The organism is candidate division KSB1 bacterium, from assembly GCA_034521575.1.
Taxonomy (GTDB): domain Bacteria; phylum Zhuqueibacterota; class Zhuqueibacteria; order Residuimicrobiales; family Krinioviventaceae; genus JAXHMJ01.
Map to the genome: position 1 here is coordinate 57,672 of JAXHMJ010000005.1, position 57,671 is coordinate 115,342.

A 57,671-nucleotide genomic window follows, 5' to 3' on the forward strand; every position below is an offset into this window, starting at 1 on the left:
GCGCCAGGACTGGATAATGATGTTTTTCGGCGAATCCGGGTGCATGATCTCTTCCCAGCCCACCATGATCTTGCCGTAGTCCTTTAGTATATCGTGCACACGCGAGACAAAATAGTTCTGCAGCTGATGATTGTCCGCAAATCCCTTTTCCTGTTTGAACGCCTGAATCTCTTTATTGGCATCCCAGTGCACGCCGTTGTTTTCATCGCCGCCGATGTGCATAGACTCATCCGGGAACAGGGCGCACATTTCCTGATAGAAAGCGCGCAGAAATTCGAATGTATTATCTTCAGCCGGATTAAACACCGGATCCATAATGCCCCATTCACGCTCGATGCTGTAGGGTCCCGGCGCGCTGGCGTACTCGGGATAGCCGACAAACCAGCTGGTGGCGTGTCCCGGCATATCGAATTCCGGCACCACCCGGATGCCGCGGTCCGCGGCGTAGCGGATGATGTCTTTGATCTGTTCCTGACTGTAATACAGACCGTCCGAGCCCAGCTCGTGCAGTTTGGGAAAGGATTTGCACTCGACGCGGAATCCCTGATCGTCGGTTAAATGCAAGTGCAGCACATTCATCTTGACCGCGGCCATGGCGTCGATATTGCGCTTGAGCACGCCGACCGGCTGAAAGTGGCGCGACACATCGATAAGCAGTCCGCGCCAGGTAAAACGCGGCTGATCCTCAACGACCAGCGCTGAAAAGTAATATCCCTTTTCATCCGCGGACAAGAGCTGTAAAACCGTTTCCAGTCCGCGCATGGCGCCGACATCCGTCGCGGCGTTGAGCTGAATACCGGATGAACGTATCACCAGGCTATAGGATTCGTCCATGTCCGGCCCCAGGTCGGCGCGGCGCTCAACCGTCACCGTCATCTGCGCGCCGGCGGTGTCACCCGCACTCACCACCTGCTGTTCAAAGAACAGTCCGGTGCGGCCGGACAGGCGGTGCAGGGTACGGGTGGCGTAGGCATGCAGACGTCCCTCAGGTACGCCCTGAACGGCGATTTTAAACGTTGTATTTAGTCGGTATTCCCCGATTGAATCTTGATCTGCGCCGGAACCGGCAGAACGTCCGTGCCCCAGACAGCAGCAGTTATGGTTAAAAGCATCGTGATGATCCGTTTCATAGTATAATCCCTCAATTTGAACGACCAAACTGTGTTGGTATTATAAACATTTTGGCGACAAATAAAAAGAAAATCTGTATCGCTACATAAAAAATAATGTTTTCTAACAACTCGAATCAAAAATTGATAAATAGCAAGGGTTGTAAAGATCAATAATAATCAAATATGCTGATTTCCTGGCGTTCCTTTGTATCTCTTCGACTCTTGTGCATCGCTTTAAAAACCAATCCACGCAAAGAATCAGAGGTCGCAAAGAAAAACAAAAGTACATGCAAAGTCGGCAATAGTAATAGTACTAAATTTTACTATTTTATCAGAGTACTCTGTTTTACCCTGGAAACTTTGCTTTCAAGGAGGGACGACGGTCCGCCAGAGACGGACGTAATTCGGCTGCCGGCAAAGCCTGGTGTTGCGGGCAGTAGATACTTGTCGTGAGCACAGCTTTTTTAGATCAGCAACCCCAAGACGCCTCACCGTGAAATATCAATGGATATTTCACTGCAAACTCTCAGACAGGATCAAGTCCGGAGAATCAAACCGTCTATATATTCGAAATGCCGGTCTTTGGAATAAACAGTTAGTCCATGCTGTCGGGCTACTGCAGCGATCCACATATCATTGGTTGGAATGGGTCTGGCTTTTTTACGCAGCTCTGCATAGACATGGGAATAGAACTCGGCTGTTTCAATATCATGAGAGTATACACGAACCCGCGGATTATTGAGAAACTGTTTGAGCTCATGATCATTTTGCTCAAATCGTTGTCCCAAACGAAACCCGCTGTATAGTTCAGCCAGCACGCAAACATCCACGCCAATCAAATCCAGAGAACGAAATGCATTGACAACGGAAGCATCATTGCGCTTAAACCCCACATATATATTCGTATCAATCAATACCCGTCTCATGACCACAATTCCTCATCAATGTGTTCAAACTGACGGGTGTTTCGTTCAAATTCGGTTTCATCCTTTTGCGACCAGCTGCCGGCCAGAGCATCCAGATCATCATACTGCGGGAACAGTTCATGATCCGACAGACCGACGCTTTTGCGCAATAATTTCAGCACCGTCTGGTTCATGCTTTTCTGCTCTTTTTTTGATTCCATTCGAATGGCGGATTCCAGTTTTTCATCGATTCCGCGAATCGTTAAAGTTTTCATACCTACCTCTGTGACATCATTTTATGCATACATTTTGACATCAAAATATGCTATAAACAGCATAAATGCAAGCATAAAATTAAGCGTCAGCGCCATAATCGGAAAAGACGGCTTGCAGCGATTTGCCAGTTGAGAATGAGCTTCTCCCTCCTTTCGAGAAAACAGGATGGATTTCTCAAACTGTTCATCAATAAAGCCTCGAGATGCATTCGCTGCGCTGCCGGAATCGGCGAGCATATTTCGGAGGTGATGACGGTGATTGCCGCAGCGCTGCGCGGTAATCTGATGTTTGATCAGCTGCAGGAGATTGCACCGGCCGACGTTTTCAGAATAGATCTGGCAGGTGCGGGAATCGGATGGTGCATAAAAAAAGCGTGTCATGCCGGCGGGAACGACAGGATCACGCATAATCTCAGCAGGCGAGCAAAAGAACGGTTTGAATTAAACTTGTGCCGCTCTCGATGCGTACAAATTTTGCCGCGCAGCCATCCACGATGCTTGCCGTGCAGAGTATGTTTGGGAATCTCTATTGTCTGTCCGGCACCTATCGCGAGCATTCGTCGCACAACAAAAGCAAGTTGTACGACGAAATTCTGCTGTGGATTCCGAAATCCAGCCGCGAAAACCGGTTGGTGAAAGATCAGAGCTATTTTACTGTCCCTCTCCCGACTTTTGACGTTTTAACACCAGCGCGCCCAAAGGCGGCAGGGTCAGTGACAGCGAGTAATCAAAGCGGTCATAATACGGTATCGGTGCGGCTTCAGCGCCGCCCATATTGCCCCACCCGGCGCCGCCGTACACAGTCGCGTCGCTGTTCAGCACTTCGCGCCAATAGCCTTTTTTCGGAACTCCGATCCGGTAATTTTCCCGCGGCATCGGTGTGAAATTGAAAATCAGCAGCAGGTCATCCTCGTGATTCGGGCTTTTGCGCATAAAACTGATCACACTGCGTTCTGCGTCATGAAAATCGATCCATTCGAATCCCTCCGGGTTGAAATCATTTTCATACAATGCCGGATGTGTGCGGTAAAAATAATTCAGTTCCTTGAGCCAGCGGTTCACGCCCCGATGCAGCGGATCATTCAGCAGGTGCCATTCCAGACTGCTGTCATGGTTCCACTCGCTTTCCTGACCGATATCCGCCCCCATAAACAAGAGTTTCTTGCCGGGGTGTCCATACATAAACGCGTACAACAGACGCAGATTGGCGTTCTTTTGCCAGGGATCGCCCGGCATTTTATTGTACAGCGAACCTTTGCCGTGCACCACCTCATCATGGGAAATCGAAATCATGAAATTCTCGTTAAATGCATACCACAATCCGAATGTCAGCTTATTGTGATGATATTTGCGGTGAATCGGTTCGTGGGTAAAGTAATCCAGCACATCATGCATCCAGCCCATGTTCCATTTCATACCGAACCCGAGTCCGCCCACATAGGTCGGCCGCGACACCATGGGCCAGGCTGTGGATTCCTCGGCGATGGTCTGCACATCCGGATAATTCTGATAAACCGCGGTGTTGAACTGGCGCAGAAATGAAATCGATTCCAGATTTTCCCGACCGCCGTACTTGTTCGGCACCCACTCGCCCTGCTCGCGCGAATAGTCCAGGTACAGCATAGAGGCGACCGCATCCACACGCAGTCCGTCAATATGATAGCGGTCCAGCCAGAACATGGCGCTGCTCATGAGGAAATTGCGCACTTCATTGCGGCCCAGATTAAAGATATAGCTTTTCCAGTCGGGATGATAGCCCTGTCTCGGATCAGCATGTTCATACAGATGTGTGCCGTCAAAATACACCAGACCGTGTTCGTCACCGGGGAAATGCGACGGCACCCAGTCCAGGATCACCCCGATATCATGCTGGTGCAGACGGTCAATCAGTGCCATAAATTCCTGCGGCGAGCCGTAGCGGGCTGTGGGCGCAAAATAGCCAACGCTCTGGTAGCCCCACGAGCCATAAAACGGATGTTCCATGATCGGCAGAAACTCGACATGCGTGAAATTCATAGTATTGAGATAATCCGCCAGCTGATCGGCGAGTTCCAGATAACTCAGCGGACGATTATCCTCTTCGACCACGCGTTTCCAGGAGCCCGGATGCATCTCATAAACGGAAAACGGTTTGTCCAAAGCATTGTGTTCCCCGCGTTTCTGCATCCATTCGCTGTCTTGCCACTCGTAATCCAGTTTGTGCACTATGGAAGCGGTTTGCGGCGGTTCTTCGGAGGCAAACGCATAGGGATCTCCCTTGTCCACTTTGTACTGATGGTGCCGGGATTCGATGTGATATTTATACGTCTCCTCCTCTCCCACGCCGGGGATAAATCCCTCCCAGATCCCGGATTCGTCGTCGCGTGGTTTGAGCGGATGTGAATCGGCCTGCCAGTCATTGAATCCGCCTTTGACACTGACCCGCTCGGCATTGGGCGCCCAGACACAGAAAAATGTACCTTGCTTTCCCTTATGAGATACAGGATGCGCCCCCATTTTTTCGTACAATCTGTAATGATTGCCTTTTTTTATCAAATAGATATCCGATTCTGTCAGCAGACTGATATCGTAATAAACGTTGGTTTGCTTTTTGTGTTTATCGGTTGTCACACTAATCACCTTTCAAAATAGTATTTATTCCTTTTATCGGTATGGACAGCCACTCCGGCCGATTGTTCATTTCGTATCCCAGTTCATAAATAGCTTTTTCCAAAAGCAGGACATGCAGCAGGATCTTAAATTCTTCGGGATCATCAGGAACGAACGCTTTTCCGGCCACCGCTTCGCGATACCCTGTCAGAAATAATCCGCTCATGACGGAAAACCAGACATGCGCCCAGGGTTCCAGTTCATCTGTATCCTCTTGACGTATAAAAGACGGGAGCAGCAGCGGTGTATAGGCGGCGTAATGGAAGGAACGGATCATTCCGGCCGCATCCCGCAGCGCAGAGCGCTTTAATCGGCGTTCGCTTAAAATATGCGCCGGTTCTCCTTCAAAATCAATAATCATAAAATCTTTTCCGGTGTACAAGACCTGCCCCAGATGATAATCACCATGGATACGTATTTTTTGACCTTTAATTTTTTTCCGGGTAATGCGGTTCAGGTGATTCAGCAGATCATTTTCTGACTCGACGATGCCGTTCACCCATTCCTGCGCATCGGCGGGCAGTGATTTGCGGCGTTTATCCGCCTGCTGCAGCGTACGCCGTACCTGATTGCGGATAGCCTGATACAGAGAACGCTGGTAAAGCGTCGAAAATCCTTCCGGCTTGAAATCCGCTTGATCGGACGGCATGGCCAGTGCGTTGTGCAGCTCTCCGGAGCGCCGGCCCAGCAGATGCGCCATTTCCAGAGGCAGCGCTTCGATCAGATCCCACAGCAGCGGTTCCAGAGAATCTTTGTCAATCTGAAGCATGCCGGGGGTTTTTGGTATTTTCTTCAGTTCCGCCCGTCTGGCCAGCACGCGTTCATAGTAACGCGTCACCGCATCCAGCATAAATGACCAGGCATCGCCCTCATTCGGGACAAACTGCTGCAAAAGACCGATCGCCACCCGGCTGTTATTTTTTTGCCATTCCAATGCGCCGGCAAAGGGCGGAACATGTTGAAATGATGTTTTTTCCGTCAAATATTGTTCAATTTCCAGATCCGGATTGATTCCGGACTCGATTTTACGGTACAATTTCAGAAAAAATGTATCCTGGTACAATATCGAAGAATTGCTCTGTTGCGCCTGCAAAACACGTGACGTTTTGTCCGGCATGTCCGTAAACATTGACTTTAACGCACGATTCGGATACGCCACAAGCTGGCCGGTTTCGCCTTTTACTTTTTTACGGCGCTGTACCATGTCGAGCAGATTTTCGCGGAATCCGGGATTGTAAAGCGCATCGTAAAGCACGCCCTGCCCATCAGGTGTCCTTAATTGAGCAATGACCGCCGACGCCTCTTCCTGCCAGATGGATACAGCGGCCTCTGATTTTGCAAATGAAACCGGCAACAGATACGATTCCGACGCACCCTGCTGAAACTGGACATTGATCACATTCAATATTGCGGTCGCCTCTTTCTGGCCGATCCTGAATGAATTGTCAATCGCGTACCCGCTTGATTTTGCGCGCTTTACTGCCGAACCAGCGGCAGGTTTTCAGATAGACAGGCAGTACATCCTTGACAAATTCATGCGTGTTGTCAAATACCGAGGTCCAGCTTTTGCGGATGCTGAGTTCCTCGAGCTCGCCTTCATGTCCGGCCGCTGTATCCGTTTCAATGGGTTCCAGATGCAGCCAATAATATCCATACGGACTCAGTGTCAGGGTATAGGGAGTATCCCCATGGATATCGGGAAATTGATTGCGGCTGAACACCTCAACCGGCCTGAAATCGGAATGATCAATATAGAGTTCAGCAACCTGAGCGTGTTTGGACAGATTGGCGACAATCAGCATTTTTTCATGCTCATATTCACGCAGAAACACAAGAACCTTGGGATTGTCCGAATATAAAAACTTTAATGATCCGCGTCCGAACGCTTTGTACTGTTTGCGCATGTCGATGATATGACACATCCACCACAGCAGCGATGACATGCTCTTTTCATAGTTTTCCACATTCAGGGCTTCGTAATGATATTCCGGATCGATGATCACCGGCAGATACAGTTTTTGCGGATTGGTTTTTGAAAATCCGGCATTGCGATCCGGGCTCCATTGCATGGGCGTGCGCACCCCGTCCCGGTCACCCAGATAATAATTATCTCCCATGCCGATCTCGTCACCGTAATAGATCACCGGAGTTCCGGTGAGTGAGAACAATAGTATATTCATCAATTCGATCTTGCGCCGGTCATTATCCAGCAGCGGCGCCAGTCGGCGTCGAATCCCCAGATTGATTCTGGCGCGGGGGTCCTGTACAAAGACCCGGTACATAAAATCTCGTTCTTCGTCGGTCACCATTTCCAGCGTCAGTTCATCATGGTTGCGCAGAAACATGAACCACTGGCAGGTATCCGGGATATCCGGGGTTTGTTCCAGAATATCCATAATGGGAAACCGGTCTTCCATCTGCAGTCCCATAAACAGCCGCGGCATTACCGGGAAATGGAACGCGGTATGACATTCATCGCCGTCACCGAAATAGGCAGCCGCGTCCTCGGGCCACTGGTTGGCTTCGGCCAGCAGCATACGGTTCTCATATTTTTCATCGACATGCGCGCGCAGCATTTTCAGGAAATCATGCGTTTCCGGCAAATTCTCGCAATTGGTGCCTTGTCGTTCATACAGATACGGCACAGCATCGAGACGCAGGCCGTCTACACCCATATCCAGCCAAAAGTCCAGAGCTTTGACGAGTTCGGTCTGTACTCTCGGATTGTCAAAATTTAAATCCGGTTGGTGCGAATAAAACCGGTGCCAGAAATAGGCATTGGCCACCGGGTCCCAGGTCCAGTTGGAGGCTTCAAAATCCTGAAAAATAATCCTGGTTTCTTCATACATGTGCGGCGTATCGCTCCATACGTAAAAATCGCGCCACACGGTTCCCGGCCGGGACCGGCGCGCCCGCTGAAACCAGGGATGCTGATCGGACGTGTGATTAATGACCAGTTCGGTGATCACGCGCAGATTGCGTTTATGCGCCTCGCGCAATAGTTTGCGAAAATCGCGCAAACTTCCGTAATCCGGATTGATATTATAATAATCGGAGATATCATATCCGTCATCGCGCAGCGGCGACGGATAAAACGGCAGCAGCCAGATTGCGGTTGCACCGAGACGTTCCAGGTAATCGAGTTTCTGCACCAGTCCCTGAAAATCCCCGATGCCGTCGTCATTGCTGTCATAAAATGATTTGATATGCAATTGATAAATGATCGCATCTTTGTACCAAAGCGGATCTGAATCATGATATCCTTTTTCAGTCATAATCTCCTCACATAAAGTAATCAAAATCCTGTTCGCGCCGCATTCTTTTGCGTATGCGCAGGATATGAGCGGGCACCAGTTTGGGATCGAGTTCGATAAAATTCCATTCACCCTGCCAGATGTATTTATCATGGCTGAGCAGCTCATCCGCCAGAAACGGACGATCATGCGCAATATCCAGATTATCGAGCGGCACATGCACAAACCCGGCCTGCGTGTGATAGGGATCCAGATTGACCACCGTGATAATAATATTTTCAAGATCATCGCTGGTCTTGCCGTAGGCCAGCAAATAATCATTGTCCGTTTCGTAAAACTCGATATTGTAAGTGTCCTGAAGCGCCGGATTATCGCGCCGCACCTGGTTGACCTTTGAAATAAAATCAGTGATATTTCCCGGCTGCTCCAGATTCCACTGTTTGATCTCGTATTTTTCAGAATCGAGATATTCTTCACGACCGGGTACAGCATCCGTCACACACAATTCATATGCCGGTCCATAGATGCCGTAATTGGAAGACAGCGTGGCGGCCAGCACCAGACGCGCTATAAACACAGGACGTCCACCGAACTGTAAATGTTCGGGCAGGATATCCGGTGTATTGGGCCAAAAGTTCGGCGGCAGTATTCCCGGATTTCGCCACGCGTCAGTTCGGTCAGGTAATCCATAAACTGCTGTTTGGTATAACGCCAGGTGAAATAGGTATACGATTGGGAAAATCCCATTTTCGCCAGACCGTATTTAACCCGCGGGCGCGTAAACGCCTCGGCCAGAAAAACCGCTTCAGGCTCGACCTTTTTCACCTCTTCAATTACCCATTCCCAGAACGGCAGCGGTTTGGTGTGCGGATTATCAACACGGAAAATCGTGACGCCTTTTTCAATCCAGAACAAAAACACCTCTTTTAATGCGTCCCATAGCTCCCGCCACTGTTCGGTTTCAAAATTCAACGGCAGCACATCCTCGTATTTTTTCGGCGGATTCTCGGCGTGCTGAACCGTACCATCCGGTCGCCAGTGAAACCACTCCGGGTGTTCGTTCACCCAGGGATGATCCGGCGAGCATTGAAAGGCCATATCCAGCGCCACTTTAATATGGCGCTGTTCAGCTGCCTGCACAAAATGCTCAAAGTCCTCAATGCTGCCCAGATCAGGATGAACGGATGTGTGCCCCCCTTCTCTGCAACCTATAGCCCAGGGACTTCCGGGCTCTCCCGGTTCGGAGGTCGGCGAATTGTTACGGCCTTTGCGGTTGGTTTCGCCGATCGGATGAATGGGGGGGAAATAAATCACATCAAATCCCATGTCGGCAATGCGCGGGATCATACGTTCACAAGACCTGAACGTACCAGGCTCACCCGGATTTTCCCCGAAGGATCGCGGAAACAATTCATACCAGGCGCTGAACAGCGCGTGCCGGGGATCAACATCAACCCGCAGTTCACGTTCAAAGGTATACAACAGTTCGGGATCGGGATAGCGAAGCATCAATTCTTCCAGAGGCTCATCCAGCGCCATATTCGCTGCCGTATCCCGGTTTTGATCATGGAGCGCCCGTGCGTATTCTTTTAATTGTTGAGAATCCGCGTCCTGCGCACGCCCGGCGGCCTCCTCCGTGAGCCGGGCGGCGATCATCAATTCAACGGCAACATCCTGACCGACCTCGTATTTTTTCTCAAATCCGCGTTTCCAGGTGGCAAAATGATCAATCCATCCCTGTATGGTATAATAATAGCGGCCAATTCTGTTCAGCGGGAAACTCGCGTGCCAGCGGTCATTGATTTCAGGCTGCATGAGAATTTTCTGCCACTCTTTTTCATCCTGAAATCGGAACAGGAGAGCGGCGCGCGCCACATCGTGCCCGTCCCCGAACACATCCGCCTGAACCGTTATTTCTTCACCGGCCACCCGTTTTGCCGGAAAACGACCGGCATTGATTTCCGGCCTCACATGTTCAATCACAATACGTTTTCTGCCCTTTAATGCCACAGGACCTCCAATCATACTTTAGTTTTTGATTTATGCAGGGATAATCGCAGTCATATGACCAACAAGAAGGTTACACCTGTTTATATAATAGAAAACAATGCGAAAAGTCAATTATTTCAAGTGTATGAAATCAAACCAAACTTGTTCGGATTCAACGAGTTGTTAGACAAATAGCAATAGAGAGACGCATTTTTATCAACTATTTCAGAATTAATAGATAATTCCTTGACTGGATCGATTTTTTAATTATCTTGAAAAAGTGATTTGTTTTTTTTGCATCAATTACTAACCTACGTTAGGAACTTTTGCTGAATTGGAGGCTGTAATCATGTCTCACGTTACTATCGACGCCATTGTAGCCGGGCATATCTGCCTGGACATCATCCCCGCCTTTCCTCCCGGCAAACAACAGCGAATTCAGGACATTTTTATACCGGGCAGGCTGGTTAACGTCGAGGGTGCAGCGGTTTCAACCGGCGGCCAGGTCTCAAATGTTGGTATTGCGCTGCACAAACTTGGCATGCGCACCCAACTGATCGGAAAAATCGGAGATGATTTTTTCGGCAGCGGTATACTTGATCTGTTAAAAAAGATCAATGCCGACGACGGCATGACAGTGGTTGACGGTGAACAAACGTCCTACTCTATTGTTCTGGCCATTCCCGGCATCGACCGCATGTTTTTACACAATCCGGGGGCCAACGATTCGTTCCGGGCTGCTGATATCAATTACGATCTTGTCAAACAGGCCCGTTTGTTTCATTTTGGTTATCCGCCTGTGATGCAGGCTATGCTTCAAAATAACGGTGACGAGTTGGTGAATATGTACAAACGCGTGAAAAAAATGGGGGTCACCACATCCCTGGATATGTGTTTTCCGGATATAAACTCGGAATCCGGGCAAATTGACTGGGATGCATTGCTGCAGCGACTTCTTCCCTATGTCGATATCTTTATTCCCAGCATTGAAGAAACAATTTATATGCTTTATCAAGAACAATACAAAAATCTGAGCCGGGCTGCCGGAAATAAAGATATATTGGATTATCTGGACATTGATATATTCCTTCCGTTTATCGGAGACAAATGTCTGGATTACGGAAGCAAAATAGCAGCGATTAAATGCGGAACCAAAGGCATTTATATCAAAACAAAAGATGCAGCCACCCTTTCCAGCATGGGACACGCCAAACCAGCGGATCCCAGAAATTGGGGAGGCCGGGAACTGCTCAAAGAAAGCTATCATATCGAGAGCATTGCCTCGGCAACAGGGGCCGGAGACAGCAGTGTGGCCGGTTTTATCACAGCTCTGCTGGGAGGAGAATCCATTGAACGGGCGTTGCAAATGGCCTGTGCAGTGGGAGCCATGAATATTCAGGAATTTGATGCTGTCAGCGGAGTTAAATCAATTAATGAGACACGCGAGTTTATCCGAAATACTCGGAACTTTAACAAGCTAAATTTCAAAAATTCGAATTGGCACTATGATGAGAAAGCAACGTTATGGACGCTATGATTAAGCGGGTAACATCTCGGGAGGGAGTCTCATGAAACCAACGATGAAGGACATTGCTGAATCGCTGGGCGTGTCGCGCACCACAGTGTCTCTGGTACTCAAGGGTGATGGTGATAAATACAATATCAGCAAAAACACCCAAAAGATAATTATGCGCAAAGTAAAGGAACTGAATTATCGCCCCAATTATTTTGCAAGCGCTCTAAATCTGAAACGATCCAATATCATTGGTGTGATCCTGCCGAATGTATTTGAAATCTATATGAATGAAATCATTCATGGTATAGAAGACATTTTGTATGAAAACAGTTACAATATGACCCTGTGCACAAGCCGGTTCAGCACTGGGCTTGAAAAGCGCAATATTGATCATTTGAAATCCTTTGTCGACGGTTTTCTCATCGCGTTCAATGCTCCTTTCAGCGATACCGAATATGACTATAGTCACCTGCATGAACTGGTAAAAGAGCAACACCCCGTTGTTTTTATTGACAGGTACCTGCCAGAATTAAACAGTGCTTATGTGGTACAGGATGATTTTTACGGCGCTTATCAGGCAACGCAATGTCTGGTAGAAAAAGGATGCCGCAATATCGGCTATATCAGCTTTGATCTGGCCATTACATCAATTCAGGACAGGTATAGGGGGTATTGTGAGGCACTGAAAGATCAAAAGCTCTCCATCCATCAGGACCACATTATCCTGCTCAAGCAGCAGAATAATCAATCCAATGATCTCAGAGCTGCATTGAAAACATGTCTGGAACGACCGGATAAACCGGACGCATTTTTTGTCACCACAAACGGGATCGCTTTGAAAGCATCCTTTATACTGAAACAACGGGGGCATTCTGTTCCTATGGCGCGCTTCGGCATGGATCCAAATTATTTCACATCAAAAATGATCCTTGTGGAACAGCCGCATATGACTATCGGTAAAAAGGCAGCACAGATGCTTCTCGATCAGATCAGCGGCCAGAGTGGTACAGCAGGAAAAGAAATGCAGCAGCGGATCAAACCCAGAATTATTGATAAAATCACCCATTCATAATTGGAGGCTCAGGATGAGACGCAGCGAGATCAATCATATTATCAGTCAAGCCAAACTTTTTTTCAATTCAAGACAATTCCACCTCCCTCCCTGGGCGTTTTGGTCCCCTCAGGACTGGTATGGTAAAGGTGAGATATGCCGGGAGATCATTGATAATATGCTCGGTTGGGACATTACTGATTTCGGTAAAAATGATTACTATTCCTGTGGTTTGCTGCTCTTTACACTTCGCAATGGAAATTTGATCAGAGATAATAAAGTCTATGGGGAAAAAATCATGATTGCAGAGGAAGGGCAGATAACCCCTATGCATTTTCACTGGTCCAAACTGGAGGATATCATCAACCGCGGAGGAGGCAAACTTGTCATGAAACTGTATTCATCAACAAAGGATGAATCACTTTCTGAAAATCCGCTGCGCGCCAGAGTGGACGGCATTGAGCGGTCTTTTCAGCCGGGCGAAGAGCTTGTCCTGCAGCCCGGTGAAAGCGTTTGTCTGGAACCGGGACTGTATCATGAATTCTGGGCCCAGCCGGGCAGCGGTAAAGTCATGGTCGGTGAAGTCAGCGCTGTCAATGACGACAATACGGACAATCGATTTTATGAAAACGTCGGCCGTTTCCCGGAGATCCAGGAAGATGAACCGCCGCTGCATTTGCTGGTATCGGATTATTTAAACTATATTTAAAAATCTCTAGTTATTCGATAATCGACGTACAGCGCTGGACAGGAGTGTAGCAACCGTCAGATAGAGATACAGTACTATTTCTATTCGTAACACACCCAGTTTAGACGGCACAATTCCCGCAATAGAACCTAAAAAAACAAAAAAACCGACGGCAGAAACAACAATGATCTCTCTGCCCGGCTTTTTCTGTGTCACCGCACACAATACGATCGGCGCCAACATCGACGTGCCTGTAAAACTTCACCCGCGCCAGGAGCGCCAGCTGATCACCCATGATTGCAGAAAAGACCAGCACCAGCATGGCAAACACAAACAAGGCGAGTTTGGTTTGATGCATCACTCTTTTTTCACTTCCGGAAAGCAGAGACCGCAGCTCATTGCCAAGCGCAAATATCTGCGCATTGGTGGTTGACAGACAGGCGGCGAACAATCCCACCACTGCCAGACCGGCTACCGGAGCCAGCTGATCATATAAAAGCGCATTCGCCCAAAATTTCTGAGCAGAGGCGCCTGGATATTGCACCGCACCGTAAAAACCGATGAACACCGTGGCCAGAATAATAACAACGGCGAATAAGCCGACGGCAACGGTCATGGTTTTAAGTGATTTCAGATTGCGCATCACCACAAGCCGGGTAGTCATATGCGGCTGACTGACCGGAATCATAACCACGGCAATCATGCTGGCAATGAGAAACTGAGGTGTAAACAGACCATTGGGTCCCGGAATGGACAATAATTCCGGATTGATATCGCGAACCTGCTGCATCATTTCTCCCAGTCCGCCGAGTTTTACAATACAGGTTACACTGATAAGCCAGAGCACAACCAACAGGATTGTGCCCTGAATTGCATCACTGTATACAATCGCTTTGAATCCGCCGATTTCCGAATAAAGAATCATCAAAATCACCAGAATCAAAGCCCAGCCCCAATAGGGAAGAAAATCAGGGAATGCAGCATCAAAAAACACAGAAATGCCGCGGACTTGTATTGCGGCATAAGGAATCAAAAAGATAAAAGCGCTGGCAAACATAGCATAACCGGCCCACGGTGTGCCGTAAGAATTCGACGTTAATCCGGCAACACCTTTAAACCCGAGTTTTTTGGCTTTTTTGCGGATCATTAAACCAAACCACAGGATAAAAAACACCATCACCCCATCGGAAAACGCCAGAAAAATCCAGGCGCCGATACCATGTTGTCGGAAAAAATCAGGCATCCCCTGGAAGGTAAAGGCGCTGAACAATGCAGCCGAAAATGTCAGAAAGCCCAGAATAATTCCCAAATTTGATCCGGCAAGCATAAATTCCTGGGGATCACGTCCGCGTTTATAGGACTTTAAAGAGGCCAGAACCAGCAGTAGCCATCTGGCGGCGCGAGGATAAAAGAATCACCCAAGCTATCATTATTCATCCTCCTGTTCATAGGGTAAAACTCTGCTGCCCAGGAACGTGAGCCCCACCAATGCCAGAGTCAAAAAAAATGACAACCACAGGCTGTAGGGCATATTCAGGAAAAACGGATCACTCTGGCCGGCCGGAATGACCACCGGCGTAAACGTCAGGACAACAATGACAATAACAGCCGCAACGCACATCATCCAGTATCGTTTGTTTTTCATCGGTCCATCCTTTCAAAATTATAGAATTACAGTCTCTGAATTGTCAGTCCGCCATCTATTTTAAACACCGAACCTGTCGAATAGGGAAAATCACATTTCGCGAGCGACACCACGGCCCGGGCTACATCAACGGGATATCCCCAGCGTTTTTGAACCGTAAGCCCCTCCGACAGCAGTTTATCATATTTTTCAGACACCGCAGCGGTCATATCCGTTTTAATAATTCCCGGCTGTATTTCGTAAACCGGAATATCATAGTCTCCGAGTCGTGCTGCAAAGAGTTTGGTCATCATGGCAAGTCCGGCTTTACTGATACAGTACTCCCCCCTATTAACAGAAGCCACAGACGCAGAGATTGACGTAATGTTAATGATACAGCCGCTAAACTCGCTGTCACGGGTTTTGCAGTCAATCATCTGATTTGCCACGGATTGTGTCAGGAAAAAAGGACCCTGCAGATTGATTTTCAGCAGCCATTCAAAATCTTTTTCATAGACATTCAGAATATCTTTACGGCTGCGGGGCGCAACACCGGCATTATTGACCAACACATGAATCCTGGCGAACTTTTTTACAACAGTCTTTAGCAGTCTTTTTCGGTCAGAGGCGCTGCTGATATCACAGGGGCAGTACAATACCTCGCGGCCGGTTTCCCGTAACTCTTGCAGCATTCCGCTTATCTCGTTTTCCGGCCGACGGCCGCAGAGCGCCAGATTAAAACCAGCTCGCGCCAGTTCCAGGGAAATCCCATAGCCGATTCCTCGGCTGCCGCCGGTCACCAGCGCTATTTTCATTGATGTTTCCTCATTTGCTGATACAAGTTTTTATAGTACAAATTATACATTGCACATCCATCATGATACTGTGCAAGCATCAATTTCGAGCACATGGAACAGGCCGTACACCAATTGATTGCTCTGTTATTGAGCAATTTTTCCGGCAGCAACGGATCAGCAAAGGATTGACGACCCCATCCGATAAAATCAGTATATCCTTTTCTCAACATTTCATCTGCCCGTTCAACTCCCTCGCTCTGCAATACTGAATACGCAGAACCAATAACACGCATTTCGGACTGGATGGAATTTAAAACATCTTTTACTGTTTTGGTATAGCGCAAATGATCAAGAGTCAGATGACGGGAGCCCTTAACGGGACGGGTCAGTTCGGACGTCACACCGGGAATCCCGGCGGACACATTCACAACCTGCATACCCAGTTGATGCAAGAGTCGAATCATGTCCAGCATTTCTGTGAGGTCTTCAACCAGCTCATCCGGGCCTGCAGTACCGCAGCCGCCGCGTATGCCTTCGTACAAAGAAATTCTGGAGCCCAGCACAAAATCATTCGCTGAGCATTCAGACTGGATGGCTTTAACGCATTTCTTCAGGAACCGTGTTCTGTTTGAAAGGTCCACCCCATTTATCATCGCGGGTATTCGCCGGCCGCAGCATTTCGGCCCCGAAATAGCCATGGCACATTTTAAAATCCACACCATCGGCCCCGGCCCGGTGGGCGAGGAGAGCAGCATTTACAAAAAGATCAGCAATGCGCTCGATCTCGTCTGAAGAAAGGTAGCGGGCATCCGCCGGTCCTTGTGGACAAATCCGGACTTTTTCACTGAATCCGGGATTGCTGTTTTGGCCGGCATGCGTAATCTGGAACAGCAACACACAGTCGGGATGGATTGTTTTGACCGCCTGAACCAAACGCTTAAATCCGTCCAGATTTTTTTCATTTATGATCATGCCGTGCCGACGGGCCATGGACTGTTGCGTAACAGACAATGCTTCCACCACAATGATTCCCCAGCCGCCGCTGGCAAGGGTTTTGTAACGCTCTATCGCCCGACTGGACACAGCACCTCCGGAATCGGCATCATTGGCTTCCATGGCCTGAGCAACAAATCGGTTCAATGCTGTTTTTGCGCCTATGCTGCATGAAATAGAGGTAATGGGGTTTACCGGTCAGGTTTCCATATTCAGACAATTAAAAAATGTATAATACGGTTTATTCAGAATTAAATGCTGCGTGTACAAAACGAGTTCGCGCATATGATAGTCCCCCCACATACAGGATTCGCCGTGAGCAACCGTACCTTTTTCAGGCACATAATCCCAGGCATTGGGCTGATGATAGATAGAATGAAGAACAGGCCTAATTTATTACCGCATATACTACGATAGGGTTTATTCGAGCAGGCGATTACAGGAGCGTGAGACCGGCTTGAAAATACCGTTCCCCGGTCTTTGGCTCACCATTTTGTTTGAGGAAATGTCCGAGCCGAAGCAGGCCCTGGGCGGTAATCGCAGCAGCGGAACTGTCCACGGGTTCATATTTGTTAAACGGATCGGCTTTCTGATCGAGATAATCGCCCAATTTATAAAGTTCGGGTGCCCCGGTATCCCAATACGGGATGCCATCTATGGGGTATTTTCGATATAAAAATCACAGGTCGCTTTGGCAGCTTTTAGCAGTATGGAATGGAATCGTTTTTTTGCGTCGGTATCCTGAAATTCGGAAGCATCCAGTGTATGCAGGAATTCGAGTTCTTCAGCGAATCCCAAAACCGCCAGGATAAACCGCGCGTCCAGGTGGTAAATCCGGAATACCCCTGCTGACTATTGGGGCAGCGATAATATCATCATTGATATTAAATATACATTCATGCGCGGTTCTGCCGTACACACTGACCCAGCGATCACGGCCTTGTCCGTAAAACACGCAATACCGTGCTGTTGATTCGAGATGTTGAAGCGCACGATTCAATAGCGATATTTTTTCATCGTGCTCGCCGGGCAAATAGTGTCCCAGCGCATGCCCCAACATCAAAATCCGGCAGGTTCGAACTGTATCCACAAACAATGAATGCGGCCCGTTAAAAGAATACATGAATCCGCCATTCTCAATTTGTGTCCAGCGGCCGGCCTGTACAGCAGCAGAAAGCTTGAGCGCGAGTTCGTAATACCGGCGTTCCCAGGGATTATACTCGATCTGTTCTTCTGCCATCAGTCTGAGCAGATTACCGAATGTGCTGACAGTATTAAGATCCATAGTCATAAACGCATATCAACTCACATGGATCGGCATTTTTTCAATGGTATTGGTTTTACCGATCTCCAAAAAGACTGCATCATCCGGCGTGGTCTGGAGGGCGCTGCCGTATTGAAAGCCCTGGGTCCATTCCGTCCAGCCGCGCGATGTATATTTGCCTTGACGGGTAAAGACCGGAGCTCCCTGCTTTGTATCTAATTCTTGCTCAATCAACAGGATCTTTTGGGCGGATAACGGCCAAAACCTTTGGATTTTTTCTTGTAAACGAGACAAGATCAGATCATAATCGATTTTTAGCATAAACAATGACCTCGGAATGATAAAGGTATGGTCTTTTTTTGCTATACCTGTAAATATAACAATTTTGTAAAAAAGTGCAATCTTAATTATCAAAATGTTAAACACAGCCCGGGTTTAATACGCATTGTCCTACAGATTTGAAAAATGAACTTGAAATTTAGCAAATTCTACCGTATGTTAAAGCAGACTCTACAACAAACAGAGAAAACCGCCCCAAAACAACGGCATTGGCCAGTCATTCCCAGAAACAAAAGCGGGATTTTATGACAGATCATGTAAACAAACGCAAAATGGAACATATCGACATTATCATGAATGACGGAGGAACTGATCGTGACAAAAGATACTGGGACAATATTCAATTGGTGAACCGGGCTCTGCCGCAGCTTGATCTCGACAAAATAGACACCTCTGTTCATTTTTTGAGAAAACGCTGTTCGTTTCCCCTCATTATCTCATCCATGACCGGCGGCGAACATGACCAAATGGAAACCATTAACCGGAATCTTGCCAGAGCTGCAGAGTCGACGAACGTCGCTCTGGCTGTCGGATCGCAGCGTGTAATGTTTACCGCGCCCAACTCGAAAAAAAGTTTTAAATTGCGCAGGAACGCTCCCACCGCGCCGCTCATTGCCAACCTGGGCGGCGTGCAGCTGAATTACGGATTTGATGAGAATCACTGCCGCCAGGCGGTTGATATTTTAAAAGCAGATGCCTTGTATCTGCACCTGAATCCCCTGCAGGAGGCGGTTCAGCCGGAAGGCGATACGAATTTTGCTCATTTAGCGGAAAAAATCAGGGAAATCGGCCGGTCTTTACACGTTCCGGTGATCCTTAAAGAAGTGGGCGCCGGGGTGTCCGCCAAAGATGCACAATTGGCCATAGATGCCGGAATCCGCTATATTGACGTAGCCGGACGCGGCGGCACGTCCTGGAGCCGGATTGAAAATTCGCGTTTTCCCCGTTCCGAACAACTGGGTTTGGTATTTCAGGACTGGGGGCTTCCGACACCCGCAGCGCTCAGGCAGTTGAAACCGATGCGCAATCAGTGTACGTTGATCGCCTCGGGCGGCATACGCACCGGCATTGATATGGCCAAAGCCGTCATTCTGGGCGCCGGCATGCGCGGTATTGCCGGCCCGTTTTTGAAATATGCCGGCGAATCGGCGGAACGCGTCATCCAATATATCAACAAACTGAAAACGGAATTTCAAATTTCCATGTTCCTTCTCGGTCAGGCCTCCGTCTCTGAGTTAAAAGGCAATGAAACCCTGATCGTTTCTGATCCGTTCAAACAATATGACACAAACAAATAAACCGGCCGATCAGCCGCTGCGGGTTTCCGTCATTATTCCCAGCTATAATCGGTCACATCTGACCGTACAGGCTGTATACTGGGTGCTGAATCGAATCCGATCCGGCTGATGAGATCATTGTGGTTGACGATGGTTCCACCGATCATACCGGAGCCGCTCTCTGTAAATTCAGCGATCAAATCCGATATTCCTACCAGGAAAACCGGGGCGTCGCTGCAGCAAGAGCAGTCATGGCATTCAAAAGGCTCGACATCATCGGCTGGCATTTCTGGATTCGGATGATCTATGGAGCGTGGATAAACTGGCGCTACAGCGGCGGGCGCTGCAAAATAATCCCGATTATAAACTATGTTATACCGGCGAACACTGGCTGCGCCACGGAAAGGCGGTCAATCCGCGCAAGCAGCGGCGAAAATATAACGGATGGATTTATCATCAATGCCTGCCGGCCTGTATTGTGGCGGCATCATCTGTACTGATCCATAGACGTGTCTTTGAAACGGTTGGGTTGTTTGATGAAAGCCTGCCCGCATGCGAAGATTACGAATTGTGGCTGCGCATCGCGCTGCACTATCCGTTCCTGTATCTGCCGCATGCCTGCATTCTGAAACAGCTGGGAAGCTGGCCGAGCCTCTCGACGCAATACGGCCTGGACCGCTACCGCATTCAGGCCTTGTCCGGTCTGCTGAGCAACCATTTAACGGACCTTCAGAGCGAAGCAACGCGTGAAACACTTTTGCAAAAATGCCGCATTTATGCTCAGGGATGCTCCAGACATCAAAAGCCCCGGGAAGCGAAATGGGCCATGACCATTGCATGTAAATCAACCAAAACGGCGGGAAATTTCTATCACCCGTTTCCGGAGCCGGAATAGTTCCGCATGTTTTATAATTCAATTCATGTATAACAATTGGAAAGAGAGACCGTGAAATATTTTACATTGACACTTTTTTTACTGGGTACAAGCCTTTCGACAAAAGCAAAGCCTGAAATCCCGCAATATACCTGGGGCGATCTGTCGGCGCAACGTCAATACCCGAAATCCTGCAAACTTTTAGCGGATAACGGGGTGACCTGGTGCCTGTTTGTCTCCAATTATTTAGGATTCTACGAATTTTGGGCTGCAAACTCGACGGACGGCGAGAACTGGAGTCAGGCGCTGTACACCGGCATCCCTCTTCTACCTCGGAAAAATATCTCTGCCCGGGTCACGCTCCCGCATTTCATTGTCCAGTATGACAGCGTCGAAAAGCGTCTTTCCTATCTGGATTATTTGCGAAACGGTTCAAATGCAGATACAAAAATGTTCAGAGTAACCAAATCGGCATTGCTCGGCGATTCGGATTTGGACGGTTGGAGCGATCTGGTTGAGAGCCGCATCTGGACGGACCTGCAAAACGCGGACACGGACGGGGACGGCGTCATTGATCGCTTCGACAGCAATCCTCTGGCGGCCGAACCGGACACCTTGACCCTGGAACAAAGACTGCACAAATATATCATAGAACAGGAACTCGGGTTATACGACACGCATCAGCTGGTCATTGTCGAACAAACCCACGGCAGCATGCAGTACAAACGGCAATCCGGTCTGATTCTCAGTCTGCCGCCGGAAGACTGCGATGAATGGATTCAGCTTTACGGTCCGGGGGTTCCGATTATTACATGCCATGTGGGAAGGCATCAATAAAAAGATGTACAATGTCGAATTTCAATTTTATGTGGATAAAGATGATGCCTGGGGGTATAAAGCCGGTTATCGAAGGATTGAACGCATTGATGAATGGTTCGAGTGGAGGCGTCGTGAATGGTTTGCCGAACCGTAAAATCTGTGCATATTATTAAAAGTTATGTATAGATCGTAATCCCGTTATTCACTTTCATCGTTGGCTTTGGATTCCTCATCCCGCCTGGCGGCTGCCGGCATAGAGTTCGTATTTCAGCAGCCGTGATTCAATATCCCCGTTGAAAAACACGTATTTTCTTTGCGGTTTCAGACCGATCTCGGGCGCCAGTTTTAAATTACCGGTAAACACATAGCCGCTATATCCGGCGCAATTTTGTTTCATAAAATCGCCGATGCGTTTGTACAGGGATTTGAGCTGATTTTGCTGCTGCAAACGCATGCCGTAGCCGGGATTGAAACACGATACATCCTTTACCCGGAGGAATGGGGGTTTCTGCAAAGTCACAAACCTGGAACTGGAGCAAATGATCCACACCTGCGTTCCTGGCATTTTTTTCAGCGGCTTTAACGGCGTGCGCGTCCCGATCGGACACAATAATCTTGTTTGGCAGAGTTTCTTGAATGTCCTGTTTCAGGGAATCGCACAATGCGTTGTAATGATCGCGGGTAAATCCTTTAATATGCTGAAAGCCGAAATTATCACGAGTCAATCCCGGCGCTTTGTTCGCCGCTTTGAGCGCGGCTTTCAATAGCCAGGGTCCCGCTGCCGCACATAGGATTGACGAACGGCTCGTTGATATCCCATCCGGTGGCGGAAACCACTGCAGCGGCCAGAGATTCCTGCATCGGCGCCTTGAGCGGAATTTTTCGGTATCCCCGTTTTGTCAACGGCTCTCCGGACGTGTCCAGGTAAATTGAATATGAATTGTCGTGCCAGTATAAAAAGACAACCGTCCGGTCGCGCGACGGCCCGGAATCCGGACGCCGTCCATAGATCTGTTTCATGCGATCAACGATTGCATCCTTTGCTTTCATATTGGCAAAGCGTGTGTCCCGAATGGACGGATGCATGACTGATGACGTGACACTGATATACCCATCCACATCCAGATAATTCTCCCATTTGACCTGCCTGACCGCCTGATACAGATCATAGGGAGATTGGGCGGTTCCGGACTCTAACTGCAGCAGCACCCGGTAAGCGGTGCGCAGTTTCATATTCAGCAGAATCGCATCTTTGAGCGTGCCGCGGATGAAAACGCCAAGTTTGAGTTCCTCGTCGATGTGGTATCCGAGACCGCGAAGTTCTGCGGCCAGCCAGGGCGTTACAGCTTTGGCGCAGGTAATCAACAGAGGAGCGTTTTTATAATACAAATGATTTTGCATGACATGATTCCATTAACGATTACTGACAATATGCAGCAACAACAAGTACAATAGCCAGATCACAACAAACAACCGCATCCCCAGCCACAGGGTTTTGCCGCTCTCTTTGATCTCTTTTTTAAACGCGCCCTCTTCGAACAGCTTTCCGCGAAGTATCAGAGAAATGAGCCGCGAAGCCATAAAGGCCATTAACAGCAGAATAAGAATCCAGAAAAAATAACGCATAATCAAAAAGTACGATGTTCAATGAGTTTCACCAGATCTTCCAGCGACTGTCTGGCTGAGTTTAACGGAAAATGGTACAGGGCCTGTTTCGCATCCACGAGAGCGGTCTGTATTTCCGACTGGGCGGCTTTGATCGTTCCAATGTCCCTGAGAATATCATAAACTTTACGAATACTGTTCGGATCCGAGTTGAGAGCATCCAGCGCCGGAGTCATTTGCCGGCGCTGTTCGCTGTTCATATTCTCGTTCATGTGCAGTACCAGAAATGTCTTTTTCCCGTTGATCATATCGCTGCCCACATCTTTTCCGAGCACAGACTCTTCAGCAGAGACATCCAAAAGATCATCCTGTATCTGAAACGCCCGACCGATCGCCATACCATACTGGTGCATGGCATTTTTTTGCTCGGATGACGCGCCGGCCAGATAAACACCGCTTTCGCAGGCAAGTGCAAAAAGCCGCGCGGTTTTCTTGTCAATCATATCAAAATATTCCAGCAATGTCACATCATCACGCGTTTCGAATGACATGTCCATCATCTGGCCTTCACAAATCGCGAGAATCGCGCGGGAAAAGTCAAACATCAAGCCAGGCAGGAGTTTAGAAGACACAAAGGAAAGGGCTTCATAGCACTTGACCAGCATCGCATCACCGGCCAGAATCGCCACATTCTCATCCCAGCGTTTATAAACGGTTTCTTTTCCGCGCCGCAGTTCATCCCGGTCCATAATATCATCATGCACCAGTGTAAAATTATGCAAAATTTCCACAGCGGCAGCGGCATCGAGCACGCTCTGATCCGGGTCCGAGAGCAGCTGATATGTCAGATACAGGAGAACCGGACGCAGGCGTTTTCCGCCGGTATCCAAAGCATAATGCACAGGACTGTACAATAAAGTGCCTTGTTCCGACTGCAGACGTTCAAATATTTGCGCTTGTATCGCAGTTTTGATAAATTCTACAGTATCTTTAAAATCTTTCACAAAAGGTCCTTGTTTTTAAGATGTAAAGTTACAATACACAGAGGAGAGAATCAAGCCTTTATTGGAGGGAATTGTAAAGACGGAACGAGAAATAACAGATCATGAGACGGTAAGATGAGAATGGATACGGGTTGATTGAAATATCGAATCAAAAAAGACAGGCTAAAGGCGCTTGCCGGTAAAACCGGCAAGCTGAATATTTTATTCATACCTCAGCGCATGAATGGGTTCCAGTTTCGAAGCCTTGGTAGCGGGATAGACACCAAACACAATCCCGACCACGGAACAGAATAACAGTCCCAAAATCACCGTGCCGGTGGGAATTGCGGCAGGCACCGGAGCGCTCATTTCGACAACTTTTCCGATGAGAATTCCGAGTAAAATGCCGACCACGCCCCCGACCTGGCTCAACACCACAGCTTCCACCATAAACTGCCAGAGAATATCCCGGCGTTTGGCTCCAATGGCTTTTCGAATGCCGATTTCCCGGGTGCGTTCGGTGACCGATACCAGCATGATATTCATAATGCCCACGCCAGCGACAATCAAAGAAATGGATGCAATAGCGATCGCAACAATTCGCACATATTTGGTCATATTGTCGAAAAAATCAATCAGCATATCATTTGTGCGTATTTCAAAATCATTTTCCCGGCCCGGTTCAACTTTACGGGACGCACGTAAAATACCAATCGTTTGATTCATTGCCGTATCGAAAAGCTCCGGACTCTTTGCCTTGACCGTAATATTAATCGAACGCTCTTTGCCGAATATTTTTTCAAACCGGGTAATGGGAATGATGGCCCGGTTGTCACGCGTATTGCCCAGCACATCGCCCATTTCCTCCAACAGGCCGACAACCAAAAAGCGTTCGCCGTGAATTTTAATTTCTTTTCCCATGGGATCGCTGTAGGGAAACAATTCATTCAGCACATCAACACCGATAATGGCCACATTACGGCTGTAATCCACATCCATTTCAGTTAAAAACCGTCCGCGCTGCATCACATAACCATTGTTTTGCAAAAATTCGGGCGTCCCGCCTGCCAGAGTGATCGTAGGCGGAGTTTTTTTATCCGCATGCTGAATTTCCTGCCCAAACTCCCATACCTCGGCGCCCACAGCTTCAACAGCTGTAGCAAACTGACGCACCGCATCGGCGTCTTTGCGCGTCAGATCTTTGCGATTGCGATATTCCCGCCGATCATAGTTGCCAACCGGCGGATACTTTTGTACCTGGAAAACATTTGAGGTTAAAACGCTCAATTCACTGGTAACACTGTTGCGCAGTCCGGTGATCAGGGACTGCATGGCAATAATGGTCATCACACCGATAATAATACCGAGCAGCGTCAATGTGGACCGCATTTTATTCATACGAATGGCGGTTAATGCCATTCCGAAACTTTCCGATAAATTCACAAAACCTCCACCGTTATTCATAACGCAGGGCATCAATGGGATTTAATCGGGCAGCCTTACTCGGCCGGATACAACCCGAAAAAGATACCAATGGTAAAAACAAACACCAATCCAAGGATCATCACCCAGCCGGTTACCTCGGCCGGCAGCGGTGTTGAAGACTCGATCAGCCTGGCAAGGCCAAGCGCCAGCCCAATTCCGATCAGCACCCCGAGCGCGCAGATCATGACAGATTCGATAAGGAACTGCACCATAATATGTGAACGACGTGCGCCGAGCGCTTTACGCACCCCGATTTCCCGTGTGCGTTCGGTGACCGATACCAGCAAGATATTCATAATACCGATCCCCCCCACCAACAACGAAATGGTGCCCACTCCAATTGCAACAGCCCACAAACTCTTTGTGATATTATTATAGGTATCCACCAGAGTGCTCTGCTGATTGATATTAAAATCATTTTTTTCTGACGGCGGCAAACCGCGTATACGCCGCATCAATCCGGTGAGTTCAATTTCCGCATCCTCTATCAGTTCAGGAGAATCTACCTGTACTTCGATAGAAACAGACCGCCAGCGGGCGCCAAATACCGATTGAAACACACCCATGGGAATAATGGCCACCTGATCCTGGCTTTCCCCGAACATTTTACCCTTGCGTTCTGAAACGCCAATCACGGTGAAATTACGTCCCCCAGATTCACCCGTTTGCCGAGGGGGTCGGTATAAGGAAACAGTTCATCCACCACATCCTGACCCAGTACACAGACCGCCCGACGATGATCCACATCAACGGAAGACAAAAAGCGGCCTTTTTCCGGAAACGTATTCGAAGTCAGCAGATAATCCGCGGTGGTGCCGATAATCGAAACATCCTTGATGCTGCGTTCTCTGTATTTGGCATTTCTGCGCGTATCCAGAGTCGGCGCCACAGCAGCGGCATATTGCGACCAATCTTTGATTTTTTCCGCTTCTTGCATGGTGATATTCGGGCGGTTGCGCACCCTGATCCATTCTTCCTGACTCATAATGACCCAGGGATATTTATTGATATAAAGCGTATTGGTTCCAATGGAAGACAATTCGCTTTTAAAGGCAGTGTTCAGTCCCTGCACCAGAGTGACAATCGTAATAACCGTGGTCACACCAATTACCACACCCAGAGTCGTGAGAGTGGAACGCATTTTATAAGACCGCAGGGCTTGGAACGCGATCTTTAGACCTTCACCGACATAGATTAAAAAATTCATAAGACCTCTGAATCACGTTTATCAGGTATTTGCTCCGGCATTCACTTTGCCTTGTTTTTTCTGATTGACACCATCATGATCGATGAATCCGTCTTTGAGACGCAAAACGCGATTGGCGTGCTCGGCCAATTCTTCCTCATGTGTGACCAGTATAATGGTGTTACCGGCTTTGTGCAGATCGGCGAAAATCTCCATAATCTCCTCACCGGTTTTACTGTCCAGGTTTCCTGTGGGCTCATCGGCCAAAATGATCGAAGGGTTATTGACCAGCGCCCGGGCAATGGCAACGCGTTGACGTTGGCCGCCGGACAGTTCATTGGGTTTATGATCCATACGATCCGCCAGACCGACCCGCTGCAGAGCTTGTTTCGCCAGTTCACGGCGTTTGACGGCAGGCGTGCCGTTGTAAATTAAAGGCATCTCTACATTATGCAGGGCATTGGCACGCGGAAGTAAATTAAAGGTTTGAAATACAAATCCAATTTCCCGGTTTCTGATTTCAGCAAGTTCATTATCCGTCATATTGCTCACATTGGAATTGTTCAAATTGTACAGCCCGGACGACGGGGTATCCAGACATCCCACAATATTCATCAACGTCGACTTGCCGGACCCCGAGGGCCCCATGATAGCCACATACTCGTTACGGTTGATATTCAAACTGATTCCCTGGAGAGCCGGAACGGTGACTGTTCCGATTTCGTATATTTTTTTAATATCCTTAAATTCGATCAACATATCAAACCTCACTCTTCTGAATTATCATTTTTTTCAGGGCTTTTTTGGATATTGACGGCATCACCGCCCTTCAGCGTCTGTGAAATCACTTTGTAGCTTCCGGTAACCACCTGATCGCCCTCTTGCAGTCCGGTCAAGACCTCAATGTCTGTTTCGCTGCTGATGCCTGTCGTCACCGGTGTGAGCTGTACTGTATCCGCTTGCACCACAAAGACCACTTTTTGTTTTTCCTCTTTATCCTTTGGGCGGGATGTGGAATCCTGATCAACCTCCCGCATTGTTACACATTGAATGGGCACATACAGCGTCGAATCCCTTGTTTCCGTTTCAATGTCTACTGTGGATGACATTCCGGGTCTGAGCGCTTTGAACGGGGTGGTAATGGCGATTTTTACTTCAAAATTGGTCACCTGTTCCTGGGTTCCGCGTCCGAGTGTTGTAGCCGTATGGGCAATTTCCGAGACTGTGCCTTCCAGCGCCGTATCGGGAATCGCATCCACTTCGATTTTAGCAATATCATCCAATTCCACGAGCACAACATCATTTTCATCAATTTCAGCCAAAACCTCCATTTGACTCAAGTCAGAGACAGTCATAATAGGATCGGCCTGAAATTCAGACCCCACCGCAATTTCGCCTTCTTCCTTGTTGAGTTTGGTCACAACACCGTTGATCGGAGCAACAAGCCGGGTTTTGGCCAGGTTGTCCCCGGCTTCACGCAGAGAGGCGCGCGTCTGCTGCAGCTGACTCTTTGCCAGCATCATATCAGCTTCCGCGGCATCCAGTTCAGCCTGAGATTTTAAATCCTGATCATATAACTGTTTAATGCGGTTATAATCAGCCATTGCTTTTTTCAATGTTGCTTCGGCAGAAAGCACTCCCGACTCGGCGCGTTCCAGGAGAGCTTCATAACGCTGCCGGTCCAGATCAACCAAAAGCTCACCTTTCTTAACGGTATCCCCTTCTTTGATATGAATTTCTATAATCTCTGCGGAAATTCTTGCGGAAATTTCCACGTCCAATTCCGGCTGTATATATCCGGAACCGGAGACGGATTCAGTGATTGAGCCTTTTTTGACTTTGGTAACGGTGACTTTGGTAACATCACCGTGGCGTTTTCTCAGGTTCACAAACACCATCGCACCAATAACCAGTAAAAGTACAACTCCTATGATGATTTTCTTTTTTGACATTTGCAATCTCCTGTTATACGTTGGCATTTAGGCATCCAGCCAGAATGTATAGCTTCGGATCAAATAACCATTTAGGTAAATCTCAGCCAGCCATTGTCCCACAGGCGCTGATGAGGACGTATCGATCCAGAAATAGATGGTATAAAATCCGCTTTCGGATGTAAACGTTTGTGTCTTTTCTATGATATCATTATCAGGATCAACCCACAAGACGCGCATGGAATGATCACCCTGTACATTTTCCCAGTGCATCCACAGATAGATGGTTTCATCGACAAAAAACTGATTATCGATACCCAGAGGCAGATTATCCTGCACGTCCGCGCATGTAAATGCCTCCAGAATTCTGGGTTCACTGCTGCTGGGAGAGACGCCGCCGCTTCCTTCGCCTTCTGTTTTCTCGCATGCGATGACCGTGATTAAAAGCAGACCAATGAAAATGAGTGATATGGGAGTTCGATACTCGTGCATGGATTTTTTCCTCATGATTATTGCTCAATAGTTCCAAGAGCGGCCTGGAGATGCGCTTCGGCAATTTTTGTATTATAGCGGGCGCGCACCAGCGTTTCTTTAGCGTTCACCAATTCAACCTGCGCCTGCGTCACTTCAAGTTCTGTTCCGGAACCGACACGGCGTTTTTCTCTCTGCAGTTTCAAGTTTTCCTCATAGGCTTCAATATTCATTTGATTGAGTTCAATAATATCTTTGAACGCTTTGAGCTGCAGAAAGTACTGTTTCACATCCGTCAAAAGCAGACGTTTCTCCTCGCGCAGGCGCTCCAGCGCATTTTCTTTGTTCAGAATTTGACGCTGGATCGCGGTTTTATCAGCCAGTCCATTGAAAATATTAAAATTAAAGTTTGCACCGATGCTTATTGCATAGTCTTCATCCAGATTTTTCGTGTACACACGCCCGGCATCAGTATTCATCCGGTTGTAGGAAGCGCCACCGCTGATCACGGGGTAATAACGCGCTTTGGCCTGACGGATTGCAAATTCCTCGGCTTTGACCTGTAAATTTAGGGCCTTTAAATATTCATTATTTTCCAGTGCAATCTCGACGGCATTTTCAAAATCATAGTCAGGAAAGACCGGCGCGACATCTCTTTGAGGAATTTCAAATGGTGTTGAAGGATTACGCCCCATTGAATTATTCAGGGCGGCTTTGGCAAATTGAATTTCATTCTGCGCATTGATCAGGTTTGCACGCTGATTGCTGATATTTACTTTGGCCTGATAGATTTCCGCCTTGGACATTAATCCGATATCCATCATGGATTCATGATAGTCCATATTTTCTTTGGCAGCCTTGACAGCCTCTACATACACATCCTTTACCTCACGCGCCTTTAAGAGGTCAAAATACGCTTTTTTCACGTTAGCGATAACCTGATGCCGCTGACTGATCAGTCGGTGCTGATCTGCTTTCTGAATGGCTTTTGCCGTGCGGATCGAATTTGTCGTACGGCCGAAATCATACAGAGTCTGATCCAGAGACACTCCAAAAGAGTATTGATTCCACTCTGTTTTGCTCTGGTTGATCTGTCGTTGTTCATAAATAACCCTGCCCGTTTCCGGATCGGTTGCCACCGGTACATTCTCTTTCAGGGAGCGCGGTCCCTGAATGGTTTTTCCGGCCCCGAGCTGAGTCCGACAGTCGGCAGCCAATTTGAGCGCGCGCTGACAACCTGAGTGCCGGAAATGTCCACCTGGGTCTCGGCTATTCGAAGCTGAGAATTATTTTGCAGGGCGATATTAATACATTGATCAAGGTCAAGAGTTTCCTGTGCAGACAGAACAGAGCAGCACAGGACGATCATCAATAGAATTCGTTTCTTCATGATAGGGTCTCCATATTTACGTTTTCGCTTATTGACCAAATGCGGTTCCCAGGCCGGCTGCAGCCAGATAATAAATCAGAAAAAGCGCTGCCACCCAGGGCCAAACCTTTTTAACATCTGCCCGGGTAATCACCGCAAGTCCGATGCACAATACAGCGATCGACCAGATGTTAAAGACTTCAATATTTGCCAGAAATTTGTATAAAAATCCAGAGCTGGCGTCAGACGGCATAAACGTAGCCAGACTGAAATGCACGTCCATACTGTTCTTTGACAGCATAATCGGCAGTTTTATCAGACCTCCCAGGGAAATAATCAGGTACCGGTAGACATTTAATCCCATGGCCTGATGAAAGGTCATACTGCTGGCCAAAACGGTATTACCGACAAACAACCAGACCAGGCCTCCTGCAGCCAGCATCATAGCCACACCGATCAAAGCAGACGGATAGACGAAAAGTCCGGACCATTGCCGGGCCTTTTCCAGGGCTTGATCCATTTCCTGCTGACTCATTCCCATTTTTTCATATTGCTTGATCATGGCTTCTTTCTGCATGTCTGCAATGACCGGCTGCAGCATAAAAGTTGTAAACAAGCCGATTAAGAGAATAAGAATGAATGGAATGATCCATTTTGGTTTCTCGCGGACTGCAGTAAAGGTGGCTGTCGGCGCCAGAAAAACATTAATAATTCTCTGAAAAACATTCATATCCTTTTCCTGTGATTGTACATTACTCATTGTTCCCTCTTTCCATTTTGTTCTGGTTTACGTGAATTCATTTTGAATGTTTCGTTAATTCCAATAAATCGATGAAACCGAAATACGGAGAACCCCTACCGATGATGCATTCTACGATGGATGGTCTGTGGAATAGACCAATATACATATATTGATACACACAAGACAAGGAAATATTTGCATCAATTTCAATTTCATTTTGTTTTTTCACCATTTGTTTCCTATATTTGAACATTATTCAGAATATTTAGTAAATGGAGGAAGCGAGTATATGAATGAGTCCAAACGCACTCGTTTGTTAAAGGCTGCCATCAAGGTCTTTGCGCGCCATGGTTTTTTTAAATCCAAAGTCGAGGATATCGCCAAAGAAGCAGGTGTTGCCACCGGCACGACTTATTTATATTTTGAAAACAAGGACGATCTGCTGATATCGATTTTTGAAGAAGAGATGGCCCCTATTATTGAACGAATCAGAACTCTGATGCAGGAAAAAAGCACAGCAACGGAAAAAATCATTACATTCATTGAACAGCACTTTGAAATCGTCAAAAACAATCCCGACCTGGCGGTGCTCTTTGAAGTCGAGCTGAGACAGAGCAACAAATTTTTGCATAATTATCACGGAACACGTTTCAAGGAATATCTGGATATCATCGGCACTGCCTTTTCACAGGGTCAGGAAAAGGGAGAATTTCGCACGGATATCCATCCCAGCATTTTCAAACAAATCGTATTTGGTGCGGTCGATCATATATCCTCCAATTACGCGCTTTCAGCGAGTAAAAATCTGGATCTCAATATTGCGGCCCAAATGATCAGCGATACGGTACTGAATGGTGTGGTCGTTAAATAAAAAAGGGTGATGAAATCATCCCGCATTGAAAATTTTGCAATCAATAACTTTGCTATTGTTTAAATAACAATCCGGCCTGAAAAACGCCGGATTTTTCATATCAGGAAAAGAATAATGTCGGAACACGCAACCCCCTGTATCATCATTCATCACAGTGAAATCAGCCTGAAAAAGGGAAACCGCGGCTTTTTCGAAGCCCGTTTGCGCGACAACATCAATCATGCTTTAAACGGTTTGCCCGGTTGCCATGTCAAAATGGATTACGGACGTTTTTTGCTGTTTTTCAATCACATGGATCAGACGCAGGAAATACTCGACCGCCTGCAACACGTGGTCGGTATTGCCTATCTGCGGCCGGCCTATCCCGGATCGCGCGATCCTGACACATTAAAAGACCAGGTTTTCGACATCGTAAAGTCCATGTCTTTTAACACATTCCGCGTTGACACGAGGCGCGCTGACAAACAGTTTCCCCATACATCGGTCGAAATCAACCGGATCGTGGGTTCGAGAATTCACATGCAACTCGGCAAACCCGTAGATTTGAGCGATCAGGCGGATTTGACCATTTCCATTGAAATTTTCAATAAAAAAGTATTTTTTTCCGTGAACAGCATCCGCGGCATCCGCGGACTGCCGGTCGGCAGTACAGGCAAAGTCGTCAGTATGCTTTCTTCCGGTATCGACTCACCGGTTTCCTCGTTCATGATGATGACACGGGGATGTCAGAATATTTTCGTCCATTTTCACAGTTATCCCTATACGGAAAAATCCTCTATCTACAACGCGCAAGCTTTGGTACGCCATTTGACCCGCTATCAATATCGTTCAAAACTGTACCTCGTTCCACTGGCCTCTATTCAGCGAGCTATTATTTCAGGCGCACCGGAAAAGTTCAGGGTTATTTTATACCGGCGCATGATGTACAGGCTGGCACAAAAAGTGGCTGAAAAGGAAGGCGCGCGGGCCCTGGTTACGGGGGACAGTCTGGGACAGGTGGCTTCACAGACATTGGAAAACATCGCCGCGATTGACGACGCCATCACCATGCCGGTATTGCGTCCGTTATCCGGGCTGGACAAGGACAGCATTATTAAAAAAGCACGCGACCTGGGCACCTTTACGACGTCCATTGAGCCGCATGATGACTGCTGCAGTTATCTGGTACCGCAACGTCCGGAAACCAAGGCAAAAATGGACCAGGTTCACAAAGCCGAATCGGGAGTCCCGGACTGGCAGGCCCAAATCAAAGACGCGCTAAAGAAAACAGAACTCGAAAAATATACCTGGTCAGTATGATACAGAAAAAACTCACAGATCTTTTAAAAACAGCCCCGGAAATACAGATCGCGGATCAGGATAAAATTTTATTCCTGAGTGACCTGCACATGGGCAATAACAAACGGCGCGATGATTTTAAAAGAAACTCAAAACTGTTTACCACGGTTCTGCGCGATTATTATTTGAAACAGGATTATCGACTTGTGCTGAATGGTGATGTGGAGGAACTGCATAAATTCCGCCTGGGGAAAATCATGGAGACCTGGTCAGATGTTTTTGATCTGTTTGACCAGTTCAAGGCAAGGGGGCGTTTGCATAAAATGATCGGCAACCACGATTATCTTTTGTCGTACCGGCAAGATTATCGTTACTCTGAGAATCTGCACCATGCTATCAAGTTCATCTATCATTCTGATGTGTTTCTTGTTTTTCATGGCCACCAGGGGACTACAAGATTCGACAAATACAATACGCTGTTTGGATTTTTGCTGCGGCACATTGTAAAACCGCTGGGCTTGAAAAATTTATCCAAAGCTTTGGACAATGAAAAAAAGTACAGCATTGAAAAAAACATATACGAATTTTCCAGCAAGCAGCACATTGTCTCCATCATCGGGCACACCCATCGACCCCTGTTCGAATCTATGAGCAAGGAAGATACCTTAAAATTCAAGATTGAAAACCTGGTGCGTCTGTATCCTCAGGCATCTGAGCAAGAGAGACAGGAGATTATCATAGATATTGAAGCTTATAAAAAAGAGCTACACCGGGTTACAGAGAGCGAACCGACCATGGGCAGTCATTTGTATAACAGTACCTTGCTGATTCCCTGTATTTTCAATTCCGGCTGTGTGACCGGAAAACGCGGTATCACAGCCCTGGAAATTCATGACGGTAACATTTACCTGATTTATTGGTATGATGATCGCCGTAAGCAGAAAAAAGTCCGGATATATGACTCGGGTCCCGAGCGGCTTGGCAACTCTCATTACAAACGGATTGTATTAAAACACGACCAGCTGGAGTACGTATTTACACGCATTAAACTTTTAACACAATGATTGAAATCGGCTCTAAATAATGCCGTGGCCGGAAAAAACCTTGACTATCACTGTTAAAACATTTATATTCGCCCGCCTTGAATATTTGTGGTATAGACATAAAAAACCCAACTGCACTGGCTCCACTGGCCGGTTGGTCTGACCCTCCGTTTCGCAGATTGTGCCGAACATTTGGTGCGGGACTCCTTTGCACTGAAATGATCAGCGCAGATGGTACGATCAGACATCAGGCCAAAACACTGGCTCTTGCCGAATTTTTCCAATCAGAAGGTCCGGTTTCTGTTCAGCTATTCGGAGCCGAACCAGATATTATAGCTGATGCGGTTCAAATTATTGCGGAAAAACAACCTGATTTTATCGATTTGAATTTTGGCTGTCCGGCCAAAAAAATCATAAAACGCGGAGCCGGTTCCGCTCTGTTACGGGATCTGCCGCGTCTCACGGCAATAGCACGCGCTGCGGTTAGCGCCACATCTATTCCGGTGACGGCAAAAATCCGCAGCGGCTGGGATCATCAGTCCATTATCGCAGTTGAAGCCGCGCGGCGCCTGCAGGATACCGGCATTGCTGCAATCGCACTGCATCCCAGAACCCAGACCATGGGGTTCACGGGACACTCGGACTGGAATTTAATTGCCAAAGTCAAACAGGCTGTGCAGATCCCGGTCTTTGGTAACGGAGATATCCACACCGGTCAGGACGCCCGTGATATGTTTGATCAGACCGGCTGCGATATGGTTATGATCGGACGCGCCGCCATGGGCAATCCCTGGATTTTCCCGCAAATTCATACAGCGCTCAACGCTCATACAATTCCGGAGCATCCCTCCTTCGCTGAACGTCTTGACATCTGTCTGCAGCACCTTGATTATGCAGTGGACTGGTACGGTGCTGACCGTGCCATACTGAAAATGCGCAAACAGCTGTCTCAGTATCTGAAAGGCTTGCCGGATAGTTCGAAAACAAGACGACAACTTTTTAACACAACGGAACTTGATGATGTAAAACGCATCTTGATCGAAATGAAAAAGCAACTGCAGCAAGATACAGAAATTAAATATGTCAATAAAAACAGCTTGAATGAGCCAGATGACACAAATCCGACAAAATGGAGGAGCTATGAAACCCAAGCACGTTGTCATTATGGGAGCAGCAGGACGTGATTTTCACAATTTCAACACATTTTTCAGAGGCAATGATGAGTATAATGTCGTCGCCTTTACAGCGACACAAATCCCCAACATCGAAGGCCGGCGATATCCGGCGGAATTGGCTGGCGGCTTGTATCCTGAGGGCATCCCTATTGTTCCCGAAGACGAACTGGGTAATCTGATCACATCCCAGCAGGTGGATGAGGTATTTTTTTCTTATAGTGACGTGCCGCACGAATATGTTATGCACAAGGCCTCGGAGGTGAATGCACTGGGGGCCACGTTTTCTCTTCTGGGCCCGCGTCACAGCATGTTGAAATCCAAGGTTCCGGTGGTGGCTGTGTGCGCTGTCCGAACCGGCTGCGGAAAAAGCCAGACCACACGCCGGGTGGCTGAAATTCTTAAACAAAGAGGCAAAAAAATTGTCGCCATTCGTCATCCCATGCCGTATGGAGACTTGACCGCCCAAAAAGCACAGCGGTTTGAAACGCTGGATGATTTGGTCGCTCATAACTGCACCATTGAAGAAATGGAAGAATATGAACCGCATATCGATCGCGGATCCATTGTCTACGCAGGGGTGGATTATGAAGCGATTCTGCGCCAGGCGGAACAGGAAGCGGATGTCATTCTCTGGGACGGCGGCAATAACGACACCTCTTTTTACAAACCGGATGTGTTGATCACCGTCGTGGATCCTCTGCGTCCGGGACATGAAACCAGCTACTATCCCGGTGAAACCAATCTGAGAACCGCTGATATTATCGTCATCAACAAAGAAGAAACCGCGCAAATCGAAGACATTGAAAGTGTACGCAGAAATATTGAACGATTGAATCCCGGCGCTGTGGTGGTCGATGCAGCCTCGCCGATATCCGTTGATTCTCCTGAATGGGTCAAAGGCAAACGGGTCCTGGTGGTTGAAGATGGTCCGACTTTGACGCATGGCGAAATGAAATTCGGAGCCGGTATCATGGCAGCGCGGAAACTGGGGGCGGCGGAAATTGTGGATCCGCGGCCATTTCTGCGCGGGACCTTGACGGAAACATTTCAAAAATATCCGAAAATCGGCACACTTTTACCTGCGATGGGATACGGCAAAAAGCAGATGAAAGATCTGGAAGCCACGATCAATCACACCGATTGCGATGCTGTGATTATAGGAACGCCAATCGATTTGAGACGTATCATCAATATTAAAAAGAAAAGTGTGCGGGTTACCTATGATCTGCAGGAAATCGGAAAACCCGATTTGACTGAACTCTTGCAGTCGATCTAATCCCGTATGCTGTCTTTCAGACCCGAGGATGCTTATGAAAAAAGTAAAGCGCATAGAAATCAAGGAATCATGGTGCAAAGGCTGTGAAATTTGTGTGGCATTCTGCCCCACAAATGTTCTGGCTATGGAAAACGGCAAAGCCGTTGTTAAAGACCTGGACAAATGCACGGCCTGTATGATGTGCGAACTGCGATGCCCGGATTTTGCGATCAGCGTTATAACAGAGGCAGAAAAAACAGCGGTGAATTCCTGATATGAATACAAACACGCGAGTGCTCACAGGTAACGAAGCCTGTGCCGAAGGCGCCATGGCGGCGGGCATGCGGTTTTATGCCGGCTACCCCATTACCCCGTCTTCGGAGATTGCCGAAGTTTTGTCCGGCTTGCTGCCCAAGGCAGGCGGGGTCTTTATCCAGATGGAGGACGAAATTTCATCCATGGCCGCCATTATCGGCGCCTCCTTGACCGGCACGAAATCCATGACAGCCACATCCGGTCCGGGGTTCTCGCTGATGCAGGAGAACATTGGATATGCGGTTATGGCCGAAGTTCCGTGTGTGATTGTGGATGTGATGCGCGGCGGACCCAGCACGGGATTGCCCACCAATTCATCCCAGGGCGATATCATGCAGGCCGCCTGGGGTACGCACGGCGATCATCCCATTATTGCATTAGCCCCCTCCAGTGTACGTGAAGCATTTGATCAGACCATAGAAGCATTTAATCTGTCCGAGCGTTACCGGACCCCCGTCATCCTGCTGATGGATGAAATTATTGCCCATCTGAATGAAAAAGTGCGGATGCCGGCGCCGGATGATTATGCTGTGATCAACCGGGTCAAACCCAACGGCCCGGGGGAGGATTATCTGCCCTACGCATTCACGGATACGGATGTGCCGCCTATGGCTGACTTTGGCTCCGGTTACCGTTTTCATGTCACCGGCCTGACACACGATCCGACCGGTTTTCCGTCCACCAGCCATGACAATGTACAGGCTTTGTATGAACGGTTTGACCGAAAAATCAACGGACGCCGGGATGAAATTGTCTCTGCGGAATACTTTTACATGCAGGACGCGGAAGTGGTTGTCATTGCCTACGGATCCGTGGCCCGTTCGGTCCGACATGTGGTGAAAACCGGCCGCGTTCAAGGAAAGAAAATCGGGATGCTGCGATTAAAAAGCATTTGGCCGTTTGCCGACAAGCTTGTCAGCGACGCCACCTGCAACGCGCGCGCCGTTCTGGTTCCGGAAATGAATATGGGACAGATTGTCCGTCAAGTGCGGGCTGTGGTACACGGCGTGCCTGTATTTGCTTTTAACAAAATAAACGGTGCGCCCATTACTCCGCAGGACCTTGAGAAAGAGATCGGAGAAATCTATGATCAATTATGAACAATATCTGCGCACTGAAAAGCTGCCGCTTATCTGGTGTCCGGGATGCGGACACGGGATCGTCATGAAAGCGCTGCTGCGCGCCGTGCATGAAGCTCAGCTGGACAAGGACAAAGTATGCATGGTATCCGGCATCGGATGTTCCAGCCGGCTGACCGGTTACGTGGACTTTAACACACTGCATACGACGCATGGACGAGCCATTGCGTTTGCAACCGGGATCAAAATGGCAAGGCCGGAGATGCACGTGATTGTCATAACCGGTGACGGCGACGCCAGCTCTATCGGCGGCAATCATCTGATTCATGCCGCCCGACGCAATATTGACCTGACCGTCGTTTTATTCAACAACCAGATCTACGGCATGACCGGCGGACAGGTCTCTCCGACAACGCCGTATAACGCGTACGCCAGCACGGCTCCGTACGGCAGTTTCGAAAACAATTTTGATATTCCTCAACTGGTTGAGGCGGCCGGCGCCTCATTTGTGGCGCGCGGTACCGCCTATCATGCGATGCCGCTTACAAACTATATTGTAAAGGCCATAGACCGCAAAGGTTTTTCACTGGTTGAAGCCCTGTCCCCCTGCCCGACGACATTCGGACGCCGGAACAAACAGGGAGACGGTGTAAAGATGCTGCAGCGGCAAAAAGATCACACTATTTCTCAACGTAAAGCTGAATCCATGCCGGATTCAGAGCTGAATGATAAAATAATCACCGGAATCTTTGTAGATATTCAAAAACCTGAATGCCGGGAAGAATATCAAAAACTTATCGACCACAAAAAAGGGAAAGGAGCTTAATTGTGAGCTTTAGATACGAAGTCCGCCTGAGCGGAGAAGGTGGGCAGGGATTAATGCTGGCGGGCAAGATTCTCGCAGAAGCAGCTGCAATCTATGACGATCTGAACGCCACGCAAAGTCAGTCTTATGGACCGGAAGCACGCGGCGGCGCCAGCCGTTCTGAAGTCATTATTTCCGACAAAGATATAGATTACCCCAAAGCCGTTGAAATCGATCTGTTTCTCGCGTTAACCCAGGAATCTGTTGACCGTTATATTGATGACCTTAAAGCTGACGGGATTCTGGTCGTGGATCAGGATACGGTGAAAAATATTCCCAAAGGCTCGTTCAAACTCATCAAAGCTCCCATCATTGAAACGGCACGAAAAGAACTCGGGCGCAGTATTGTGGCCAACATCGTCGCTCTGGGAATTATTGCAGGTATCATCGATGTTGTCTCGGTTGAGGCACTCGGCAACGCAATCCGGGCGCGGGTACCCAAAGGAACAGAGGAAATGAATTTAAAGGCTTTTCATTTAGGCCTGGAACACGCAAAGAACCTGTGAGTTAAAAACGTGCAATATACACGTCTGACTTGAATCGATAAGCAACACAGAACTTGCGCTCTTTAGCCAAAGAGTTCTGATGTGCTATGAACAAGATTCATAAATTCGGCATTTTTATCTTGACTATTAGTACTTTAATTGCTAACTTTTAATTTGGCCTTTGGAGAAAATGAATTATGCTCAATTTTGATATTTCTAATCTCAATGAAGGTCTGTCTGTAAGAAATGTAGACATTTTACCCAGGACTGTTGATCTTGGCGATACTTTTGAATTTCAGGACGAAATTCAACTGCATTACAGAGATCAACAAAGTTGGGCATGAGATTTTTGTAAAAGCAACATTTAAAACCCGGTGTACTCTGGAATGTGACAGATGCCTGACGCACTTTAGCTTTGACATTGAACAAACCATTGATTTGGTGCTGACCAGCGATGAACACATACTGGATAAAGAGGAAGAAGATATATACATGATTACAGAGAGCAAGACAACAGTAGATATTACAGAATCCATCAGACAAAATCTATTATTGTCACTGCCGGTCAAGCAGGTATGTTCTTCGAATTGTAAGGGGCTTTGCCCCCAATGTGGTCAAAACCTCAATGTAAACACATGCAATTGCACACATGAGACCATAGACCCTCGCTGGGAAGTTTTGAAACAAGTAAAATTTAAATAGATAAACAGAGGATAAAAATGGCACTACCCAAACGAAGACAATCAAGATCAAGACAAGGAAATCGACGTTCCCAATGGAAAGGAAAAACACCAACGGTTGTTGAATGCCAAAACTGCCATCAGCCGACACTGCCGCATCGGGCCTGTCCGAACTGCGGTTATTACAAAGGCAGATCTGTATTTCTTCCGAGAGAATCTTAATCCCTCCAAAAAGAATTGATATTACAAGCATTCATATATTTATACCGGAGTAAACGTTGATTAAAATTGCCTTAGATGCGATGGGAGGAGATAACGCGCCGCATGATGTGGTGCATGGCGGAATTGAAGCCGCCCGTTCTTCAAAGGATCAGTTTAAAGTGGTTTTTGTCGGCGACGTCGATAGAATAAAAGAAGAAGTGGGTCGGCATTTTCATACCCAGAATCTTCCCATTTCGTTTCAGGCTGCATCTCAAGTGGTATCGATGCATGAACAGCCGTCTACTGCTCTGAAACAGAAACCCGATTCTTCTATAGCAGTCGGCATTCAACTGCACGCGGACGATCAGGTACAGGGATTTGTCAGTGCCGGGAATACCGGAGCTGTCATGGCCAAGGCGCTGTTTGGTCTAAAACGTCTTCAGGGAATCCGGAGACCGGCCATCGGCTCCATGCTGCCGACAGAAAATGGAACGTCCACTCTGTTAATCGATGCCGGCGCCAATCTCGACAGCCGGCCCGAGGATCTGTTTCAATCAGCCATTATGGGAAGCATTTACTATAGCCGTCTGTACGATATCGAATCACCGTCCGTCGGTCTGTTGAGTGTCGGACGTGAGGCGTCCAAAGGCAAAAAACTGGTATTGCGAGCGCATGCTTTGCTCAAAAACAGCCACCTGAATTTTATCGGCAATATCGAAGGCAATGATATTCTGCATGGTGTATGTCAGGTGACGGTATGCGATGGATTTACCGGCAATATCGTACTTAAAACGGCCGAAAGCCTGCACCCCCTGCTCAAAGTCAGCATCAAGCGCCTGATCCATCGGCAAATTTTTTCGCAAATCGGAGCCGCTCTCATGAAACCGACATTCGACGGTATGCGAAAACTGTTTGATTATCAGGAATACGGCGGCGCTCCTTTGCTCGGTGTAAATGGATCCTGCATCATTGCACACGGGAAATCCACACCGAGAGCGATACGCAACGCTATTCTGGCGGGTTACAAGATGATTAAAGAAAATGTCAATGAGCATATTCGCAGAGAGATATCAGCGAACGAAAAGAGTCAATAAAACGAGAGCACCGAAGCGAAAGGAAACTCTGTGACACAACCTATCCATTCCATGATAGCCGGAGCAGGAGTCGGAATTCCCAAAAACAGATTAACCAATCATGACCTTGAAAAAATGGTGGATACCAGTGATGAATGGATCCGCACCAGAACCGGGATCGAAAACCGGTTCATTGCTGATAAAAATCAAACCACCTCAGATTTGGCAACACAGGCAGCCCAAGAAGCCATAAAAGCAGCCGGCGTAACCGCAAAAGATATAGACACAATAATTATCGCTACGGTTACAGGTGATATCGGATTCCCTTCCACAGCGGTTCTGACTCAGAAAAATCTCGGCGCTGTAAATGCAGCGGCTTTTGATATAGCAGCGACGTGTTCCGGTTTCTTATATGGTCTGGAACTCGGCGATTCACTGATTGGTATCGGAAGAGCCGAAACCGTACTGGTTATCGGCGCCGAAACGTTATCAAAGATTACAGACTATACAGACCGCAACACCTGTGTTCTGTTCGGAGATGGTGCCGGTGCAGTGATACTGCGTCCATCCGACGGTAAACGCGGTATTTTGGGCACATTCACAAAAAGTGACGGCCGACTGAATAAACTTTTGATTATGGAAGGGCTGGGCACCAAATATCCGCCGACCCATGAAAACGTAGATAAAAAACTTCATTACATCACCATGCAGGGACGCGAGGTGTTTAAACATGCCGTGACCTGTATGGGCGATGCCGCTGAATACATTCTCGAAAAATCAGGATTGACCAGTGATCAAGTCGATTTGCTGATCTCACATCAGGCAAACAAGCGCATCATCGATGCGACCGCCAAACGGATCAATCTGCCTCCGGAGCGTGTCTTCGTCAATGTTCATAAATACGGGAATACGTCCGCCGCATCAATCCCCATTTCAATATACGAGGCCTTGCAGGAAGGACGACTCAAAGAGGGCAGTCTGGCTGTACTCGCTGCATTTGGCGGCGGTTTCACCTGGGCCAGCTGTGCCATCCGGATATAGAGGATAATTTATGACTTTAGCTGAAAATAATTATTTTTTATTTCCAGGTCAGGGCTCTCAATTTGCCGGGATGGGCAAGGATCTTTATGATTTCTTTGATGTGGCCCGCAGTATGTATGAACAAGCGAATCATATTCTCGGCTTTAAATTGACTGAACTGTGTTTTAACGGCTCGGATGAAGATTTAAAGAGTACGGATATCACACAGCCGGCTATTTTCACTCACAGCCTGATCGTGTTCACTTTGCTCAAACAGCACGGCATCTCTCCCACGGCGGTGGCCGGCCACAGTCTGGGCGAATATTCCGCCTGTGCTGCTGCCGGTGTATTTGATTTTCAAACCGGATTGGGCCTGGTTCGTGAGCGCAGCCTGCTGATGAAAAACAGTAACACGGAAACCGGTTCTATGGCCGCTATCATTGGACTGCCGATTGGTACCGTTGAATCCATCTGCAAACAGGTTTCAGGCGACGGATATGCCGGAGTCGCTAATTACAATTCACCCGAGCAGGTAGTCATCACAGGCAACGCCGGGAACATTGAACAGGCTTGCGAACAAGCTCTGGCGCTGGACGCAAAACGCGTCATTCCGCTGCAGGTCAGCGGCGCCTTTCACTCCCCGTTAATGCAGCCGGCTGCTGAAAAGTTTATCCACATCCTGAAAAACACATCCTTTCAGGATGCGCAACTACCGGTCTACAGCAATGTTACCGCGGATGCTTCTACTGACAAGGACGAAATGAAGAACCGATTGCAGCATCAACTGACTCACCCGGTTTTGTGGACGCAAACCATAGAAAATATGATAGCAAACGGAGCGGATGCGTTTTATGAAATCGGCCCTGGCAAAGTGCTCAGCGGACTTTTACGCCGGATTAATAGAAAATACAAGGCCGTACCAATAGGAACAGCTGAACACGTATCAAAACACGCGGGAGATTCAAATTGATTCAATTACAGGATAAAATTGCGCTTGTTACAGGTTCAGCCCGGGGCATTGGAGCCGAAATTGCCCGGAGTCTGGCTGATGCCGGATGCCATGTTGTGGTATCTGACATTGATGAAAGCGGCGCCAACCAAACGGCTGAACAGGTTAAAGCCAAGGGCCGTAGAGCTCTGGTCGTTAAAGCCGATGTATCCGAGATGGATCAGGCGATGCATCTGATTGAAGCGACCGTCAAAGAATTTGGACGGTTGGATATTCTGGTTAATAATGCCGGAATCACACGCGACAATCTGCTGATTCGAATGAAAGAGGCTGAATGGGATGCCGTGATCAAGGTGAATCTCAAAGGCACATTTAACTGCATCAAGGCCTCAACCAAAACGTTCATGAAACAGCGGACCGGTAAAATCATTAATTTGGCCTCGGTGGTCGGAGTTATGGGAAATGTCAGCCAGGCCAATTACTCTGCCTCCAAGGCGGGAGTGATCGGGTTGACCAAAAGTGTCGCAAAAGAACTGGGCGCCCGGAACATAAAAGTCAATGCTCTGGCGCCGGGGTATATCGAAACAGAAATGACAAAATCATTATCAGATACCGCCAAAGACGCATTCATGACAGCAATCCCGCTCAAGCGGGCCGGTATACCCAAAGATGTAGCCAATGCTGTTCTGTTCCTGTCCAGTGATCTTTCTGATTATATCACAGGACAAGTGCTGAATATCGATGGCGGCATGGTTATGTAAAATCAAACACATAAATAATTAATTTTCAGGAGGATAACAAATATGTCTACGCAAGATCGTGTCAAAGAGATTATTGTAGAGCAATTGGGCGTTGATGCAAATGAAGTAACTCCGGAAGCATCATTTATTGATGATTTGGGAGCTGATTCATTGGACACAGTCGAACTGGTTATGGCATTTGAAGAAGAATTCGGTCTTGAAATTCCGGACGAAGAGGCCGAAAAGCTTCAGACTGTTGGTGACGCGCTGAATTACCTCAACAAACAAAAGGGTTAATTCCTGATTTGTAACAGGGCGGCCTATGCTGCCCTTTTTCAAAAATCCAGCGCTTCAGGATCAGTATTATTAATAAAGGTGTTAAAGAGGAAATAATGACGGAAAAACGAGTGGTTGTTACAGGAATGGGACTAGTCACCCTCTGGGTGAAAATCTGGATACATCTGGGAAAATATTGTTAATGGTAAAAGCGGTATCGGTCCTTTTACTTTGATTGACCCTGAACCGCATGCCACAAAAATTGCGGGCGAGATCAAAGACTTTGATCCGACAAAATACATCGAGCGCAAAGAAGTGCGGCGTACCGACCGTTTTACCCAGTTTGCTATGGCAGCTGCTGATCTTGCGGTCAGTCATTCCGGTATCGATTTCTCCAAAACAGACCGCGAACGCATCGGTGTCATTGTCTCTTCCGGCATTGGCGGCATGACCACGTTTGAAAACCAGTTTGAAAATTTTCTCAAATCAGGTCCCCGCCGGGTCTCACCTTTTTTCATCCCGATGCTGATTCCGGACATATCAGCAGGTCGTATTTCAATACGACACGACTTGAAAGGAATCAACCACTGTACGGTCACTGCCTGTGCATCGGCTTCACATGCGATAGGTGAATCGTTCAATGCGATTCGCGAAAACAGAGCGGTTGCCATGCTTACCGGCGGCAGTGAAGCGCCGATCACCCGCATGGGAGTTGCCGGCTTTAACGCTGCAAAAGCAATATCCACCCGCAATGATGAACCGGAAAAAGCCAGCCGGCCGTTTGATGCAAATCGTGACGGTTTTGTAATGAGCGAAGGCGGGGCCGTATTGCTGCTTGAAGAGCTGGAACACGCCAAGGCACGCAATGCACAGATTTATGCTGAAATTTGCGGTGCAGGATTTACCGGTGATGCCTATCACATCACAGCACCCTCGGAAGATGGCAACGGTGCGGCCCGTGCCATGAAGATCGCAATCCAACAAGCCGGTCTCACGGTTGAGGATATTGATTATGTCAATGCGCATGGAACATCAACACCGCCAAATGACAGAATAGAAACCCTGGCTATAAAAACAGTGTTCGGCGAACATGCTTACAATCTGCACGTCAGTTCGACAAAGTCGATGATCGGACACATGCTGGGTGCTTCCGGTGCGGCTGAAGCCATTGCGACCGTGCTCTGTATCAAAAACCACATGATCCATCCGACTATTAATTACGAGACGCCGGACCCGGATTGTGATCTCAATTATGTTCCCAATAAAGCTATAGAAAAAACAGTTCGTGCAGCAATCTCCAACTCTTTCGGGTTTGGCGGACACAATGCATCGCTTGTTTTTAAATCATTTACGGAATAGCTGCCGTGAAACTCAATCCGTTCAAACGTTTATTTAATAAAAATGAATGCTCCGGGTTTGAAAAATCGGATTACTCGATGACCTTTGCAATCGTTTGGACTATAAATTCGAAAACAAGAAATTACTCTACCAGGCTTTAAAGCACCGTTCATATCTCGCCTACTCCGGTGAATGCAGAACAGCGTCCAACGAACGACTGGAACTATTGGGGGATTCGGTTTTAGGGCTTGTGGTGACTGAATTTTTATTCGATAAATTCCCCAAAGAAACCGAAGGTATTCTGACCAACTATAAATCTCTACTGGTCAGCGGCCGATTACTGGCCGAGATTGCCAAAGACTTTGACCTGGGTGGATTTCTATTGCTGAACGATTCAGAAGAGCGGACAGGCGGAAGAAAACGGCGTTCTCTGCTGGCTGATGCGGTAGAGGCCATCATTGGAGCTATCTATCTGGACGGCGGCCTCCCCCCTGCAAAAGAATTTATTCACCACAATATCACCTGGCGGCTGGATTCTCTATTAAAAAACGGCCAGTTGCGCAACAACAAAAGTCTGCTGCAGGAGCATTGCCAAAGTCTTGGTTTATGCGGACCGTTTTACAAAATCGAACATGAAGAGGGGCCGGATCATAAAAAGCATTTTACCGTTTCAGTCACGGTTGACAAAAAAAAGCTGGGGTATGGCGAAGGCACTTCCAAAAAACGCGCCGAGCAGAAAGCGGCCAGTGAAGCTCTTCAGCGCTTAGATCTGATCTGATTGTCTACTGAATATCTATTATGATGTTGCAGCACTGGTTGCTGCGATCGTACCGGCTGCAGCGGCACCTGTGATAAGTGCTGCCTGGATGGCTTTAATTGATTTAATCGTCTCGCCCAGCAATTCCCCCTCTGTTATCCGTTCGATGCGGTCTTTGCGCTTTTTGAGTTCCTTGCGGTCAAAATGATAATGCAAAAGGTTTGTCACATCAGCCAGAGAAATTAACAGCGCTGTTCCTTTTTCATCCCGTAAAATTAAAAGCAATAATTGTTGGTGCAAATATAATTGTTCCTTCATACCAGAATCTCCGATTAAAAATCAGATTAACTGTAAATATCCCAAAACTGTAATTCCCAGAAATATAGTCACCATGGCCCCCAGAGTCGTCACGAGGATGATATTACCGGCCAGACGGCCGTTCGCACCCAAAGCCTCCGCCATCGGGTAACTGGCGATGGCCGTTGGAGATGCGGACAACAAATAAATAACACCCAGATCAATTCCGCGAAATCCAAGCAGGAATGCAACAACAGTATAAGCGAACGGCATCAGCAGCAGTTTATTCACCGCGGTTAAACCGGCCAGTTTGGCGTCCACTTTAAAACTGCGGCAGGTCAACTGACCACCTATGGCAATCAATGCCAGCGGCAGAGTCAGATTTGATAAATAGCCCAGTGTTTTGGCTAACAGCATCGGCACCGGAATATGCCATACGGAAAAGGGCAGCGCCACAGCCGCTCCGAGGACCAATGGATTGCTGAGAATATCCTTCATTGTCTGAAACGGATGGATACTTTTTCCTTATGCTGCGGCAAGGTGAGCGCCAGAATAGCAAGAATATTAAAGACCGGCATCAATACCGCCAGGATAATGGCCGCCTTGCTCAAGGCTGTATCTCCCAGTACATTATATATCAGGGCCATGCCGATAATGGCAAAATTACTGCGATAGCTTCCCTGAATAAAAACGCCGGTGTCCCGGCCATCGCACTGGAGCAGGATCGCATACACCGTCATCAGGAGGGTCCAGAGCAATGTGGCGGCCAGCACAAAGCCGATCAGTTTGCCGTTAAATACCTCGGAGAACTCTGTAAAAGCGATTCGCTCGAATACGAGGGCGGGCAAGGCCACACGAAAAACGACGAGCGAGCCGGTGCGGTTAAAGGTGTCATTGGTGACATTCCATTTTTTAAGGGCAATCCCCATAAACACCAGAAAGAAAACCGGCGCCACAGCATTGACCGTAAATCCGAATTGCTGTATCAAATTCATATTATGTATTCGACCGCATTCTCTGCCGCCTTGCTTCAAACATGCAAAGTGCGGCAGCTACAGAAACATTTAACGAATTAATGTGACCATGCATGGAAATGGAAGCGATAAAATCACAGGAATCCCGGACCAGCCGGCGTATTCCCCGCCCCTCACTTCCCATTATCAGCGCGGACGGTCCGCACCAATCTATATATTCAAAGGTCTGCTCTGCATCCTGATCCAGACCGGTAATCCAGAGCCGGCGCTGCTTGAGCTCTTTGATCGTGCGCACAATATTAGTGACCTGCACAACCGGGCAGTAAGCCGCAGCGCCTGCGGACGCTTTTACAGCCGATGCCGTGAGACCTGCAGCCTTGTCTTTGGGAATAATGACACCGTGCACACCGGCGGCGTCTGCGGTTCTGAGAATCGCACCTAAATTATGGGGGTCCGTAATGCCGTCCAGTATCACAATCAGCGGCGCCTCATCGCGCTTTTCCGCTTGCCTAAAAAGCTCATCCAGTTCAACATATCCGGGCAGCTCCACGCGGGCTGCCACATTCTGATGTTTATGAGTACCGGTAATCCTGGAAATATCGTGCGGGGAAACGCGCTGTAGCGGCACAGATTTTTGATCACAATAGCGTAAAATATCGCGGACAGGTTTTTGTCCGGCATCGCGTGATATATAAACAACTTTGATCCCCAACCCGCTGTCAATCCATTCCAGTATCGGATTGCGTCCGTAAATGAGACCTGTGTGCTTTTCTTTTGTCATATTATTATTCTTTAAACCAATCTGTTTTCGGTGTATAATTTACCTGCAAGTCACGCCGGGTACGATGGCGTTCGACAGCAAGATCAATCAAATGATCCAGCAGTGTCTGATAAGGTATGCCCGAGGCATCCCACAGTTTGGCATACATGCTGATCTCGGTGAACCCCGGTATCGTGTTCAGTTCATTGAGATAATAAGCGCCGGTTTTCGCATTCAGCAGAAAATCCACCCGGGCCATCCCCCGGGTATCCGCAGCCAGAAAGCTTTTTACAGCGGTTTGCTGTATCTGTGTTTGCAGATTTTGATCAAGCGGCGCGGGGATATTCAGAACGGATGCATTATCCACGTATTTGGCATTATAGTCATAAAACTCATTGGACGGCACCACTTCACCGGGCACACTGGCTCGGGGACGCAGATTGCCGAGCACGGCGACTTCAATTTCCCGGACATTGGGCACTGCCGCCTCGATGAGTATTTTTTCATCAAACCGGATGGCTGTATCCACAGCGGTGAGCAATGTATTCCGATCATGAGCCCTGGAAATGCCCACACTGGAGCCCAAACCCGCCGGTTTGACAAAAACGGGATATCCCAGATGTTCTTCCACGGCGCGGCAATAGTCGGCATGCGACGGACAGACCACCTGGCCTTGAAGAAGCTGATCGCTGTTCGCAGATTTCTCCTGCCAATCCTGTTTGTAAAACCAGAGATAATCCGGTACCGGCAAGCCGGATTGCCGGCAGATCTGTTTTTGCCAGATTTTATCCATGCACAAGGAAGATCCGAGTACTCCGGCCCCGACATAGGGCACATTCATGCATTCGAGCAATCCCTGCACGGTGCCGTCCTCACCGTACGTTCCGTGCAGCGCCGGAAATACCACATCAATGGGTAGAGATACAGACTGATCGTCTGTAAAAATGCGCGGGTGCTCCGGATCAATCGCCGGATACACCTGGGCCGGCGGCTCGCCCTTGCCCGATTTCATGTACTCTATCACCCGGTCACCATAGAGCCATTGACCGGATTTTGAGATACCGACGGGAATCACATTATATTTCTCTTTATTCAATGCAGAGATCACAGACTGTCCCGAGACCAGCGACACCTGATGTTCAGTGGAACGCCCACCTACGAGCACGGCAATATTGAGTAAAGACACAAAACTCTCCGTTTTTTGAATATTAAAATAATAAACTTTTGGCTAACAATCAAAGGGAATGTACGATCAGGGTTTGAGGTTTGTGTATGCCTGCACATATTCGGGTATTTGAACGTCAAAAGCAGACACGGCCATAGCTCCCGGATTGCCCCGACGGGCAAATTCAAATCCGCCCTGGATGGGCAATCGGCCCGCGGCAAGAACATGAGAAGCAATCCAGGGTTGCTCCAGTGTCCGCATATAGCGCAGCGTCTCCTCGGGATCCGGACACCAGACCGGATTATCACGTGTAAGCTCGGCGTTGCCGGTATTGCAGGTTTTCAGCCAGAAATCGGGTTGAATACGATGATTCAGGCACCATTTGACCGCCTGTGTTGAATGGGCGGCGATCCCTGCCGGAACACCGTATTGTTTCACCTGATCGACAAAGGCACGAATCAATTGATAGCGTCCGTGCGCCAGCAGATAATCGGCCGGCATTACACAGGCCGCGGCGCCCTGTCCGATAAGCTGCTCGGCACGTGCCAGCGCCTCATCCCAGGGACAAAGCGCAATATACTGCAGTGTTCTGCCTTCAGTTCGCCGGAATTGCTGCAGCGGACCGAGTGTAGACGGGAAGCCGATGATCGTACGCATGCCGGTGAGTTGCGCCAGCTTTAGGGTGGCAAATATGCGATCCGAATCGTAGCTGCTCCTGATAAGCGGATTCAGGTGTTCTGTGGCACGATCATTTGCCTCGCCGAGGAACAAATCTGTTAACAAACAGAGAGAACTGATTTTTAAAGAACCAAGGGATGCCGGTTGTATCTTTTTTTGCAGATATGCTGCGGTGACAATCAGTGAACCCGGTTCGTTTTTTTTCTGTTTTTCCGGGAAAAGATTCAAGCGGCTGAGCAAAAATCCGCCAATTCCCCAGAACGGAATAATCATAGCATGTTTCAGGATCTGACGTCTTGTCGCTTTGTCTTCGGCAGTTGGACGGCTGCTGCGTTTCTTGCCGGTTTTGCGGGCACCGGAACGCTGCAACGCGTCGAGAAGCGCATCCACGCCCCAGTACGCTCCAGTGGGAAACAGAATTATGGTGAACAAAAAGAGCAACTGTAACAAATCAATGCTGAACAACTGTATTGCATACTCTGGGGACAGCAATGAAAAATACGGGTTTTCCAATAAATAAAACAGCAGAGAAAACAAAAGAGCTGTTAATGCCGCAATTCGAGAGAACAGTCCCAGCATCAGCAGCAGTCCGGCAAATAAAAAGCCCCAACTGAAAAACACAGTTAGCAAGGCGCACAACCACGGCCAGGCGGCAGCCGTCCGCAGGAACGACATTATTTCCATATCCAGCAGCATGGCCTGAATATCCTGACCGCCGCCGGTTAAATGACTCAATCCGAGCAGGAACAGCCAGAGCCCGATCGTCATACGAATCAGAGTTAATCCGATTTTATGAACCCGGGTCAGGCTCTCACCAGATAGAGTTGTCTTTTTCTTTCTATGCATATAATGCCTGCCATATTTTTTATTACGCCTGATCAATTACCGCTTTTTAAACACTTTTTTAGTATGATTAGAATGACATACCAAACCACACATCAAAGGATTCGTTTTGTACAGAATATTGTAAAAGGTTAATACCAGAATCTGTAAAATCCTGGTTGTACCTGAATTCTATGCTTATCTTTTTACGTTGAGAAAAAGGAAACTGGATCCCGGCGGCGACACTTCCGCCCCAGGTCGTCGATTTCAAATGTTCAGCAAATTGATCCGTTACCAGTTACAGAAGAAAACAGCCATTTCCCTCTTCTGTATTCTGTCAAATAATCAATACGCGGCCCGGCCTGAATGAAAGGTGTGATGGATTTAGCAGGTACTTTTAGTTGCAGAAAGACAGGCAGTGATACATAATCCAGTCGGGTGTTTGCCCGAACTGTATTGATTCTTTTTCCGGTTTCACTGGTTTCAACTTGATCGTGAATAAACCCTCTTTGAGCGTATTCCAACTGTAAAGCGAGTGAGATATGATCAAAAATTTCTTTTTCCGCATACACGGCAACATTTAATCCGGAACGCCAATCTCTGGAATCAAAAAATCCGTCAATATCAAGCCTGGAACGAGTAAACGCCATCTTTGCACCATAATCAAATCCGGTTTTCGCCTGTATAACGACAGGAAAGGCGCAAGCTATAACAAAAATGGCAATTATTTTTAGTCTCATAACTCGTCTCCTATAACATAAAAATGCAAAAGATTCATTTTATACCCTGGAAGAATGCAGGTTTAAATTAAATGAATTAATCTATAAATGCAATCAAAATTGAGATGAATCAAGCAGGGTTTCCTGATTTTTATAGAGCTCATCCACAAAAATCAACCAGCGTCTCACACCCCGACTCACGGCATTTGAAGAACTCGTTGCTCCGGAGATTGCGTCAATCTTCCGGTCCAGAGATTGCTCCGAATCTATGGATACCCCGTAAAATTGCTCAAACCAGCGGCGGTCTATTATTTGCCTGCCGTAATGACCATGATAGTTCAATATGTCCATATACACCACAGTGCAGCTTGAATCGATAACAATCAGAGTCGAAATCAAGGCGGATCGTGCGCGAACGGCATCTGCTATGGCAAATGCAGAAAACCCTTGTTTTTCCAACGTCCAGAGATAGACAAAATCTTGTAAAAATTTCTGACTACTTTTTTTCTCAATATCAGATTCAAGTGCTTGCGGCAGAGTGTATCTTTTAAATAAAACGTCAAGATCCGAGTCCCAAGTCATGAGTTTTTGTTCTGCTTTTTCTTGCAAACCGGCAAAAACAGAATGAGTTATCAGTAAGAACACAAAAACAAGTATCGCTTTCATGATTGATCTCCAAAATCAGGGGATGGCTCCGGCGGAACCATCCCCTTTGAACTAAAACATGTATCCAACGCCCAAATTCAGCAGTTTCGTATCTGTTTCCTCCAGTTGATCGGTTTTGACAGCAAAATCCAATTTGAATACAACCGAGTCAATGGGTTTCACAGAAATGCCCATGAGCCATTTTTGATAGTGATATTGGCTTTCAAGTTCAGTAGGGTTTAGAGCTGAATGAACTGTATTATAATCCGTCCATCGAACCCAGGGTATAATTTCAGTATTCAAATTCCAAAACCGGCCAATATTATAACCAAGATCGATATAATAACCGACTGATGATTCGATTTCGGCTTCTGGTAAAGTATATTGATCGTAAAGAATGGTTCCATACTCTGCGGTCGCATAAATTCCATGGCGCTGATAGCGTCCGTGAAGTTCATACAACTGAAAGCCTACAGGATCTGCATCATTACGATAGGCATCATTGATCGACCAGGAAAATCCCACCCGGGCTCCGGCGATACCAGTATAATCCAGCCTGATGCTTTTCAGGAGATCATCGGCGTTGGCCTTGTACCCCTTTTGTCGGCCGCCTCTCAGCCCCGATTCAGGAGAAAATCCATCTGCATCGAGTCCTTCCATCAATGTCATATTGTATTCCAGGTCCCGAAACACTCCGTAAAAAGACATACCATTTCCAAACCAGGTTGTAGGGATGATTACTTTGGCGTAATCAGGCCGTTCCACACTTAAAAAAGTGGGGGGCTCATGTACCAGATTGAATATTCCGACAGGAGCTAAAACCACTCCCGCCCGAAATCCAAAACGCGGATCCGGATGAAAATCAACATAGGCCTGTTCAAGCTCAAGTTCTCCCTGTCCGCTTTTCACTAAATTGTGTTCAAGTTCCACCTCGGAATTGAAAGACCAAATGGGTGTCCATTCATGCCGGTAAAAAAGAATAAACCTGTGAAAGTCCAAAGTCCGGGTTTCCTGTGTGCGGTCCATATTATAATGCAACTCACCATATCCTCCAATGGAGGAAGTGGGTGAAAAAAATTCGTTTTGCCCCCGTACAACAACGGAGAGCAAAAGTATGACCAAAACAGTAAAAAACTTCATATTAAAACTCCTTTTTGTTTAAGATTAAAATTCATGGAAAATAACCGCAAAACATTGTTTTCCATCCAGATCATTGCGCAGCTGTCAAAGAATTGGTACTGCACATATGAACGGAATAATATACACGTATTTTCATACGCAATCAATCGCATGAAACAGTGATTTTTAATCGGATTTTATCCCTGTAAATGGGGATTAATCAAAGTATTATTGAACATCAAGATAATCATCAACATCAATAATATTGTTAATCACTTCCATAATAGCCAGACCGGCAATGGATTTGATGCCCAATTTTGCGGAAATATTCTTTCGGTGGGATACAACGGTGTGAACGCTAATGTGAAGCGCTGCGGCAATTTGTTTGTTGGGATACCCTTTAACCAATAGTTTCAGCACATCCAGTTCGCGATTGGACAAGGATTCATTTCGATTTGCTGTTTCCGAGTATGTAAATTTGCTTTTTACAATCTTTTCAATAAGCGCACTGCTATCCGACAAATAAATCAAATCATCAAAAATATTTTCCTGCTCACGGTTGAAAAAATGAGTTATCAAACCAACCTTTTTTACAGACGTCTGGTTTTTAAAAACATTAAGAAATCCTTGTTTTAGCAATTCGGTATTTACAATGATCAATTTGGGCATACCAGTTGCAATACGAGATTCAAATTCCTTAAATGAAGCAAGACAAACAATCTGGAATTCAGGCAGGGCCCGTCTCACTATTCGGATCAATCCCTCCTGAATAATTTCCGAGGATTCGATGATAACAATTTCAGATTCGGCATTCATTTATTCAGTTTCCATATGTTCTACAATGGGAATCAGTATGTGATTCTCGATAAAATCATGAATATTAATATCCTGTTCAAGATCAAACAAATCAAACGACATTTTCTTCTCACTACCGAATCATAATCTGGTGGTATATGTTTAAACAGGAGGTTTTTACGGGATTATCGATTTATCTTCAATATCTGGTATGATGTTTTTTAAAACTATGCAATACTGTATTCATATTTTTCAGAATGTCCATTCAAAAGCGCTTTTATATACGGAAAAACAATATCATTTTCATAGTTGATATGATCATACACTTCACTTGAATAATCCTGTAAAAATTTACTGATCAGCACAGAATATTTGTCAGACGCATCTTTTAGTTTTCGATTTAGCAAATTTTGCAGTCCTGGAATTTTCTCATACAAGAAATAACTGTGAGAATTTTCAAGAAATACCAGAATCTGCCCAGCGTCCGTATGGTCAAACTGTTCTGTCTTTATCGAGGTATTTTCAGGACAGCAGTAAAGCCGGGCAATAAACAGGAAAAGTGGTTCGTTCAGACCGTTGGCCAGACACAAGCCATGCACCGTCTGGTTTCCAAAACCAAACGGAACACCGAAATGCTCGAGCACCAAAAGCATGCGCGGATTAACAGATACAATATCAAACATTTTTGATTTAGCATTTAGCATGGATTATTCTCCAAGGAAATATCCTGAAAGCCATTATTTAACATTCAATCCATTACACGTTTGCAGAACTAGTCAACAGGACTCTATGGGTTCAACACAGCTCACCCGGAATTGTTCATTTTATTACTTTTTTTTTACTCCAATGTTTCAAGCAAATTCCGAATTTGAGTATCTGCATCCTTTATTATCGGGTCTCCATGTCCGCAATAAAGAATATCAATCGGTCATTCTGTCCAGACCGGTTATCCACAAGAGTTAATTCATTATTCGAGACCAGTAAATAAACATTGCAGCCGTGCACACCGTCTATTCTGTAAATACTCGGCAAAATTTCCATAGTCTGTTCCTGCCATTTTAAAGAGACCCCATTCGAGGATCGTAACTCGCTTTGCCATATTTCATTCCCTTGTCAACAGCTATGTAACTTTGACCGACGAGTTTATTGGTTGATCCAGTGCATACCGTTTCCAAAATTCAGAGATTATTTCATTCACAGATTTATACATAACAACCGTCCCCCTTTTTTCGTTCATATTTGCTTTTACACACTCAATAATTAAAGATTTTTTGCTGCAAATCCAAGAGAAAAAGAGACAATGAGGCTTGTTGAATAGCGTTTTTTTAATAAAAACAAAATCAGACCGGTTTCCACTTTTATTTTTCACGAAAAACCTTATATTTTAAAGAACACATTTAAATGGATGTGCATTTTACTAAAACACAAAAAGTACAAAATCAAGGAGATCCCTATGTCCAGATTTAGCACTTTCCTGTTCATCTACATATTAATCAGTGTGTTAACGGCACAATCTTCAGAGTATCCATTTCAAAACCCTGAACTCCCGACAGCTGATCGCATTGATGATCTGGTTTCGCGTCTGACCCTGGAGGAAAAAGTCAATCAGCTGCTTTACAATGCGCCTGCCATACCGCATCTGGACATTCCCGCTTATAACTGGTGGAGCGAATGCCTGCACGGTGTGGCGCGTAACGGCCGCGCCACGGTTTTTCCCCAGGCTATTGGTCTGGCGGCAACGTTCGATACGGACCTGATGTACCGTATCGGAGCTGTGATCGCCACGGAAGGGCGGGCCAAGTACAACGCCTGTTCGGCGCAGGGATACCGCGGTCAGTATCAGGGGCTGACCTTCTGGTCGCCGAATGTGAATATTTTCCGCGATCCGCGCTGGGGCCGCGGCCAGGAAACCTATGGAGAAGACCCATATCTGAGCAGCCGAATCGGTGTAGCGTTTGTAAGGGGATTGCAGGGCGATCACCCGAAATACATCAAAGCCGCGGGCTGCGCCAAGCATTATGTGGTGCACAGCGGTCCGGAGGGATTGCGGCACGAATTTGACGCCAAAGTATCCCGGAAGGACCTGTGGGAAACCTATATGCCGGCATTTGAAGCTCTGGTCACCGAAGCCAAAGTGGAAGGTGTGATGGGCGCCTACAACCGCACCAACGGAGAGCCCTGCTGCGCGCATCCGTATTTAATGCAGGACGTTCTGCGCGGTCAGTGGAATTTTGACGGTTATTTTACCTCGGATTGTTGGGCCATACATGATTTTTATGAAGGACATAATGTGGTGGAAACGCCGGCTCAGGCCGCCGCTCTCGCACTCAACACCGGCTGCAATTTAAACTGCGGAAATACCTATCCGGAAATACTCAATGCCGTTGATCAGGGTCTGGTCACAGAAAAAACAGTGGATCGGAATCTCAAGGAACTGCTGGGAACCCGGTTCCGCCTTGGTTTATTCGATCCGCCGGGCACCGTACCGTTTGACTCGATTTCCACTGACGTCATCAACTGCCCTGAACATCAGGCATTGGCCCTGGAAGCTGCGCAAAAATCCATTGTACTGCTCAAAAACAGCGACAACCTGCTGCCGCTGGACAAGAATTTGCGCAAAGTCTACATCACCGGGCCGCTGGCAACGGATTTGCAGTGTCTGCTGGGCAATTATTACGGACTCTCGGACAATATGATCACCATGATGGAAGGGATTACGCACTCTTTATCGGATCATACTGCGATTCAGTATCGCCAGGGCGCTTTGTTGAACCGCCCGAATGCCAATCCCATCGACTGGTTCAGCGGCGTGGCTGCAGCATCGAATGTAACCATCGCCTGCGTGGGAATCAACGGACTGCTGGAAGGTGAAGAGGGAGAATCCATTGCCTCGCCGAGCAAGGGAGACCGGTTTGATATTTCCCTGCCCCGGAGTCAGATGAACCTGCTGCAAAGCCTTCGCCAAAGCACGGATTCGCTGGTGGTCGTGCTGACCGGCGGCAGCCCATTCACCTGTTCCGAGGTGTATGAACTGGCGGATGCTTTGGTCTTTCACTGGTATTCGGGTGAACGCGGCGGACAAGCGGTGGCCGACATTCT

At 47.5% G+C, this 57,671-nt stretch carries 70 protein-coding genes (2 of these 70 cut by a window edge); 25 read left to right on the plus strand and 45 right to left on the minus strand.

What is annotated here, in order from left to right:
* The 9 genes from U5R06_13010 to U5R06_13050 all read right to left on the minus strand — a co-directional run.
* Window positions 1-1,158: the 5' portion of a family 20 glycosylhydrolase gene (locus tag U5R06_13010; protein MDZ7723685.1), read on the minus strand. Its footprint begins 900 nt before the window's first position; only the first 1,158 of its 2,058 coding nucleotides appear in the window; its start codon is at window positions 1,156-1,158; its stop codon lies beyond the left edge, outside the window.
* 490 nt (window positions 1,159-1,648) lie between these two features.
* On the minus strand, window positions 1,649-2,038 hold the full coding sequence (locus U5R06_13015; protein ID MDZ7723686.1) for a type II toxin-antitoxin system VapC family toxin: 390 nt from the start codon (window positions 2,036-2,038) through the stop codon (window positions 1,649-1,651).
* Window positions 2,035-2,292 (minus strand): antitoxin, encoded by a 258-nt coding sequence (locus U5R06_13020; GenBank protein ID MDZ7723687.1) that lies wholly within the window; start codon window positions 2,290-2,292, stop codon window positions 2,035-2,037. Before U5R06_13020 ends, U5R06_13015 begins: the two co-directional genes overlap by 4 nt.
* Window positions 2,293-2,313: 21 nt before the next feature.
* Window positions 2,314-2,700, minus strand: coding sequence for a hypothetical protein (locus U5R06_13025; GenBank protein ID MDZ7723688.1), 387 nt, complete (start codon window positions 2,698-2,700; stop codon window positions 2,314-2,316).
* Between the two features lie 243 nt (window positions 2,701-2,943).
* Complete coding sequence (glgB, locus tag U5R06_13030) at window positions 2,944-4,902, minus strand: 1,4-alpha-glucan branching protein GlgB (GenBank protein ID MDZ7723689.1); 1,959 nt, start codon at window positions 4,900-4,902, stop codon at window positions 2,944-2,946.
* Window position 4,903: 1 nt separating this feature from the next.
* Window positions 4,904-6,391, minus strand: coding sequence for a putative maltokinase (locus U5R06_13035; GenBank protein ID MDZ7723690.1), 1,488 nt, complete (start codon window positions 6,389-6,391; stop codon window positions 4,904-4,906).
* Complete coding sequence (gene treS, locus U5R06_13040; protein ID MDZ7723691.1) at window positions 6,387-8,216, minus strand: maltose alpha-D-glucosyltransferase; 1,830 nt, start codon at window positions 8,214-8,216, stop codon at window positions 6,387-6,389. The genes U5R06_13035 and treS overlap by 5 nt, the downstream gene beginning before the upstream one ends.
* Before the next feature lie 7 nt (window positions 8,217-8,223).
* A complete protein-coding gene (locus U5R06_13045) occupies window positions 8,224-8,772 on the minus strand; it encodes a hypothetical protein (GenBank protein ID MDZ7723692.1) in 549 nt (182 codons plus the stop codon).
* Window positions 8,763-10,205: a maltotransferase domain-containing protein gene (locus U5R06_13050; protein MDZ7723693.1), complete on the minus strand. Its 1,443-nt coding sequence runs from the start codon at window positions 10,203-10,205 to the stop codon at window positions 8,763-8,765. The genes U5R06_13045 and U5R06_13050 overlap by 10 nt, the downstream gene beginning before the upstream one ends.
* Window positions 10,206-10,533: 328 nt before the next feature.
* On the opposite strand from U5R06_13050, the gene U5R06_13055 reads away from it, so the two are divergent.
* From U5R06_13055 to U5R06_13065, 3 genes are read left to right on the plus strand one after another with little or no spacing between them, the layout of a single operon-like run.
* Complete coding sequence (locus U5R06_13055) at window positions 10,534-11,721, plus strand: carbohydrate kinase family protein (protein MDZ7723694.1); 1,188 nt, start codon at window positions 10,534-10,536, stop codon at window positions 11,719-11,721.
* 31 nt (window positions 11,722-11,752) lie between these two features.
* A complete protein-coding gene (locus tag U5R06_13060; protein ID MDZ7723695.1) occupies window positions 11,753-12,772 on the plus strand; it encodes a LacI family DNA-binding transcriptional regulator in 1,020 nt (339 codons plus the stop codon).
* Window positions 12,773-12,785: 13 nt separating this feature from the next.
* A complete protein-coding gene (locus U5R06_13065) occupies window positions 12,786-13,460 on the plus strand; it encodes a D-lyxose/D-mannose family sugar isomerase (protein MDZ7723696.1) in 675 nt (224 codons plus the stop codon).
* A 100-nt stretch (window positions 13,461-13,560) separates the two neighbouring features.
* On the opposite strand, the gene U5R06_13070 is transcribed toward U5R06_13065, so the two are convergent.
* The 9 genes from U5R06_13070 to U5R06_13110 form a co-directional block, all read right to left on the minus strand.
* On the minus strand, window positions 13,561-14,766 hold the full coding sequence (locus U5R06_13070) for a sodium:solute symporter family protein (protein MDZ7723697.1): 1,206 nt from the start codon (window positions 14,764-14,766) through the stop codon (window positions 13,561-13,563).
* Between the two features lie 102 nt (window positions 14,767-14,868).
* Complete coding sequence (locus U5R06_13075) at window positions 14,869-15,084, minus strand: hypothetical protein (GenBank protein MDZ7723698.1); 216 nt, start codon at window positions 15,082-15,084, stop codon at window positions 14,869-14,871.
* Between the two features lie 26 nt (window positions 15,085-15,110).
* Entirely contained in the window at window positions 15,111-15,878 is a 768-nt protein-coding gene (locus tag U5R06_13080) for a 3-ketoacyl-ACP reductase (protein ID MDZ7723699.1), read from the minus strand.
* A complete protein-coding gene (locus U5R06_13085) occupies window positions 15,875-16,423 on the minus strand; it encodes a hypothetical protein (protein ID MDZ7723700.1) in 549 nt (182 codons plus the stop codon). The genes U5R06_13080 and U5R06_13085 overlap by 4 nt, the downstream gene beginning before the upstream one ends.
* Window positions 16,424-16,457: 34 nt before the next feature.
* Window positions 16,458-17,039, minus strand: a complete 582-nt coding sequence (locus tag U5R06_13090) for a hypothetical protein (GenBank protein ID MDZ7723701.1) — start codon at window positions 17,037-17,039, stop codon at window positions 16,458-16,460.
* Between the two features lie 250 nt (window positions 17,040-17,289).
* Window positions 17,290-17,463, minus strand: a complete 174-nt coding sequence (locus U5R06_13095) for a hypothetical protein (GenBank protein ID MDZ7723702.1) — start codon at window positions 17,461-17,463, stop codon at window positions 17,290-17,292.
* A 44-nt stretch (window positions 17,464-17,507) separates the two neighbouring features.
* Window positions 17,508-17,651: a hypothetical protein gene (locus U5R06_13100; GenBank protein ID MDZ7723703.1), complete on the minus strand. Its 144-nt coding sequence runs from the start codon at window positions 17,649-17,651 to the stop codon at window positions 17,508-17,510.
* Entirely contained in the window at window positions 17,638-18,144 is a 507-nt protein-coding gene (locus U5R06_13105; protein ID MDZ7723704.1) for a hypothetical protein, read from the minus strand. Before U5R06_13105 ends, U5R06_13100 begins: the two co-directional genes overlap by 14 nt.
* 9 nt (window positions 18,145-18,153) lie before the next feature.
* Window positions 18,154-18,438, minus strand: a complete 285-nt coding sequence (locus U5R06_13110; GenBank protein MDZ7723705.1) for a hypothetical protein — start codon at window positions 18,436-18,438, stop codon at window positions 18,154-18,156.
* 263 nt (window positions 18,439-18,701) lie between these two features.
* On the opposite strand from U5R06_13110, the gene fni reads away from it, so the two are divergent.
* Entirely contained in the window at window positions 18,702-19,754 is a 1,053-nt protein-coding gene (gene fni / locus U5R06_13115; protein MDZ7723706.1) for a type 2 isopentenyl-diphosphate Delta-isomerase, read from the plus strand.
* Between the two features lie 32 nt (window positions 19,755-19,786).
* On the opposite strand, the gene U5R06_13120 is transcribed toward fni, so the two are convergent.
* On the minus strand, window positions 19,787-20,020 hold the full coding sequence (locus tag U5R06_13120; protein ID MDZ7723707.1) for a hypothetical protein: 234 nt from the start codon (window positions 20,018-20,020) through the stop codon (window positions 19,787-19,789).
* 2 nt (window positions 20,021-20,022) lie between these two features.
* Between U5R06_13120 and U5R06_13125 the strand changes: the two genes are divergently transcribed.
* From U5R06_13125 to U5R06_13135, 3 genes are read left to right on the plus strand one after another with little or no spacing between them, the layout of a single operon-like run.
* Window positions 20,023-20,628 (plus strand): hypothetical protein, encoded by a 606-nt coding sequence (locus U5R06_13125; protein MDZ7723708.1) that lies wholly within the window; start codon window positions 20,023-20,025, stop codon window positions 20,626-20,628.
* A gap of 51 nt (window positions 20,629-20,679) precedes the next feature.
* Complete coding sequence (locus U5R06_13130) at window positions 20,680-21,444, plus strand: hypothetical protein (GenBank protein MDZ7723709.1); 765 nt, start codon at window positions 20,680-20,682, stop codon at window positions 21,442-21,444.
* A 4-nt stretch (window positions 21,445-21,448) separates the two neighbouring features.
* The gene (locus U5R06_13135) at window positions 21,449-21,580 is read left to right on the plus strand and encodes a hypothetical protein (protein MDZ7723710.1); all 132 of its coding nucleotides are present in this window, start codon (window positions 21,449-21,451) and stop codon (window positions 21,578-21,580) included.
* A 75-nt stretch (window positions 21,581-21,655) separates the two neighbouring features.
* Here the strand turns inward: U5R06_13135 and U5R06_13140 are convergent, their stop codons facing one another.
* The 14 genes from U5R06_13140 to U5R06_13205 all read right to left on the minus strand — a co-directional run bounded on the left by U5R06_13140 (window position 21,656) and on the right by U5R06_13205 (window position 31,216).
* Window positions 21,656-21,880: a hypothetical protein gene (locus U5R06_13140; protein MDZ7723711.1), complete on the minus strand. Its 225-nt coding sequence runs from the start codon at window positions 21,878-21,880 to the stop codon at window positions 21,656-21,658.
* Entirely contained in the window at window positions 21,798-22,190 is a 393-nt protein-coding gene (locus U5R06_13145) for a hypothetical protein (protein ID MDZ7723712.1), read from the minus strand. Before U5R06_13145 ends, U5R06_13140 begins: the two co-directional genes overlap by 83 nt.
* A complete protein-coding gene (locus U5R06_13150; GenBank protein MDZ7723713.1) occupies window positions 22,141-22,827 on the minus strand; it encodes a hypothetical protein in 687 nt (228 codons plus the stop codon). Before U5R06_13150 ends, U5R06_13145 begins: the two co-directional genes overlap by 50 nt.
* A gap of 12 nt (window positions 22,828-22,839) precedes the next feature.
* A complete protein-coding gene (locus U5R06_13155) occupies window positions 22,840-23,058 on the minus strand; it encodes a hypothetical protein (GenBank protein MDZ7723714.1) in 219 nt (72 codons plus the stop codon).
* Window positions 23,055-24,035, minus strand: coding sequence for a polyprenyl synthetase family protein (locus U5R06_13160; GenBank protein MDZ7723715.1), 981 nt, complete (start codon window positions 24,033-24,035; stop codon window positions 23,055-23,057). Before U5R06_13160 ends, U5R06_13155 begins: the two co-directional genes overlap by 4 nt.
* Window positions 24,036-24,236: 201 nt before the next feature.
* Window positions 24,237-25,457, minus strand: a complete 1,221-nt coding sequence (locus tag U5R06_13165) for an ABC transporter permease (protein MDZ7723716.1) — start codon at window positions 25,455-25,457, stop codon at window positions 24,237-24,239.
* Window positions 25,458-25,513: 56 nt separating this feature from the next.
* Entirely contained in the window at window positions 25,514-26,134 is a 621-nt protein-coding gene (locus U5R06_13170) for an FtsX-like permease family protein (GenBank protein ID MDZ7723717.1), read from the minus strand.
* Window positions 26,131-26,706 (minus strand): ABC transporter permease, encoded by a 576-nt coding sequence (locus tag U5R06_13175; protein MDZ7723718.1) that lies wholly within the window; start codon window positions 26,704-26,706, stop codon window positions 26,131-26,133. The genes U5R06_13170 and U5R06_13175 overlap by 4 nt, the downstream gene beginning before the upstream one ends.
* 21 nt (window positions 26,707-26,727) lie before the next feature.
* Window positions 26,728-27,444 (minus strand): ABC transporter ATP-binding protein, encoded by a 717-nt coding sequence (locus tag U5R06_13180; GenBank protein ID MDZ7723719.1) that lies wholly within the window; start codon window positions 27,442-27,444, stop codon window positions 26,728-26,730.
* A gap of 8 nt (window positions 27,445-27,452) precedes the next feature.
* Complete coding sequence (locus tag U5R06_13185) at window positions 27,453-28,637, minus strand: efflux RND transporter periplasmic adaptor subunit (protein ID MDZ7723720.1); 1,185 nt, start codon at window positions 28,635-28,637, stop codon at window positions 27,453-27,455.
* 27 nt (window positions 28,638-28,664) lie between these two features.
* Window positions 28,665-29,108: a hypothetical protein gene (locus U5R06_13190; protein ID MDZ7723721.1), complete on the minus strand. Its 444-nt coding sequence runs from the start codon at window positions 29,106-29,108 to the stop codon at window positions 28,665-28,667.
* A 17-nt stretch (window positions 29,109-29,125) separates the two neighbouring features.
* On the minus strand, window positions 29,126-30,226 hold the full coding sequence (locus U5R06_13195; protein ID MDZ7723722.1) for a TolC family protein: 1,101 nt from the start codon (window positions 30,224-30,226) through the stop codon (window positions 29,126-29,128).
* A gap of 14 nt (window positions 30,227-30,240) precedes the next feature.
* Window positions 30,241-30,477, minus strand: a complete 237-nt coding sequence (locus U5R06_13200; GenBank protein ID MDZ7723723.1) for a TolC family protein — start codon at window positions 30,475-30,477, stop codon at window positions 30,241-30,243.
* Between the two features lie 28 nt (window positions 30,478-30,505).
* Window positions 30,506-31,216: a YIP1 family protein gene (locus U5R06_13205; protein ID MDZ7723724.1), complete on the minus strand. Its 711-nt coding sequence runs from the start codon at window positions 31,214-31,216 to the stop codon at window positions 30,506-30,508.
* Between the two features lie 271 nt (window positions 31,217-31,487).
* Here U5R06_13205 and U5R06_13210 point away from each other — a divergent pair, with 271 nt between their 5' ends.
* From U5R06_13210 to rnc, 17 genes are all read left to right on the plus strand, one after another.
* Window positions 31,488-32,069, plus strand: a complete 582-nt coding sequence (locus tag U5R06_13210; GenBank protein ID MDZ7723725.1) for a TetR/AcrR family transcriptional regulator — start codon at window positions 31,488-31,490, stop codon at window positions 32,067-32,069.
* Between the two features lie 114 nt (window positions 32,070-32,183).
* Window positions 32,184-33,368 (plus strand): tRNA uracil 4-sulfurtransferase ThiI, encoded by a 1,185-nt coding sequence (thiI, locus tag U5R06_13215; GenBank protein ID MDZ7723726.1) that lies wholly within the window; start codon window positions 32,184-32,186, stop codon window positions 33,366-33,368.
* The gene (locus tag U5R06_13220) at window positions 33,365-34,411 is read left to right on the plus strand and encodes a metallophosphoesterase family protein (GenBank protein ID MDZ7723727.1); all 1,047 of its coding nucleotides are present in this window, start codon (window positions 33,365-33,367) and stop codon (window positions 34,409-34,411) included. Before thiI ends, U5R06_13220 begins: the two co-directional genes overlap by 4 nt.
* Before the next feature lie 77 nt (window positions 34,412-34,488).
* Window positions 34,489-35,574 carry a tRNA dihydrouridine synthase DusB gene (gene dusB / locus U5R06_13225; protein ID MDZ7723728.1) on the plus strand — a complete coding sequence of 362 codons (1,086 nt, stop codon included), beginning with the start codon at window positions 34,489-34,491 and terminating at the stop codon, window positions 35,572-35,574.
* The gene (locus tag U5R06_13230) at window positions 35,531-36,841 is read left to right on the plus strand and encodes a cyclic 2,3-diphosphoglycerate synthase (protein ID MDZ7723729.1); all 1,311 of its coding nucleotides are present in this window, start codon (window positions 35,531-35,533) and stop codon (window positions 36,839-36,841) included. Before dusB ends, U5R06_13230 begins: the two co-directional genes overlap by 44 nt.
* Window positions 36,842-36,875: 34 nt before the next feature.
* A complete protein-coding gene (locus U5R06_13235; protein MDZ7723730.1) occupies window positions 36,876-37,094 on the plus strand; it encodes a 4Fe-4S binding protein in 219 nt (72 codons plus the stop codon).
* Between the two features lies 1 nt (window position 37,095).
* Window positions 37,096-38,235, plus strand: a complete 1,140-nt coding sequence (locus U5R06_13240; protein ID MDZ7723731.1) for a 2-oxoacid:acceptor oxidoreductase subunit alpha — start codon at window positions 37,096-37,098, stop codon at window positions 38,233-38,235.
* Window positions 38,222-39,040, plus strand: coding sequence for a 2-oxoacid:ferredoxin oxidoreductase subunit beta (locus U5R06_13245; GenBank protein ID MDZ7723732.1), 819 nt, complete (start codon window positions 38,222-38,224; stop codon window positions 39,038-39,040). The genes U5R06_13240 and U5R06_13245 overlap by 14 nt, the downstream gene beginning before the upstream one ends.
* A gap of 2 nt (window positions 39,041-39,042) precedes the next feature.
* Window positions 39,043-39,585, plus strand: coding sequence for a 2-oxoacid:acceptor oxidoreductase family protein (locus U5R06_13250; protein ID MDZ7723733.1), 543 nt, complete (start codon window positions 39,043-39,045; stop codon window positions 39,583-39,585).
* Between the two features lie 698 nt (window positions 39,586-40,283).
* Complete coding sequence (gene rpmF / locus U5R06_13255; GenBank protein MDZ7723734.1) at window positions 40,284-40,466, plus strand: 50S ribosomal protein L32; 183 nt, start codon at window positions 40,284-40,286, stop codon at window positions 40,464-40,466.
* 56 nt (window positions 40,467-40,522) lie between these two features.
* Window positions 40,523-41,539, plus strand: coding sequence for a phosphate acyltransferase PlsX (gene plsX, locus U5R06_13260; GenBank protein MDZ7723735.1), 1,017 nt, complete (start codon window positions 40,523-40,525; stop codon window positions 41,537-41,539).
* 30 nt (window positions 41,540-41,569) lie between these two features.
* Window positions 41,570-42,559 (plus strand): beta-ketoacyl-ACP synthase III, encoded by a 990-nt coding sequence (locus tag U5R06_13265; GenBank protein ID MDZ7723736.1) that lies wholly within the window; start codon window positions 41,570-41,572, stop codon window positions 42,557-42,559.
* A 10-nt stretch (window positions 42,560-42,569) separates the two neighbouring features.
* A complete protein-coding gene (gene fabD / locus U5R06_13270) occupies window positions 42,570-43,508 on the plus strand; it encodes an ACP S-malonyltransferase (protein ID MDZ7723737.1) in 939 nt (312 codons plus the stop codon).
* Window positions 43,505-44,248, plus strand: a complete 744-nt coding sequence (gene fabG / locus U5R06_13275; GenBank protein ID MDZ7723738.1) for a 3-oxoacyl-[acyl-carrier-protein] reductase — start codon at window positions 43,505-43,507, stop codon at window positions 44,246-44,248. Before fabD ends, fabG begins: the two co-directional genes overlap by 4 nt.
* 42 nt (window positions 44,249-44,290) lie before the next feature.
* Window positions 44,291-44,524 carry an acyl carrier protein gene (locus U5R06_13280; protein MDZ7723739.1) on the plus strand — a complete coding sequence of 78 codons (234 nt, stop codon included), beginning with the start codon at window positions 44,291-44,293 and terminating at the stop codon, window positions 44,522-44,524.
* A 210-nt stretch (window positions 44,525-44,734) separates the two neighbouring features.
* Complete coding sequence (gene fabF / locus U5R06_13285) at window positions 44,735-45,862, plus strand: beta-ketoacyl-ACP synthase II (protein MDZ7723740.1); 1,128 nt, start codon at window positions 44,735-44,737, stop codon at window positions 45,860-45,862.
* A gap of 94 nt (window positions 45,863-45,956) precedes the next feature.
* Window positions 45,957-46,619 carry a ribonuclease III gene (rnc, locus tag U5R06_13290; protein ID MDZ7723741.1) on the plus strand — a complete coding sequence of 221 codons (663 nt, stop codon included), beginning with the start codon at window positions 45,957-45,959 and terminating at the stop codon, window positions 46,617-46,619.
* Window positions 46,620-46,637: 18 nt separating this feature from the next.
* Here rnc and U5R06_13295 read toward each other — a convergent pair whose 3' ends face one another.
* The 12 genes from U5R06_13295 to U5R06_13350 all read right to left on the minus strand — a co-directional run bounded on the left by U5R06_13295 (window position 46,638) and on the right by U5R06_13350 (window position 55,613).
* Window positions 46,638-46,916 carry a hypothetical protein gene (locus U5R06_13295; protein MDZ7723742.1) on the minus strand — a complete coding sequence of 93 codons (279 nt, stop codon included), beginning with the start codon at window positions 46,914-46,916 and terminating at the stop codon, window positions 46,638-46,640.
* 21 nt (window positions 46,917-46,937) lie between these two features.
* Entirely contained in the window at window positions 46,938-47,393 is a 456-nt protein-coding gene (locus tag U5R06_13300; GenBank protein MDZ7723743.1) for an AEC family transporter, read from the minus strand.
* Entirely contained in the window at window positions 47,390-47,890 is a 501-nt protein-coding gene (locus U5R06_13305; protein MDZ7723744.1) for an AEC family transporter, read from the minus strand. Before U5R06_13305 ends, U5R06_13300 begins: the two co-directional genes overlap by 4 nt.
* Before the next feature lies 1 nt (window position 47,891).
* The gene (gene rlmB / locus U5R06_13310; protein ID MDZ7723745.1) at window positions 47,892-48,650 is read right to left on the minus strand and encodes a 23S rRNA (guanosine(2251)-2'-O)-methyltransferase RlmB; all 759 of its coding nucleotides are present in this window, start codon (window positions 48,648-48,650) and stop codon (window positions 47,892-47,894) included.
* A 4-nt stretch (window positions 48,651-48,654) separates the two neighbouring features.
* Window positions 48,655-49,815: a D-alanine--D-alanine ligase family protein gene (locus U5R06_13315; protein MDZ7723746.1), complete on the minus strand. Its 1,161-nt coding sequence runs from the start codon at window positions 49,813-49,815 to the stop codon at window positions 48,655-48,657.
* Window positions 49,816-49,881: 66 nt separating this feature from the next.
* Window positions 49,882-51,318, minus strand: coding sequence for a DoxX family protein (locus U5R06_13320; protein MDZ7723747.1), 1,437 nt, complete (start codon window positions 51,316-51,318; stop codon window positions 49,882-49,884).
* Between the two features lie 251 nt (window positions 51,319-51,569).
* Complete coding sequence (locus U5R06_13325) at window positions 51,570-52,034, minus strand: porin family protein (GenBank protein MDZ7723748.1); 465 nt, start codon at window positions 52,032-52,034, stop codon at window positions 51,570-51,572.
* Between the two features lie 93 nt (window positions 52,035-52,127).
* Window positions 52,128-52,679, minus strand: coding sequence for an FMN-binding protein (locus U5R06_13330; GenBank protein MDZ7723749.1), 552 nt, complete (start codon window positions 52,677-52,679; stop codon window positions 52,128-52,130).
* A gap of 51 nt (window positions 52,680-52,730) precedes the next feature.
* Window positions 52,731-53,798: a porin gene (locus tag U5R06_13335; protein MDZ7723750.1), complete on the minus strand. Its 1,068-nt coding sequence runs from the start codon at window positions 53,796-53,798 to the stop codon at window positions 52,731-52,733.
* Window positions 53,799-54,005: 207 nt separating this feature from the next.
* Window positions 54,006-54,593, minus strand: a complete 588-nt coding sequence (locus U5R06_13340; protein MDZ7723751.1) for a LuxR C-terminal-related transcriptional regulator — start codon at window positions 54,591-54,593, stop codon at window positions 54,006-54,008.
* Between the two features lie 206 nt (window positions 54,594-54,799).
* The gene (locus U5R06_13345) at window positions 54,800-55,276 is read right to left on the minus strand and encodes a hypothetical protein (protein ID MDZ7723752.1); all 477 of its coding nucleotides are present in this window, start codon (window positions 55,274-55,276) and stop codon (window positions 54,800-54,802) included.
* Window positions 55,277-55,460: 184 nt separating this feature from the next.
* Window positions 55,461-55,613 (minus strand): hypothetical protein, encoded by a 153-nt coding sequence (locus U5R06_13350; GenBank protein ID MDZ7723753.1) that lies wholly within the window; start codon window positions 55,611-55,613, stop codon window positions 55,461-55,463.
* Window positions 55,614-56,025: 412 nt separating this feature from the next.
* On the opposite strand from U5R06_13350, the gene U5R06_13355 reads away from it, so the two are divergent.
* Window positions 56,026-57,671 carry the 5' portion of a glycoside hydrolase family 3 C-terminal domain-containing protein gene (locus U5R06_13355; GenBank protein MDZ7723754.1) on the plus strand. 604 nt of this gene lie beyond the right edge of the window, so the window shows 1,646 of its 2,250 coding nt (coding positions 1-1,646); it begins with the start codon at window positions 56,026-56,028; its stop codon lies beyond the right edge, outside the window.

Bases quoted from the DNA above. Each gene is read 5' to 3' on its own strand.
- treS (MDZ7723691.1), bottom strand. From the start codon at position 8,216: ATGACTGAAAAAGGATATCATGATTCAGATCCGCTTTGGTACAAAGAT.
- U5R06_13300 (MDZ7723743.1), bottom strand. From the start codon at position 47,393: ATGAAGGATATTCTCAGCAATCCATTGGTCCTCGGAGCGGCTGTGGCG.
- U5R06_13110 (MDZ7723705.1), bottom strand. From the start codon at position 18,438: ATGCTAAAAATCGATTATGATCTGATCTTGTCTCGTTTACAAGAAAAA.
- fabD (MDZ7723737.1), top strand. From the start codon at position 42,570: ATGACTTTAGCTGAAAATAATTATTTTTTATTTCCAGGTCAGGGCTCT.
- U5R06_13205 (MDZ7723724.1), bottom strand. From the start codon at position 31,216: ATGAGTAATGTACAATCACAGGAAAAGGATATGAATGTTTTTCAGAGA.
- U5R06_13295 (MDZ7723742.1), bottom strand. From the start codon at position 46,916: ATGAAGGAACAATTATATTTGCACCAACAATTATTGCTTTTAATTTTA.
- U5R06_13150 (MDZ7723713.1), bottom strand. From the start codon at position 22,827: ATGCAAAATCATTTGTATTATAAAAACGCTCCTCTGTTGATTACCTGC.
- U5R06_13200 (MDZ7723723.1), bottom strand. From the start codon at position 30,477: ATGAAGAAACGAATTCTATTGATGATCGTCCTGTGCTGCTCTGTTCTG.
- U5R06_13325 (MDZ7723748.1), bottom strand. From the start codon at position 52,034: ATGAGACTAAAAATAATTGCCATTTTTGTTATAGCTTGCGCCTTTCCT.
- U5R06_13025 (MDZ7723688.1), bottom strand. From the start codon at position 2,700: ATGCGTGATCCTGTCGTTCCCGCCGGCATGACACGCTTTTTTTATGCA.
- thiI (MDZ7723726.1), top strand. From the start codon at position 32,184: ATGTCGGAACACGCAACCCCCTGTATCATCATTCATCACAGTGAAATC.
- U5R06_13335 (MDZ7723750.1), bottom strand. From the start codon at position 53,798: ATGAAGTTTTTTACTGTTTTGGTCATACTTTTGCTCTCCGTTGTTGTA.
- U5R06_13230 (MDZ7723729.1), top strand. From the start codon at position 35,531: ATGAAACCCAAGCACGTTGTCATTATGGGAGCAGCAGGACGTGATTTT.
- U5R06_13280 (MDZ7723739.1), top strand. From the start codon at position 44,291: ATGTCTACGCAAGATCGTGTCAAAGAGATTATTGTAGAGCAATTGGGC.
- U5R06_13140 (MDZ7723711.1), bottom strand. From the start codon at position 21,880: ATGCGTTTGCAGCAGCAAAATCAGCTCAAATCCCTGTACAAACGCATC.
- U5R06_13020 (MDZ7723687.1), bottom strand. From the start codon at position 2,292: ATGAAAACTTTAACGATTCGCGGAATCGATGAAAAACTGGAATCCGCC.
- U5R06_13305 (MDZ7723744.1), bottom strand. From the start codon at position 47,890: ATGAATTTGATACAGCAATTCGGATTTACGGTCAATGCTGTGGCGCCG.
- U5R06_13245 (MDZ7723732.1), top strand. From the start codon at position 38,222: ATGATCAATTATGAACAATATCTGCGCACTGAAAAGCTGCCGCTTATC.
- U5R06_13175 (MDZ7723718.1), bottom strand. From the start codon at position 26,706: ATGAATTTTTTAATCTATGTCGGTGAAGGTCTAAAGATCGCGTTCCAA.
- U5R06_13220 (MDZ7723727.1), top strand. From the start codon at position 33,365: ATGATACAGAAAAAACTCACAGATCTTTTAAAAACAGCCCCGGAAATA.
- U5R06_13210 (MDZ7723725.1), top strand. From the start codon at position 31,488: ATGAATGAGTCCAAACGCACTCGTTTGTTAAAGGCTGCCATCAAGGTC.
- U5R06_13240 (MDZ7723731.1), top strand. From the start codon at position 37,096: ATGAATACAAACACGCGAGTGCTCACAGGTAACGAAGCCTGTGCCGAA.
- U5R06_13320 (MDZ7723747.1), bottom strand. From the start codon at position 51,318: ATGCATAGAAAGAAAAAGACAACTCTATCTGGTGAGAGCCTGACCCGG.
- U5R06_13070 (MDZ7723697.1), bottom strand. From the start codon at position 14,766: ATGCTTGCCGGATCAAATTTGGGAATTATTCTGGGCTTTCTGACATTT.
- U5R06_13120 (MDZ7723707.1), bottom strand. From the start codon at position 20,020: ATGCCAGCCGATGATGTCGAGCCTTTTGAATGCCATGACTGCTCTTGC.
- U5R06_13055 (MDZ7723694.1), top strand. From the start codon at position 10,534: ATGTCTCACGTTACTATCGACGCCATTGTAGCCGGGCATATCTGCCTG.
- fni (MDZ7723706.1), top strand. From the start codon at position 18,702: ATGACAGATCATGTAAACAAACGCAAAATGGAACATATCGACATTATC.
- U5R06_13065 (MDZ7723696.1), top strand. From the start codon at position 12,786: ATGAGACGCAGCGAGATCAATCATATTATCAGTCAAGCCAAACTTTTT.
- U5R06_13105 (MDZ7723704.1), bottom strand. From the start codon at position 18,144: ATGACTATGGATCTTAATACTGTCAGCACATTCGGTAATCTGCTCAGA.
- U5R06_13235 (MDZ7723730.1), top strand. From the start codon at position 36,876: ATGAAAAAAGTAAAGCGCATAGAAATCAAGGAATCATGGTGCAAAGGC.
- U5R06_13135 (MDZ7723710.1), top strand. From the start codon at position 21,449: ATGTACAATGTCGAATTTCAATTTTATGTGGATAAAGATGATGCCTGG.
- rpmF (MDZ7723734.1), top strand. From the start codon at position 40,284: ATGGCACTACCCAAACGAAGACAATCAAGATCAAGACAAGGAAATCGA.
- U5R06_13190 (MDZ7723721.1), bottom strand. From the start codon at position 29,108: ATGCACGAGTATCGAACTCCCATATCACTCATTTTCATTGGTCTGCTT.
- U5R06_13350 (MDZ7723753.1), bottom strand. From the start codon at position 55,613: ATGGAAATTTTGCCGAGTATTTACAGAATAGACGGTGTGCACGGCTGC.
- U5R06_13185 (MDZ7723720.1), bottom strand. From the start codon at position 28,637: ATGTCAAAAAAGAAAATCATCATAGGAGTTGTACTTTTACTGGTTATT.
- U5R06_13080 (MDZ7723699.1), bottom strand. From the start codon at position 15,878: ATGAAAATAGCGCTGGTGACCGGCGGCAGCCGAGGAATCGGCTATGGG.
- U5R06_13060 (MDZ7723695.1), top strand. From the start codon at position 11,753: ATGAAACCAACGATGAAGGACATTGCTGAATCGCTGGGCGTGTCGCGC.
- U5R06_13340 (MDZ7723751.1), bottom strand. From the start codon at position 54,593: ATGAATGCCGAATCTGAAATTGTTATCATCGAATCCTCGGAAATTATT.
- U5R06_13345 (MDZ7723752.1), bottom strand. From the start codon at position 55,276: ATGCTAAATGCTAAATCAAAAATGTTTGATATTGTATCTGTTAATCCG.
- U5R06_13015 (MDZ7723686.1), bottom strand. From the start codon at position 2,038: ATGAGACGGGTATTGATTGATACGAATATATATGTGGGGTTTAAGCGC.
- U5R06_13180 (MDZ7723719.1), bottom strand. From the start codon at position 27,444: ATGTTGATCGAATTTAAGGATATTAAAAAAATATACGAAATCGGAACA.
- rlmB (MDZ7723745.1), bottom strand. From the start codon at position 48,650: ATGACAAAAGAAAAGCACACAGGTCTCATTTACGGACGCAATCCGATA.
- U5R06_13075 (MDZ7723698.1), bottom strand. From the start codon at position 15,084: ATGAAAAACAAACGATACTGGATGATGTGCGTTGCGGCTGTTATTGTC.
- U5R06_13330 (MDZ7723749.1), bottom strand. From the start codon at position 52,679: ATGAAAGCGATACTTGTTTTTGTGTTCTTACTGATAACTCATTCTGTT.